This is a genomic window from Janthinobacterium sp. GMG1, assembly GCF_034427795.1.
Taxonomy (GTDB): Bacteria; Pseudomonadota; Gammaproteobacteria; order Burkholderiales; family Burkholderiaceae_D; genus Janthinobacterium.
Map to the genome: position 1 here is coordinate 1 of NZ_JAXQNT010000012.1, position 57,671 is coordinate 57,671.

Annotated in this window: 44 protein-coding genes and 4 tRNA genes; 20 read left to right on the forward strand and 28 right to left on the reverse strand. The window is 61.4% G+C overall.

What is annotated here, in order from left to right; translation table 11 throughout:
* The first annotated feature begins 4 nt into the window (after positions 1 to 4).
* From SJI03_RS24515 to ahpF, 9 genes are all read left to right on the forward strand, one after another.
* Complete coding sequence (locus SJI03_RS24515) at positions 5 to 1,543, forward strand: sugar ABC transporter ATP-binding protein (protein WP_322429007.1); 1,539 nt, start codon at positions 5 to 7, stop codon at positions 1,541 to 1,543.
* A gap of 18 nt (positions 1,544 to 1,561) precedes the next feature.
* Positions 1,562 to 2,533: an ABC transporter permease gene (locus tag SJI03_RS24520; RefSeq protein WP_099379238.1), complete on the forward strand. Its 972-nt coding sequence runs from the start codon at positions 1,562 to 1,564 to the stop codon at positions 2,531 to 2,533.
* A gap of 9 nt (positions 2,534 to 2,542) precedes the next feature.
* Positions 2,543 to 3,601 (forward strand): LacI family DNA-binding transcriptional regulator, encoded by a 1,059-nt coding sequence (locus tag SJI03_RS24525; protein ID WP_322428933.1) that lies wholly within the window; start codon positions 2,543 to 2,545, stop codon positions 3,599 to 3,601.
* Positions 3,598 to 4,506 carry a ribokinase gene (rbsK, locus tag SJI03_RS24530; RefSeq protein WP_322428934.1) on the forward strand — a complete coding sequence of 303 codons (909 nt, stop codon included), beginning with the start codon at positions 3,598 to 3,600 and terminating at the stop codon, positions 4,504 to 4,506. Before SJI03_RS24525 ends, rbsK begins: the two co-directional genes overlap by 4 nt.
* A gap of 4 nt (positions 4,507 to 4,510) precedes the next feature.
* Complete coding sequence (gene rbsD / locus SJI03_RS24535; RefSeq protein ID WP_035823039.1) at positions 4,511 to 4,903, forward strand: D-ribose pyranase; 393 nt, start codon at positions 4,511 to 4,513, stop codon at positions 4,901 to 4,903.
* Positions 4,904 to 5,035: 132 nt separating this feature from the next.
* Positions 5,036 to 7,885: an EAL domain-containing protein gene (locus tag SJI03_RS24540; protein ID WP_322428935.1), complete on the forward strand. Its 2,850-nt coding sequence runs from the start codon at positions 5,036 to 5,038 to the stop codon at positions 7,883 to 7,885.
* A 169-nt stretch (positions 7,886 to 8,054) separates the two neighbouring features.
* A complete protein-coding gene (locus tag SJI03_RS24545) occupies positions 8,055 to 8,459 on the forward strand; it encodes a DUF3597 domain-containing protein (protein ID WP_322428936.1) in 405 nt (134 codons plus the stop codon).
* A 187-nt stretch (positions 8,460 to 8,646) separates the two neighbouring features.
* Positions 8,647 to 9,210, forward strand: coding sequence for an alkyl hydroperoxide reductase subunit C (gene ahpC / locus SJI03_RS24550; RefSeq protein ID WP_099379243.1), 564 nt, complete (start codon positions 8,647 to 8,649; stop codon positions 9,208 to 9,210).
* A 98-nt stretch (positions 9,211 to 9,308) separates the two neighbouring features.
* The gene (ahpF, locus tag SJI03_RS24555) at positions 9,309 to 10,904 is read left to right on the forward strand and encodes an alkyl hydroperoxide reductase subunit F (RefSeq protein WP_322428937.1); all 1,596 of its coding nucleotides are present in this window, start codon (positions 9,309 to 9,311) and stop codon (positions 10,902 to 10,904) included.
* Positions 10,905 to 10,970: 66 nt separating this feature from the next.
* On the opposite strand, the gene SJI03_RS24560 is transcribed toward ahpF, so the two are convergent.
* The 11 genes from SJI03_RS24560 to SJI03_RS24610 form a co-directional block, all read right to left on the reverse strand.
* Entirely contained in the window at positions 10,971 to 13,436 is a 2,466-nt protein-coding gene (locus SJI03_RS24560) for a TonB-dependent siderophore receptor (RefSeq protein WP_322428938.1), read from the reverse strand.
* A 92-nt stretch (positions 13,437 to 13,528) separates the two neighbouring features.
* Positions 13,529 to 14,551, reverse strand: a complete 1,023-nt coding sequence (locus SJI03_RS24565; protein WP_322428939.1) for a FecR family protein — start codon at positions 14,549 to 14,551, stop codon at positions 13,529 to 13,531.
* Positions 14,548 to 15,048, reverse strand: coding sequence for a sigma-70 family RNA polymerase sigma factor (locus SJI03_RS24570; RefSeq protein WP_322428940.1), 501 nt, complete (start codon positions 15,046 to 15,048; stop codon positions 14,548 to 14,550). The genes SJI03_RS24565 and SJI03_RS24570 overlap by 4 nt, the downstream gene beginning before the upstream one ends.
* Positions 15,049 to 15,178: 130 nt before the next feature.
* Complete coding sequence (locus tag SJI03_RS24575; protein ID WP_322428941.1) at positions 15,179 to 15,517, reverse strand: CzcE family metal-binding protein; 339 nt, start codon at positions 15,515 to 15,517, stop codon at positions 15,179 to 15,181.
* 135 nt (positions 15,518 to 15,652) lie between these two features.
* Positions 15,653 to 16,279 (reverse strand): ABC transporter ATP-binding protein, encoded by a 627-nt coding sequence (locus tag SJI03_RS24580; RefSeq protein WP_322428942.1) that lies wholly within the window; start codon positions 16,277 to 16,279, stop codon positions 15,653 to 15,655.
* On the reverse strand, positions 16,270 to 17,367 hold the full coding sequence (locus SJI03_RS24585; protein WP_322428943.1) for a hypothetical protein: 1,098 nt from the start codon (positions 17,365 to 17,367) through the stop codon (positions 16,270 to 16,272). Before SJI03_RS24585 ends, SJI03_RS24580 begins: the two co-directional genes overlap by 10 nt.
* A gap of 108 nt (positions 17,368 to 17,475) precedes the next feature.
* Positions 17,476 to 17,552 (reverse strand) — tRNA-Asp (locus SJI03_RS24590).
* Positions 17,553 to 17,609: 57 nt separating this feature from the next.
* A tRNA-Val gene (locus SJI03_RS24595) sits at positions 17,610 to 17,685 on the reverse strand.
* A gap of 217 nt (positions 17,686 to 17,902) precedes the next feature.
* Positions 17,903 to 17,979, reverse strand: a tRNA-Asp gene (locus tag SJI03_RS24600).
* A 54-nt stretch (positions 17,980 to 18,033) separates the two neighbouring features.
* Positions 18,034 to 18,109, reverse strand: a tRNA-Val gene (locus SJI03_RS24605).
* 99 nt (positions 18,110 to 18,208) lie between these two features.
* Positions 18,209 to 20,371: a S9 family peptidase gene (locus tag SJI03_RS24610; RefSeq protein WP_322428944.1), complete on the reverse strand. Its 2,163-nt coding sequence runs from the start codon at positions 20,369 to 20,371 to the stop codon at positions 18,209 to 18,211.
* Between the two features lie 185 nt (positions 20,372 to 20,556).
* Here SJI03_RS24610 and dinB point away from each other — a divergent pair, with 185 nt between their 5' ends.
* Together dinB and SJI03_RS24620 are read left to right on the forward strand one after the other, a co-directional pair.
* Positions 20,557 to 21,711, forward strand: a complete 1,155-nt coding sequence (gene dinB, locus SJI03_RS24615; protein WP_322429008.1) for a DNA polymerase IV — start codon at positions 20,557 to 20,559, stop codon at positions 21,709 to 21,711.
* Between the two features lie 118 nt (positions 21,712 to 21,829).
* A complete protein-coding gene (locus SJI03_RS24620; protein ID WP_034754435.1) occupies positions 21,830 to 22,726 on the forward strand; it encodes a recombination-associated protein RdgC in 897 nt (298 codons plus the stop codon).
* Between the two features lie 135 nt (positions 22,727 to 22,861).
* Here SJI03_RS24620 and SJI03_RS24625 read toward each other — a convergent pair whose 3' ends face one another.
* Both SJI03_RS24625 and SJI03_RS24630 read right to left on the reverse strand, forming a co-directional pair.
* Positions 22,862 to 25,507 (reverse strand): TonB-dependent receptor, encoded by a 2,646-nt coding sequence (locus SJI03_RS24625; protein ID WP_322428945.1) that lies wholly within the window; start codon positions 25,505 to 25,507, stop codon positions 22,862 to 22,864.
* Positions 25,508 to 26,115: 608 nt separating this feature from the next.
* The gene (locus tag SJI03_RS24630) at positions 26,116 to 26,601 is read right to left on the reverse strand and encodes an asparaginase domain-containing protein (protein ID WP_034781194.1); all 486 of its coding nucleotides are present in this window, start codon (positions 26,599 to 26,601) and stop codon (positions 26,116 to 26,118) included.
* A gap of 161 nt (positions 26,602 to 26,762) precedes the next feature.
* Here SJI03_RS24630 and SJI03_RS24635 point away from each other — a divergent pair, with 161 nt between their 5' ends.
* Positions 26,763 to 27,536, forward strand: a complete 774-nt coding sequence (locus SJI03_RS24635; RefSeq protein WP_322428946.1) for an L-asparaginase — start codon at positions 26,763 to 26,765, stop codon at positions 27,534 to 27,536.
* On the opposite strand, the gene SJI03_RS24640 is transcribed toward SJI03_RS24635, so the two are convergent.
* Positions 27,524 to 28,537: a D-2-hydroxyacid dehydrogenase family protein gene (locus tag SJI03_RS24640; RefSeq protein WP_322428947.1), complete on the reverse strand. Its 1,014-nt coding sequence runs from the start codon at positions 28,535 to 28,537 to the stop codon at positions 27,524 to 27,526. The genes SJI03_RS24635 and SJI03_RS24640 overlap by 13 nt on opposite strands.
* A 328-nt stretch (positions 28,538 to 28,865) precedes the next feature.
* Between SJI03_RS24640 and SJI03_RS24645 the strand changes: the two genes are divergently transcribed.
* The gene (locus tag SJI03_RS24645) at positions 28,866 to 30,737 is read left to right on the forward strand and encodes a phosphoenolpyruvate carboxykinase (GTP) (RefSeq protein ID WP_322428948.1); all 1,872 of its coding nucleotides are present in this window, start codon (positions 28,866 to 28,868) and stop codon (positions 30,735 to 30,737) included.
* Between the two features lie 197 nt (positions 30,738 to 30,934).
* Here SJI03_RS24645 and SJI03_RS24650 read toward each other — a convergent pair whose 3' ends face one another.
* The gene (locus SJI03_RS24650; protein WP_322428949.1) at positions 30,935 to 32,065 is read right to left on the reverse strand and encodes a hypothetical protein; all 1,131 of its coding nucleotides are present in this window, start codon (positions 32,063 to 32,065) and stop codon (positions 30,935 to 30,937) included.
* 152 nt (positions 32,066 to 32,217) lie between these two features.
* Positions 32,218 to 35,067, reverse strand: a complete 2,850-nt coding sequence (uvrA, locus tag SJI03_RS24655; RefSeq protein WP_322428950.1) for an excinuclease ABC subunit UvrA — start codon at positions 35,065 to 35,067, stop codon at positions 32,218 to 32,220.
* Positions 35,068 to 35,448: 381 nt separating this feature from the next.
* Here uvrA and ssb point away from each other — a divergent pair, with 381 nt between their 5' ends.
* Positions 35,449 to 35,958 carry a single-stranded DNA-binding protein gene (gene ssb / locus SJI03_RS24660; RefSeq protein ID WP_034781209.1) on the forward strand — a complete coding sequence of 170 codons (510 nt, stop codon included), beginning with the start codon at positions 35,449 to 35,451 and terminating at the stop codon, positions 35,956 to 35,958.
* Between the two features lie 192 nt (positions 35,959 to 36,150).
* The gene (locus tag SJI03_RS24665) at positions 36,151 to 36,627 is read left to right on the forward strand and encodes a DUF1203 domain-containing protein (protein ID WP_099379299.1); all 477 of its coding nucleotides are present in this window, start codon (positions 36,151 to 36,153) and stop codon (positions 36,625 to 36,627) included.
* A 13-nt stretch (positions 36,628 to 36,640) separates the two neighbouring features.
* Here SJI03_RS24665 and SJI03_RS24670 read toward each other — a convergent pair whose 3' ends face one another.
* From SJI03_RS24670 to SJI03_RS24680, 3 genes are all read right to left on the reverse strand, one after another.
* Positions 36,641 to 37,057 carry a hypothetical protein gene (locus SJI03_RS24670; protein WP_099379257.1) on the reverse strand — a complete coding sequence of 139 codons (417 nt, stop codon included), beginning with the start codon at positions 37,055 to 37,057 and terminating at the stop codon, positions 36,641 to 36,643.
* A 132-nt stretch (positions 37,058 to 37,189) separates the two neighbouring features.
* Positions 37,190 to 40,771 (reverse strand): ABC transporter permease/M1 family aminopeptidase, encoded by a 3,582-nt coding sequence (locus tag SJI03_RS24675; protein ID WP_322428951.1) that lies wholly within the window; start codon positions 40,769 to 40,771, stop codon positions 37,190 to 37,192.
* Positions 40,772 to 40,781: 10 nt separating this feature from the next.
* Positions 40,782 to 41,699 carry an ABC transporter ATP-binding protein gene (locus SJI03_RS24680; RefSeq protein ID WP_322428952.1) on the reverse strand — a complete coding sequence of 306 codons (918 nt, stop codon included), beginning with the start codon at positions 41,697 to 41,699 and terminating at the stop codon, positions 40,782 to 40,784.
* A 278-nt stretch (positions 41,700 to 41,977) separates the two neighbouring features.
* Between SJI03_RS24680 and SJI03_RS24685 the strand changes: the two genes are divergently transcribed.
* The gene (locus SJI03_RS24685; protein ID WP_322428953.1) at positions 41,978 to 42,466 is read left to right on the forward strand and encodes a GNAT family N-acetyltransferase; all 489 of its coding nucleotides are present in this window, start codon (positions 41,978 to 41,980) and stop codon (positions 42,464 to 42,466) included.
* A 6-nt stretch (positions 42,467 to 42,472) separates the two neighbouring features.
* Here SJI03_RS24685 and SJI03_RS24690 read toward each other — a convergent pair whose 3' ends face one another.
* Entirely contained in the window at positions 42,473 to 43,321 is an 849-nt protein-coding gene (locus tag SJI03_RS24690; RefSeq protein ID WP_322428954.1) for a hypothetical protein, read from the reverse strand.
* A gap of 225 nt (positions 43,322 to 43,546) precedes the next feature.
* Between SJI03_RS24690 and SJI03_RS24695 the strand changes: the two genes are divergently transcribed.
* Entirely contained in the window at positions 43,547 to 44,284 is a 738-nt protein-coding gene (locus SJI03_RS24695; protein ID WP_322428955.1) for a metallophosphoesterase family protein, read from the forward strand.
* Here the strand turns inward: SJI03_RS24695 and SJI03_RS24700 are convergent, their stop codons facing one another.
* From SJI03_RS24700 to SJI03_RS24720, 5 genes are all read right to left on the reverse strand, one after another.
* Positions 44,285 to 45,628 (reverse strand): sigma-54-dependent transcriptional regulator, encoded by a 1,344-nt coding sequence (locus SJI03_RS24700; protein WP_034781227.1) that lies wholly within the window; start codon positions 45,626 to 45,628, stop codon positions 44,285 to 44,287.
* Positions 45,621 to 47,531: a sensor histidine kinase gene (locus SJI03_RS24705; RefSeq protein ID WP_322428956.1), complete on the reverse strand. Its 1,911-nt coding sequence runs from the start codon at positions 47,529 to 47,531 to the stop codon at positions 45,621 to 45,623. The genes SJI03_RS24700 and SJI03_RS24705 overlap by 8 nt, the downstream gene beginning before the upstream one ends.
* A 109-nt stretch (positions 47,532 to 47,640) precedes the next feature.
* A complete protein-coding gene (locus SJI03_RS24710; protein WP_099379264.1) occupies positions 47,641 to 48,633 on the reverse strand; it encodes a porin in 993 nt (330 codons plus the stop codon).
* A 108-nt stretch (positions 48,634 to 48,741) separates the two neighbouring features.
* Positions 48,742 to 50,055 carry a dicarboxylate/amino acid:cation symporter gene (locus SJI03_RS24715; protein ID WP_035822991.1) on the reverse strand — a complete coding sequence of 438 codons (1,314 nt, stop codon included), beginning with the start codon at positions 50,053 to 50,055 and terminating at the stop codon, positions 48,742 to 48,744.
* Between the two features lie 381 nt (positions 50,056 to 50,436).
* Complete coding sequence (locus tag SJI03_RS24720; protein WP_322428957.1) at positions 50,437 to 52,770, reverse strand: catecholate siderophore receptor Fiu; 2,334 nt, start codon at positions 52,768 to 52,770, stop codon at positions 50,437 to 50,439.
* A 293-nt stretch (positions 52,771 to 53,063) separates the two neighbouring features.
* Here SJI03_RS24720 and nudC point away from each other — a divergent pair, with 293 nt between their 5' ends.
* Together nudC and folE are read left to right on the forward strand one after the other, a co-directional pair.
* On the forward strand, positions 53,064 to 53,897 hold the full coding sequence (gene nudC / locus SJI03_RS24725; RefSeq protein ID WP_322428958.1) for an NAD(+) diphosphatase: 834 nt from the start codon (positions 53,064 to 53,066) through the stop codon (positions 53,895 to 53,897).
* 78 nt (positions 53,898 to 53,975) lie between these two features.
* The gene (gene folE, locus SJI03_RS24730; RefSeq protein WP_035822985.1) at positions 53,976 to 54,542 is read left to right on the forward strand and encodes a GTP cyclohydrolase I FolE; all 567 of its coding nucleotides are present in this window, start codon (positions 53,976 to 53,978) and stop codon (positions 54,540 to 54,542) included.
* A gap of 51 nt (positions 54,543 to 54,593) precedes the next feature.
* On the opposite strand, the gene SJI03_RS24735 is transcribed toward folE, so the two are convergent.
* Together SJI03_RS24735 and SJI03_RS24740 are read right to left on the reverse strand one after the other, a co-directional pair.
* Positions 54,594 to 55,562 carry an IS1595 family transposase gene (locus SJI03_RS24735; protein ID WP_322428959.1) on the reverse strand — a complete coding sequence of 323 codons (969 nt, stop codon included), beginning with the start codon at positions 55,560 to 55,562 and terminating at the stop codon, positions 54,594 to 54,596.
* A 103-nt stretch (positions 55,563 to 55,665) separates the two neighbouring features.
* Positions 55,666 to 56,484, reverse strand: a complete 819-nt coding sequence (locus tag SJI03_RS24740; protein ID WP_099379266.1) for an AraC family transcriptional regulator — start codon at positions 56,482 to 56,484, stop codon at positions 55,666 to 55,668.
* Positions 56,485 to 56,676: 192 nt separating this feature from the next.
* Here SJI03_RS24740 and SJI03_RS24745 point away from each other — a divergent pair, with 192 nt between their 5' ends.
* Positions 56,677 to 57,114 (forward strand): hypothetical protein, encoded by a 438-nt coding sequence (locus tag SJI03_RS24745; RefSeq protein WP_322428960.1) that lies wholly within the window; start codon positions 56,677 to 56,679, stop codon positions 57,112 to 57,114.
* On the opposite strand, the gene SJI03_RS24750 is transcribed toward SJI03_RS24745, so the two are convergent.
* Entirely contained in the window at positions 57,108 to 57,473 is a 366-nt protein-coding gene (locus SJI03_RS24750; protein ID WP_046683244.1) for a hypothetical protein, read from the reverse strand. The genes SJI03_RS24745 and SJI03_RS24750 overlap by 7 nt on opposite strands.
* Between the last annotated feature and the right edge of the window lie 198 nt (positions 57,474 to 57,671).

Below are 57,671 nucleotides of genomic sequence, written 5' to 3' on the forward strand. Positions count from 1 at the left end.
CGACATTCCACCGGCGCCAGCCGCCATTCCCCTGTTAACGCTCGATAACATCGGCAAGTCCTATGTCGGCCCCGTCCTCGGTGGCGTGGGCCTGCGCCTCGCCCCTGGCCAGGTGCTGGCGCTGACGGGCGAGAACGGCGCGGGCAAGAGCACCCTGTCGAAGATCATCTGCGGCCTGGAGCAAGCTACCACGGGCACGATGCTGCTCGACGGCAAGCCTTACCAGCCCGCCTCGCGCGGCGCCGCCGAGGCGCTGGGCATCCGCATGGTGATGCAGGAACTCAATCTGATTCCCACCCTGTCGATCGCGGAAAACCTGTACCTGAAGAATTTGCCGCAGCATTTCGGTTTCATCGACCGTACGCGCCTCGAGCGCGACGCGCGCGAACAGATGGAGAAAGTCGGCCTGGGCGGCCTCGACCCGTGGACTTTGGTCGGCGAACTGGGCATCGGGCACCAGCAAATGATCGAGATCGCGCGCAATCTGATCGGCGCCTGCCGCCTGCTGGTGTTAGATGAGCCGACAGCCATGCTGACGCACCGCGAAGTGGAATTGCTGTTCCTGCAAATCGAACGCCTGAAAGCCGACGGCGTGTGCATCATCTATATTTCGCACCGCCTGGAAGAACTCAAGCGCGTGGCCGACCGCATCGCCGTGCTGCGCGATGGCCAGCTCGTGTGCGATGACGATATCGCGGGCCATTCCGCCGCCGACCTGGTCAGCCTGATGGTGGGCCGTTCGGCCGACGACGCCGTCGACCTGAGCGGCCGCAGCATCGGCGCACCGCTGTTGCGCGTGCGCGGCCTGACGCGCGGCAAGGTCGTCAACCCGACCTCGTTCGACTTGCGCGCCGGTGAAATCCTCGGCATCGCCGGCCTGATCGGCTCGGGCCGCACGGAATTGCTGCGCCTGATCTTCGGCGCCGACCGTGCCGATGCCGGTGACGTGTTCCTCGGCGACAGCGAGGTGCCCGCCGCCTTGCACTCGCCGCAGGCGGCAGTGAAAGCCGGCATCGCCATGATCACGGAAGACCGCAAGGGTCAAGGTTTATTATTGCGCCAGTCCATCGCCGTCAACACGACCCTCGCGTCGCTCGACACCGTCAGTGGCGCAGGCTGGCTCAACGATGCGGCCGAAGCATCGGTGGCCGACGATTACATCCAACGCCTCGGCATCCGTTCGCGCAACAGCGCGCAAACGGTGGCCGAATTGTCCGGCGGTAACCAGCAAAAGGTGGTGATCGCCCGCTGGCTGTATCGCGACTGCCCCGTCATGCTGTTCGACGAGCCCACGCGCGGCATCGATATCGGCGCCAAGTTTGATATTTATCAGGTGCTGGCCGAACAGGCGCGCCAGGGCAAGGGCCTCGTCATTGTCTCGAGCGACTTGCGCGAACTGATGCTGATCTGCGACCGCATCGCCGTCATGAGCGCCGGCAGCATCGTCGACACCTTCGAGCGCGGCGCCTGGAGCCAGGACGCGCTGCTGTCGGCTGCCTTCTCCGGCTATTTGACCCCCACTTCCACTCCAGCTGCGGCCTGATCCGCCGGAAAGATTCCCATGACCACCAATTCCTCTCCTTCGTATCTGCAGCGCAGCCTTGCCGACTTGAAAAACTATGCGGGCCTGATCGGCGCCCTGGTCGCCATGTGCGTGCTGTTCTCATTCGCCAGCGAAAACTTTTTCACCCTGGCCACCTTGAGCACCCTGTCGAACAATATCCCGACCCTCGTCGTGATGGCTGTCGGCATGACGTTTGTCCTGATCATCGGCGGCATCGACTTGTCCGTCGGTTCCGTCATGGCGCTGGCCGCGTCCGTGCTGTCGCTGGCCGTCGTGCACTGGGGCTGGCCCGTGTGGAGCGCGGCCCTGCTGGGCATGTTCGTTGCCGCCCTGTGCGGCGCCACCACGGGCCTGATTTCCGTCGGCTGGCGCATACCCTCGTTCATCGTCTCCCTGGGCGTGCTGGAAATGGCACGGGGCCTCGCGTATCAAGTGACGAACTCGCGCACGGAATACATCGGCAGCGCCGTTGACGGCATCAGCTCGCCGATCGCGTTTGGCCTGTCGCCCGCTTTCATCGCCTCGATCGCCATCGTCGTCATCGGCCACCTGGTGCTTACGCGCACGGTGCTGGGCCGTCACTGGATCGGCATCGGCACGAATGAAGAAGCCGTGCGTTTGTCCGGCATCAACACAAAACCGTCAAAAGTACTGGTGTTTGCCTTGATGGGCTTTCTCGCCGGCGTGGGCGCCTTGTTCCAGGTGTCGCGCCTGGAAGCGGCCGACCCGAACGGCGGCGTGGGCATGGAATTGCAAGTGATCGCCGCCGTCGTGATCGGCGGTACGAGCCTGATGGGCGGACGCGGTTCCGTCATCAGCACGTTCATTGGCGTGCTGATCATTTCCGTGCTGGAAGCGGGCCTGGCGCAAGTGGGCGTGTCGGAACCCGTGAAACGCATCGTCACGGGCCTGGTGATCGTCGCCGCCGTCGTGCTCGACACCTACCGCCGCCGCGGCGAGCGTTCATAATAGCCGCCCATGGCAACCATCAAACAAGTGGCGCAGGCGGCGGGGGTGTCGTTTACCACCGTGTCGCACGTCCTCAACAATACCCGTCCCGTCAGCGACGAGGCGCGCCGCGCCGTGCTGGCGGCGGCGGAGCAATTGCATTACGTGCCCAGCGCGCTGGCGCGCTCCCTGCGCAGCCGCAGCACGGGCACCATCGGCCTGATCATTCCCAACAATACGAACCCGTATTTCTCGGAAGTGGCGCGCGGCATCGAGGACAGTTGCTACGCGGCCGGCTACAGCGTGATCCTGTGCAATTCCGATGACGACCCCGTCAAGCAGCGCGACTACCTGAACGTGCTCTTGACCAAGCGCTGCGACGGATTGATCCTGTCCGCGCTGGCCGACAGCGATGGCGAACTGCTGCGCAAGATGAAGGTGCCGGCCGTGCTGCTCGACCGCGCGCCCAGCGACCTGTCCATCGATGCCGTGGCCGTCGATAACCGCGCCGGCGGCGTCCTGGCCGCGCGCCATTTGCTGGGCCTGGGACGCCGGCGCCTCGCCTGCATCGCCGGTCCCCGCGAAGTGAGCATTTCCAACGACCGCATAGCCGGCGTGCGCAGCGCCATGGCGGAGGCGGACGTGGCCCTGGCCGACGCCCTGTGCCGCCACGCGGACTTTACCAGCGCGGGCGGCTATGCGGCCGCGCTGGACTTGCTGGCGCTGCCGCCAGGCCAGCGCCCCGACGCCTTGTTCTGCTGCAATGACTTGATGGCCTTTGGCGCCCTGCGCGCCGCCGCCGAGCGCGGCATTGCCGTGCCCGTGGACCTGGCTGTCGTCGGCTTCGACGATATCGACCTGGCCAGCTTCGTGCATCCGGCCTTGACCAGCGTGGCGCAAAACACGCGCGAGCTGGGCCACATCACGGCCGCCTGCCTGCTGGCGCGCATCGCCGACCCCGCCTTGCCGCGCCAGCAGCGCAGCATCGCACCCGAGCTGCACGTGCGCGGCTCCAGCGTGGCCGCCACGCTACCTTCTTCCGCACCTACTTCTTCACCTGCAACTGAACTGATGGGAATGACATCATGATCGTGGTTATCGGCAGCATCAATATGGACCTGGTCTTGCGCGTACCGCGCATGCCCCTCCCCGGCGAAACCCTGACGGGCGGCGCTTTCCGTACAATTCCTGGGGGCAAGGGCGCCAACCAGGCCGTGGCTTGCGCACGCCTGAGCGGCAATGTGGCGGGCGCCCAGCAAGTGGCCATGGTTGGCTGCGTGGGCGACGACGCGTTTGGCGCGACCTTGCGCGCGGCGCTGGTGGGCGACGGCATCATCGACAGCCACATCACCACCTTGCCGGGCGTGGCCTCGGGCATCGCCTCGATCCTGGTCGACGACAATGGCCAGAACAGCATCGTGATCGCCGGCGGCGCCAACGATCTGCTCAGCCCCGCGCACATTGACGCAGCGCAAGGTTTGATCGAACAGGCGGACATCGTCGTGCTGCAGCTGGAAACGCCGATGGCCACCGTCGTGCATGCGATCAAACTGGCCCGTTCGCTGGGCAAGACCGTGGTGCTGAACCCGGCCCCGGCGGCCAGCTTGCCGGACGGCGTGCTGGAACTGGTCGACTACCTGATTCCGAATGAAATCGAAGCGGCCATGCTGGCCGGCGTCAGCCCGGAGGGCGCGGATGCCAAGGCGCTGGCCGCCGCGCTGCAAAAGCTGGGCAGCGACAACGTCATCATCACCTTGGGTTCCAAGGGCGTGCATGCGGCCCTGTATGGCGGCGATTACACGTTCCCGGCCGAAGTGGTGCAAGCCGTCGACACGACGGCCGCCGGCGATACCTTTATCGGCGGTTTTGTGGCGGGCCTGGCGTCCGGCATGGACGAGGCGGAAGCGATCCAGCAAGGCCAGCGCGCTGCCGCCTGGAGCGTCACCAAGCCCGGCGCGCAAACCTCGATCCCCCACTTGCACGAGTTGTTCTGAGACCATGAAAAAATCACCGCTGCTTAATATTGCGCTGTCGCAACTGATCGCTTCGCTCGGCCATGGCGACATGCTCGTCATTGGCGACGCGGGCTTGCCGTCGCAACCGGGCGTGCCCCTGATCGACCTGGCCCTGACGCGCGGCATCCCCGGCTTCATCGATACCGTCAACACGGTATTGAGCGAGATGCAGGTGGAATACCATTTGCTCGCCAGCGAGTTGCCGCAGCACAATCCGGCCATGGCGGCGCAGGTGGCGGCCCTGGCCTTGCCCGATGCGCGCCAGGTAACGCACGAGGAGTTCAAGCAATTGAGCAAGGGCGCGCGCGCCATCGTGCGCACGGGCGAGTGCAGTCCGTACGCCAACATCATTTTGGTGGCCGGCGTCGTGTTTTAACGCAAACAATGGTGAATTTGTTTGCCAAAAACATCAACGCTATTGTCCTCACTGAAATAATTATCCATTGGCAAAAGGGGCGGCTACAATAGCCTTACCCCTGCCAGCTCGGCAGCTTCCTGGTGTTCCGCCATGCCGATGAAAGCCCCCGACGCTTTCCGCTTTGTCTTGCCGCTCGCCGGCAGGCTGGCGCACGGCTGGCGCTGCCTCTTCTTCTTCTGCCTGCTGCTGTGCCTGGCTACGCCTGCGCGGGCGCTGGAACCCGTCTCCCTGCAGCTCAATTTCACGCACCAGTTCCAGTTTGCCGGCTATTACGCGGCCATCGAGCAAGGCTATTACCGCGAGGCGGGGCTGGACGTCAAACTGGTCGAAGGCGGTGGCGGGCAGTTGGCCGAGGCGGCCGTGCTGGCGGGCCAGGCCGAGTATGGCGTGGGCAACAGCACCTTGTTGCTCAGCCGGCTGGCGGGCAAGCCCCTGGTGGTGCTGGCCGTCGTGTTCCAGCATTCGCCCAGCGTGCTGCTGATGCGCCAGCAGGGCGGCGCGCCCGACGTGCGCAAGCTGGTGGGCGCGTCCGTGATGATCGGTGCGGCCGGCGATGTGGCCCTTGCCGCCGATGAAGTGTCGCTGTTCCTGGCGAAAATGGGCGTCGCGCCGCAGCAGATGCGCCACTTGCCGCCCAGCTACCGGATCGAGGATTTGATCAATGGCAAGGTCGATGCGATTGCCGCGTACTCCACCAACGAACCGGACTACCTGGACCGGGCAGGCTTTTCCTATTACCAATTTACGCCGCGCACGGCCGGCATCGATTTCTACGGTGACAACCTGTTTACCAGCGAGCACGAACTGCGCCGTCATCCCGAACGCGTCAAAGCGTTCCGTGCGGCCAGCCTGCGTGGCTGGCAATATGCGATGGCGCATCGCGAGGAAATGGCGCGCGTGATCCTTGCCAAGTACAGCCAGCGCCACGACCGCGCGCACCTGCTGTACGAGGCGCAGCAGATGGAATTGCTGCTGCAGCCCGTGCTGGTGGAGCTTGGCTACATGAATCCCCAGCGCTGGCAGCACATCGCCGATACCTATGCCAGCATGGGCGTGCTGCCGCGCAATGCCACGGACAGCCGCGCCTACAAGGGTTTTTTGTACCGCCCCGTGCCGGGCGCCGACCTGGGCTGGCTGTATCTGTCGCTGGGCCTGGCGGGCAGTCTGCTGGCCGTCTCGGCCGCCTTTCACTTCAACAATCTGGCACGCGAGCGCCGCCGCACGGAGGAAACCATCCGCCAGGGGGAATTGCGCTTCCGCACCATGTTCGAGGAAGCGCCCATGGGCATCGCCCTGATCGATACCGTGAGCGGACAGTTTCTCGACATCAATCCACGCTACCTGGCCATCAGCGGGCGCAGCCTGGAACACATGAAGCAAACGAGCTGGATGGAGATCAGCCATCCCGACGATGTGCCCGGTGAGCTGGAACAGGTGGCGCAGTTGCTGGCGCGCAGCTTGCACGGCTTTCGCCACGCCAAGCGCATCGTGCGGCCCGATGGCGGCGTGGTGTGGGTCGACGCGTCGGTGACGGCCATCGCCACGGCGCGCCATGGCGGTCCGCACCACTTGTGCATGCTGGAAGACGTGACGGACAAGCGGCAAACGGAAGCGCTGATCTGGCAGCAAGCCAATTTCGATACCCTGACGCAATTGCCGAACCGGCGCATGTTCCACGAACGCTTGCGCCAGGCCTTGGCCCAGGGCCGGCGCGATACGAGCCGCGTGGCCATCCTCTTTATCGATCTCGACCATTTCAAGGAGGTCAACGATACCCTCGGCCACCACCAGGGCGATATCCTGCTGATCGAGGCGGCGCGGCGCATCCGCGTGGGCGTGCGCGAGACGGATACGGTGGCGCGCCTGGGCGGCGATGAATTCACGGTGATCCTGTCCGACCTCGATGATTTGCAGCAAGTCGACCGCATCGCGCGGCAGATACTCGACGGCTTGCTGGCGCCGTTCCTGCTGGGGCAGGAGCAGGCCTTTGTTTCCGCCTCGATCGGCATCACCCTGTATCCGGACGACGCGGGCACGATCGAGGACTTGCTCAAGCATGCGGACCAGGCAATGTATGTGTCGAAAGGGGCGGGGCGCAACCGCTACAGCTACTTTACGCCCGCCATGCAGGTGGCGGCCGTCAACCGCATGCGCCTGGGGGCGGACTTGCGCACGGCCTTGCGCGAGCAGCAGATGCAACTGTATTACCAGCCCATCGTCGAGCTGCACAGCGGCAAACTTGCCAAGGCGGAAGCCTTGCTGCGCTGGCACCATCCGCAGCGGGGTGTGGTATGCCCGCCGGATTTCCTGGCGCTGGCCGAAAGCAGCGGCCTGATCGTGGAGATCGGCGACTGGGTGCTGTGCACGGCGGCCGCGCAACTGCTGCGCTGGCGCGCGCAGGGCCAGGTCATTGGATTGCCGGGGCTGCAACTATGCCTGAACCAGTCGCCGCTGGAACTGCAGCGCGAAGTGGAGGCGCCCGGCACCTGGCTGCGTCAGCTGATGGCGCTCGATGTGCCGGCCTCGGCCATCGTGCTCGACATGCGCGAAGATGTACTTTTGCCAGGTGGCAATAGCATGGCGCCACGCCTGCAGCACTTGCGCGAAGCGGGCTTGCAGATCGCCCTGGACGACTTCGGCAGCGGCCATGCCTCGCTGACGCAGCTGCAGCAGTGCGGCATCGATTACCTGAAGCTCGATGGCGTGCTGGTGCGCAAGCTGGCACCCGGCAGCAGCGAGCTGGTGCTGTGTGAAGCCATCGTCACCATGGCCCACAAGCTGGGATTGCAAGTCATCGCCGAAGGGGTGGAGACCGAAGAGCAGCGCGCGCTGCTGCTGGAGATCGGCTGCGATTTTGCGCAAGGCGAGCTGTTTGCGCCGCCGCTGGCCATCGTAGCGTTCGATGCGCTGCTGCACGCGCAGCGGCCCTTGCACCCTTGAAACAGGCATCGTCCGCCACCAGATTTCATCCAGGCCTGCGGGACGGGGCTCCCGGCTTGAACGGGCTTATACTCGACGGGCTGGCGCCTGCGCCCGGCTTTGCTGTCACCGGTAGCTAACGGGGTGCGCAGGCAATATTTCTTCCATTCACTCAACTCGAGGTGACCTCATGGGCATTTTCAGCAATATCTACAACAAGATCTTCCACCATTCGTCCGACGCTGCCCCGGCAGCCACGCCGGCCGCCGCCACGACAGCACCTGCCGCAGCACCGGCGGCCGCACCTGCACCTGCTGCGCCAGCGGCTGCCGTGCCCGTGGTGGACGTGGAAGTGGTGCTGGTCGACCTGGCCAGCAAGAACGCGGAAAAACTCAATTGGCGCACGTCCATCGTCGACCTGATGAAATTGCTTCAACTCGACAGCAGCCTGGCGTCGCGCAAGGAACTGGCGCAAGAGCTGCATTTCACGGGCGACACCAACGATTCGGCCAGCATGAATATCTGGCTGCATCGCCAGGTGATGATCAAGCTGGCGGAAAACGGCGGCAAGGTACCGGAAGAACTGAAAAATTAAACACCTGGCGGCGGCAGGGGTATCCACTGTCACCGCTATCCAATCGCGTGGGAACTGCCTATCATGGAGTTCCCATGATGTCGTGATAGCTAAAACTAATTGAAACTATTGTGACAATCAATTTCGAATATGGGTTAAAACCCCTTACACTAGAGTCTTACTGATTCACCACACGAGAGGAAATGAAATGTCGCTGATCAATACCCAAGTTAAACCATTCAAGGCAACCGCATACCACAATGGCAAATTCGTCGACGTGACGGAAGCGTCGCTGAAAGGCAAGTGGTCGGTATTCGTCTTCTACCCAGCCGACTTCACCTTCGTTTGCCCAACCGAACTGGAAGATCTGGCCGATCACCACGCTGAATTCCAGAAGCTGGGCGTCGATGTCTACGGCATCTCGACCGATTCGCACTTCGCGCACAAAGCATGGCACGACACCTCGGACGCGATCAAGAAAGTGCAATACGCACTGATCGGCGACCCAACCGGTACCCTGTCGCGCAATTTCGAAGTCATGATCGAAGAAGAAGGCATGGCACTGCGCGGTACCTTCGTCATCAATCCAGACGGCTTCATCAAAGTTCTGGAAGTGCATGACAACGGCATCGGCCGTGACGCATCGGAACTGTTGCGCAAAGTTAAGGCAGCTCAATACGTTGCCGCTCACCCAGGCGAAGTTTGCCCAGCCAAATGGACGGAAGGCGCAGCAACCCTGACCCCATCGCTGGACCTGGTCGGCAAGATCTAAGTCTCGATGCAGCACGTAGCAAACAAGTAGTTACCGCGATGCCGGACCGGGCGTCCGGCCCGGCATTCGCCTAAATATTTGTAAAGGAAGAAAAAATCATGTTAGATGCAACCCTCAAAACCCAACTGAAATCCTACCTGGAAAAAGTGGTGTATCCGCTTGAGCTGGTCGCTTCTCTCGATGACAGCGCAAAAGCCCGCGAGATGAAGGAATTGCTCCAGGAGATAGTCCTGTTGAGCGACAAGATCACGCTGGTCGAGCGCCTTGACGCTGGCGTACGCGCCCCGTCGTTCAGCATCAACCGTACCGGCTCGGACATCGGCGTGCGTTTCGCTGGTGTGCCGCTGGGCCACGAATTTACCTCGCTGGTGCTGGCGCTGCTGCAAGTGGGCGGCCACACCATCAAGTTCGACGATGCCGTGATCGAGCAGATCCGCAACCTCGACGGCGATTACGAATTTGAAACGTTTATTTCGCTCTCCTGCCATAACTGCCCGGAAGTGGTGCAGGCCTTGAATGCCATGGCCGTGATCAACCCGCGCATCAAGGTCACCACCATCGATGGCGGCGTGTTCCCGAAAGAAGTGGAAGAACGCCAGATCATGGCCGTGCCGATGATGTTCCTCAATGGTGAACACTTTGGCCAGGGACGCACGAATGTCGAGGAAATCCTCGCCAAGCTCGACACCAACGCCGGCGCTCGCCAGGCCGAAGCGTTGAACAAGAAAGACGTGTTTGACGTGCTGATCGTCGGCGGCGGCCCAGCCGGCGCGGCAGCGGCCATCTACGCGGCCCGCAAAGGCATCAAGACGGGCGTCCTGGCCGAGCGTTTCGGCGGCCAGGTGCTCGACACCCTTGCCATCGAGAATTTTATTTCCGTCAAGGAAACGGATGGTCCGAAGTTCGCCATGGCGCTGGAACAGCACGTCAAGGAATACGAAGTCGACATCATGAACACCCAGCGCGCCGCGAAATTGACGCCGGGCAAGTTGGTGCAGATTGAAACGGCGAATGGCGCCATCTTGAAAGCCAAGACCGTCATCCTGGCCACCGGTGCCCGCTGGCGCGAAATCAACGTGCCGGGCGAAAAGGAATACCGCAACCACGGTGTTGCCTACTGCCCGCACTGCGATGGTCCTTTGTTCAAGGGCAAGCGCGTAGCCGTGATCGGCGGCGGCAATTCGGGTGTGGAAGCGGCGATCGACCTGGCCGGTCTCGTGAAACACGTGACCCTGATCGAGTTCGGCGCGGAGCTGCGTGCCGATGCGGTGTTGCAACGCAAGCTGCACAGCCTGCCCAACGTGACGGTGATTACGTCGGCGCAAACGACCGAAATCCACGGCGACGGCAAGATCGTCAATGGCTTGAGCTACACGGACCGGGTCAGCGGCGAGTCGAAGAAGGTCGAGCTGGAAGGCGTCTTCGTGCAAATCGGCCTGGTGCCGAACACGGAATGGCTCAAAGGCACGGTAGCGTTGTCGCGCCACGGCGAAATCGAAGTGGATGCCCGCGGCCAGACCTCGATCCCCGGCGTGTTTGCGGCCGGCGACGTCACCACGGTGCCGTACAAGCAGATCATCATCGCCACCGGCGAAGGTGCGAAGGCAGCCCTGTCCGCCTTTGACCATCTGATCCGCTCGGACGACGAGGAAGTGGTGGAAGAGTCGGCAGCGAAAGAAGCGCTGACGGCATAAGTATTGAGCTGTATCAAAAAACCGGAACGGCCGCGAGGCCCTTCCGGTTTTTTTACGCCTGACGCCTTACATCTTGAATGCCAGCCCCACGCGCACATTGCGCCCCTCGCCGTAGTACGAGGAGTTCGAATTGACCTGGTAATGCTTGTCGAACAGGTTATTCACATTCACGGACACGCTGACGGTTTTGCTGAACGCGTATTGCAGCATGGCATCGGCCAGCACATAGCTGCCCTGGCGGATGATGGGGGCGCCCGGCAAGGCCAGGTAGGACATGTCGGAGCGCGTATGGTTTTGCCAGCGCACGCCGCCGCCCACGTTCAGGCCGCCCGCGCCGGCGCCGCCCAGCTCTGGCAAGCGATAGCTGGTGAAGACTTTGAAGGTGCTTTGCGGCACTTCCGTATTGAGTTGCTTGCCGTCGGAGTCGGCGCTCATGTTGCGCGCAAAGCCGGCCATGCCTTGCCAGTTGGTGGCCAGCTGGCCCGCCACTTCCAGTTCCAGGCCGCGGCTGGTTGTGCCCGTGGCGGCGCGGTAGGCTTGCGAACCGTCCGGCGCAAACGCGCCGGGGATCGACACGGCAAAATTGTCTTGCTTGGTCTTGTACAGGGCGGCCGTGACGTTGAGGCGGTTGTCCAGCAGTGCGCCTTTCACGCCCGCTTCGTAGCTGTTGCCCAGCAGGGGATCGAGGTAGCTGCCATCGGCGCCCTTGTTGTTTTGCGGCTGGAAGATATTCGTGTAGCTGCCATACACGGACCAGTCGCGGCTCACGTCGTAGACGATGCCGGCGTAGGGCGTGAATTCGCCCGTTTCCTGGCGGCTGCTACGGTCCGTGACCTTGCTGTCGTACGGCGTTTCCGATTGCGCACGCTTCCAGCTGGTGACGCGCGAACCGAGCACCAGCGCCAGGCTGTCGGTCGCCTTGATGCGCGCCGTGGCGTAGACGCTGTTGGTGCGCTCGGTGGAATGGATGTTGCTGTTGGGCGGATTGTCCGGTTTCACGGGCGTATTGCCATCCCAGGTGAAAATATTCTCGATGACCTTGCTCCAGCCGGGGAAGGACCAGCGGCCGTGGCCTTGCGTATCGTTGCGCGTGCGCGAACTGGTGGCGCCCAGCACCAGTTCATGGCGGCGGCCGAACAGGTCGACGGGGCCATTCGCATAGATGTCCAGCGTATCTTGCACAGGTTCGCCTGCCCACAGGGCCGACCACAGCCCCACGCCTGTGCCGGTGACCTTGTCGATGCCGAATTCATCGGTCCAACCCGGCACTTCCGTGTAGTCGCTGCTGTCGCGCGTCAGCGTGGCCTTGGCGCGCCAGCCGTTGCCGAACTGGTGTTCCAGGCTGGCAAAGTAACTGCGGTTTTCGCGGTCGGTGGACGCCCAGCGCGCGCCCGAGGAATCGGAGCGGCGCCAGTGCGTGCGCGTGCCGTCCGTGTAAAAGAAGGGGCGGCCCGAGCGACCCACGCCTGTGGCGTTGTAGTCTTGCCAGGCAAAACCGAGGGTGGCCAGCGTATTCGGCGCCAGGTCCGCCTCGACGATGCCATAGAGCACTTTGCGCTTTTCCTTTTCATAGTCGACTTGCGACTGGTTTTCCTGCACGGCCGCCACCAGACGCGCGCGCACCGTGCGTGCCTCGTTGACAGGGCCGGCAATATCGGCTTCGCCGCGGCGGTAATCCCAGGTGCCGCCCGTCAGCTTGAGGCTCGCTTGCGGCGTGGCCGTGGGACGCTTGCGTACCAGGTTGATGGTGGCGCCTGGCGTGCCGATGCCGTTCATCAGGCCGGTGGCGCCGCGCACCACTTCGGCGCGGTCATAGATCACCATGTCATTCGTCTGGAAGATGCCCACGTAATCCGTAAACAGCCGCGCCACCCCGTCGACCTGCATGTTTTGCACGCTGGCGCCGCGCGCAAAGAAGCCGTTGGTATCGCTGCCGGACGGACCGTATTGCACGAAGGTCAGGCCCGTGGTGCGCTTGACGAGGTCTTCCTGCTGCACGATGTTTTGCTCGTCCATCTGCTGGCGCGTGACGACGCTGACGGACTGAGGCGTTTCGCGGATCGACAGGGGCAGGCGCGTGGCCGTCTGCATCGACGCCGTGGTGTAAGAGGCGCTGCCTTCCGTGGTGCCGTCACGTTCCTGCGCCGCGCTGACGGTGACGGGCGCCATGGTCTTTTCCGGTGCGGCAATGCTCCCCGCGCGGATGATCACGTCGTTACCTTCCACTTGCGCCACCAGGCCCGTGCCGGCCAGCAAGCGTTCGAGCGCCTGGCGCGGGGACAATTGCCCGCTGACTGCGGGTGCCTGCTTGCCGGCCACCAGGTCAGGGTGCACCATCAGTTGCAATCCCGCCTGGCGCGCCAGGGTATTCAAGGCCGTGCCCAGCGCCTGCGCCGGCACGGCCACCGTGACGACGGATTCCGTGGTCAAGGCCTGGGCGTGCAGCGAGGGCGTGGCGCCGATGGCGGCCAGGGCGATGGCCAGGGTGAGGGGAGCGAGGTGGAACGGGGAAACGGTACGCGGGCAAGACATCGGGGCTCTTCTCCAAAAGTAAATATAAATACGAATCATTACCAATGAAGACGCACGAACTGCCAAACAGTTGAGGTCAATCGCAAAAAAATTTACGGCGCGGCCGTGATGACGGTGCTGCCGCCTTCTTCGTGCAAGCGCAGGGGCAGCACTTGCGGCAGGGCGCGGCGGAAGGATGCCACTTCGCGCAGTTTGAAACTGCCGTTCAGGCGCAGTTCGCCCACGGCCGCATCGCCCAGGCGCAAGTGCGTCGGGCCGTAGCGTTCGAACTCGGCCAGGGCTACACGCAGTGGCGTGTTGTTGAAATGCGCACGGCCTTCGCGCCACAGCAGGGCATCCTCGGGCGTGGCATTCGTCAACGCTCCCAGCTTGCCCGCCGCATCGCTACGCACGGCCTGGCCCGCCGTCAGCACCAGCGGTGCGCCGTTGCCCGCCACGCGCACGATGCCATGTTCCACTTGCACATTGGCGCCATCGCCGTACAGGCCGCTATGCGTATGGCGCACGCTAAAGCGCGTGCCCAGTACGGTGACGCGCACGGGGCCGGCCAGCACCTCGAACGGGCGGGTCTTGTCGGGCGCGACCGTCAACAGGGCCTGGCCTTCCGGCAGGCGCACTTCGCGGCGCTGGCGGTACAGGGTGACGTCGGCGCGCGTGGCCGTGTCCAGGCGCAAGGTACTGCCGTCGGGCAATTCCACGGTCAATTGTTCGCCGCGCGCGCTGGCAAAGCTGGCGCTGTAGACGGGCTGATGCAGCCAGTATTGCCAGCCCGCCAGCACGGCGCAAACGACGGCGGCGCCAGCCAGGCGCATGGGCTGGCACAGTTGCATCAGCCAGGCAAGGCGGGGCGGCGATGGCGCCGCCTTGCTGGCGGGTACGGGACGCAGGCGGGCGATGGTGGCGTCCGGCAATGCATCGAGGCCATACCATGCGCGGGTCAGTTGTCCGTAGGCAGCTGCATGCGCCGCGCTGGCGGCCAGCCATTGCTGGAAGGCCGCTTCCTCGCGATCATCGAGGCCATCCTGGCGGCGCACCAGCCAGTCGGCGGCCTGCACGTCCAGCGCGGGCTGTTGCGCGAGGAAGGCGGCGCTGTCGTGGCGATCCGATGGTCTCATGGCTGCGTCTCCTGCATGCGCTCTTCCACGGCCTTGCAGGCGAGCACGCCGCGCATGATGTGCTGCGCCACCATATTGCGCGAAATGCCCATCTGGTCCGCCACTTGCTGGTGCGACAGGCCATCGAAACGGTTCAGGATGAATGCTTCGCGGCAGCGCGGTGGCAAGGCTTCGATGGCGCGGGCGATGGTCGTGGCATATTCTTCATAGGCATAGATTTCTTCCGGCTGCGCATGCGCGGGCGCGCAAGGCTGCTGCGTTTCCAGCAAGATGTCGAGCTCGTCATGGTCGCGCACGGCGCGGCGGCGGTGGCCATCGATCAGCAGGCGGCGCGCCGTCTGGTGCAGCAGGGCGCGTGGCTCGGCGATGGCTTGCCCCGCGCGCTGCATGCTGAGGAAGCGGGCATAACTTTCCTGTACCACGTCAGCGGCGGCCGCCCGATCCTTCAGGCTGCGCAGGCAAAAATTCAGCAGTTCTCGGTAATAACGTGCAACCACGGGAGACAGTCGGCAGGAAGGGCAGGACGGCGTTGCTAACTTGCCGTAAATGATAACGATTCTCATTGTAGCAGTGCCCCAACGCCGCTGTCGATGCCGCGCTTCCGTGCTGTGGTGTTTATGCTGAAGCTCAGCTGCCCGCGTACTGCGGATTGGCGGCCACATACACCTGGATACCGTCGACGGCCATGTCCTTCGGCGCGATGTCGCTCAGGGCGAAGACGGTCTTGTTGCTGAAAGTTTGCACGTGCCACGTAAAACGCTGGCCGGCGCGCGCGATGGTGACGGTTTCGCCGCGCGTGACGTTGATGTGGCGCGTGTCGGGCTGCAGCTCGATGCTGCGCTGGGCGGCGGCGCGTGGGGCGCTGCTGCCGTAGTCGGCGGCCGTGCCCGTGGGGCCGGCAGCGATGGCGGAGGTGGCAAAGGCGGCGCACAGGATGGCCAGGGCGCGGCGGTGGGTGTTCAACATGCTGATCTCCAAGAATAGGCTGGACGCGGTGAATAACCGCGCCGTTTTATGGTGGTGGCTGCACCGGGATCGCCGGTTTTTGCAACACGGCATCGTAAGCTGTCCTTGGTCGATCTGCAAAGCTGTATTTCCTGTCTATATTTCCACCGTCGCCGCCAGTGGCACGTCGGGCGCCAGGTGGCTGGTCAGCACGATGCACTGGCGCGCCAGGCGGGATGGCTCGGCTAAGCGCTGGCGCAAGTACGCCATGGCGGAGGCATCGAGGCCATTGAACGGTTCATCGATCAGCAGCAGGCGCACGGGCAAGGCCAGTGCCAGCGCCAGTTGCAGTTTTTTATGCTGGCCCAGGGACAGGGCGGTGATGCTCTGCTGCAAGGTGGACGTCAGGGCAAACGCGCTCAACTCGTCGTTCAGCAGGGACTGGTCGCAGCCCGGATACAGGGCCAGGTGCAGGTCGAGAAACTCGTGCACTTGCAGCCAGGGCAGGGCGGGTAGGTCGCCGCCGCAATAGAAAGCTTGCGCGCGGTAGGCCAGCGGCATGCAGCCGCTGTCGATATCGTCCAGGCGGATAGCGCCGCGCGCGGGCAGCAGGGCGCCGCCCGCCAGCTTCAGCAAGGTCGTCTTGCCGGCCCCGTTCGCGCCACGCAGCCAGTTGATGCCGGGGCCGCATTGCAGATTGAATCCCTGGAAGACGCTGTGCGTGGGAAAGTGAAAATCAAGGTGCTCGATGTGCAGCACGGGAGAAGGCAGGTTCAATTCCATAATTCGCTTCCGATGGCGCTCAAGGCAAGGATGGACAGGACGACGAGGACGACCCGCCCGCGCGCCGTCAGGCGGGGCAGGCCGACGATGGCCAGCAGGGCGGCGCTGGCAGTGAGGGCATACACGCTGGTCACGCGCTGCTGCAGGACTGACGGATCGATGACGTACAGCAAGAAAGCACCCGCCAGCAGCACGGCAAACGCCGGCAGCAGACTGGCCGCGCAGGCCAGGCGCGTCAAGCCCGTGCTGGCCAGGGGCCAGGCGTCCAAGGTGGGACGCAGCACGGCGATCTGCTCGCGCACGGCCTTGTCGCCCCGGTCCGTCAGAATGACCAGGCTGGCGCTGGCCAGCAAGCCAAGCAGCGGCGCGGGCACGAGCGGTGTGCGCAGCAGCCAGGCCAGCATGCTGGCGCCAGCCGTGGCCAGCAGCACGCTTTGCTGCAGGCCGATCACATTTTCGTTGCGCCAGAACGGCAGCCAGAACAGCTGGCGCCACAGGAATACGCTGTGCCAGCGGTGGCGTTGCGGCACGTAGGTCGTCATCGTGGGCGGGCGCGCTCCTTGTGCGGGGCGGGGTGCGCGCAGGCGCAGCGCGATGATGCCGCTCGTCAATATCCACGCCAGCAGCCAGATGATGAGGGTGGCGGCCATGCCGGGCGCGACGATAGTGCGCAGCCAGGGCGGCGACTGTATCAGCCAGATGGCGGCCGAGACGGCATAGGCGAGGCCCAGCGGCAGCATCAGCAGGCCGGCCACGGCGATGTCGGCCTGCCAGCGCAGGCGCGGCGGCAAGGGCAGTTGGCGCAGCCAGGCGGCGGTACTGGCCGGCAACAATCGCTTGCGCAGCAGCCACGCGGGCAGGCACGTGAGCAAGGCTTGCGCGGCCAGCAGGCTCAAAGCGGCGGGCCAGGGCAGTGTCATGGCGAGAAAGCCGGGCAGGGCGATGACGCTGAGCAGACCCAGCAGGACGGGACCGGCCAGGAACACGAGAATTTCCATGGAACTGGCCAGGCTGGCGGCAAATTGCAGCAAAGCATGATGGGCCAGGCGCAGTCGCAGGGCGAGGTAGGGGTGAATACTACGGGGCAAGCGCATGCGGGCAGGGGTGGAGTCAGGGTAGCGCTGATTCTAGAGCATTTGCTGTCCAGAAATGGGAAAAGCCCTTCGGTTCTGGGAACCAAAGGGCTTTTCTTTTATTGGCGGAGCGGACGGGACTCGAACCCGCGACCCCCGACGTGACAGGCCGGTATTCTAACCAACTGAACTACCACTCCAAGCTCGTATGATCTGTGTTGCTGATCCATGAAGCACTGGATAATTTTCTGTTTTGGTGGTGGGTGCTGAGAGGCTCGAACTCCCGACCTACGCCTTGTAAGGGCGCCGCTCTACCAACTGAGCTAAGCACCCGCATACCCAGAAAACTATCCTGACGTTTGTCACCACGTCTGGAAGAGGCACTATTATAGGGGGCGCTTTCGTGCTTGTGCAACTATTCTTGACGGCGAATGGCAGTTTTTTTGCTGAAAAGCGCAAAAATGTTCAGGCGAGGGGGGATAGGCGTGTTTTTGGCTTCTGAAATGGGAAAAGCCCTTCGGTTCTGGGAACCAAAGGGCTTTTCTTTTATTGGCGGAGCGGACGGGACTCGAACCCGCGACCCCCGACGTGACAGGCCGGTATTCTAACCAACTGAACTACCACTCCAAGCTCGTATGATCTGTGTTGCTGATCCATGAAGCACTGGACAGTTTTCTGATTTGGTGGGTGCTGAGAGGCTCGAACTCCCGACCTACGCCTTGTAAGGGCGCCGCTCTACCAACTGAGCTAAGCACCCGTTGCTTGTCTCAGAAAACCATCCCGACGTTTGTCACCACGTCTGGAAGAGGCGCTATTATAGGACGGCTAAAATCCTTCTGCAAGCGCTTTTTTCACATTATTCCGTGATATTCCACTGCGACAGCATCCACGCCATATTGAATGCGTTCTCGGCAATGGCGTTGTAGCGGCCCGACGCACCGCCGTGGCCGGCACCCATATTCGTTTTCAGCAGCAGGGGATTGCCATCCGTCTTATATGCGCGCAGCTTGGCCACGTATTTTGCCGGTTCCCAGTACATGACCTGGCTGTCGTTCAGGCCCGTCGTCACCAGCATGGCGGGATAATTCTTGCGCGCAATGTTGTCGTATGGCGAGTAGCTGAGCATGTAGTCGTACGCGGCCTTCTGGTTCGGGTCGCCCCATTCCAGATATTCTCCCGTGGTCAGCGGCAGGCTGGCGTCCATCATGGTGTTCATCACGTCGACAAACGGCACGGCTGCGTGCACGGCGTGGAACAGGTCGGGGCGCATGTTGACGACGGCGCCCATCAGCAAGCCGCCCGCGCTGCCGCCCTGGATGATCAGGCGGTTCGGGCTGGTCCATTTTTCGCGCACCAGATAGTCGGCGCTGTCGATGAAGTCATTGAAGGTGTTTTTCTTCTTCATCAGCATGCCGTCCTCATGCCAGGCTTCACCCATGTCGGTGCCGCCGCGGATATGCGCCTGCGCATAGATGACGCCCCGTTCCAGCAGGCTGATGCGGCTGATGGCAAAACTGGCTTCCGTGGAAATGCCATACGAACCATACGAGTACAGCAGCAGCGGCGCGGAACCGTCGAGTTTCACGCCTTTCTTGTAGACAATCCACAGCGGCACTTGCACGCCATCGCGCGCCTTGACCCACAAGCGCTGCGTCGTGTAGCGGCTGCTGTCAAAGCCGCCGACGATTTCCTGCTGCTTCAGCACCGTGCGCTTGCCATCCTGCATGCTGACGTCGATGACGGTGGGCGGCGTGACGGGTGACTGGTAGGACATGCGAAATTGCGTGGCGGAAAACTCCGGCGTACCGGCCGCCGTGGCCAGGTAGACGGGGTCGTCGAACTGCACCGTCTTCCAATTCTTTTGCGCAAAATCAAGGATGCGGGCGCGGTTCAGGGCGCGCGCCTTTTCCATCACCACCAGGTAACCCTGGAAGACGTCGATGGACTGGATCACGGCATCCTTGTTGTGCGGCACGACCGGCTTCCAGTTCTTCGGCTGCGGCGCGGACAAGGGCGCGCTGACGACACGGAAATTCTTCGCCTCCTTGTTGGTCAGAATATACAGCTGGCCGTCGCGGTGCTCGATGCCGTAGCGGTGGCCTTTTTCGCGTTTCAGCACGCTCTGGAAACTGCCTTGCGGCGTGCTCGTTGGCAGCAGCAGCACTTCGCTGGTATCCGTGCTGCCCGAGGTGAGCACGAAGAATTGCTTGTCGCGCGTGCGACCCACGTTGATGGCGAACTGTTCCACCGGCTCGTGGTAGACCTGTTGCGGCGCACCGCCCAGGGCCAGGCGGAACAATCGATCCGAGCGCTTGGTGGTGGCGTCTTCCTGCGCCAGCATCAGGGTGGCGTTGTCCGCCGCCCACGCCAGCGATGTCACGCGCGGCATGCTGTCGCCCAGCAATTTGCCCGTTTTCAGATCCTTGACATGCAACTCGTACTGGCGGAAACCCGTCGTGTCGGTGGTGTAGGCCAGCAACTGTTCATTCGGGCTGACGCTGAAGGCGCGCACGGCAAAGAATTTGTGGCCTTCGGCCAATTGGTTCTGGTCCAGCAGGATTTCCTCAGCCGCCTGCGCATCGTAGGCGCCGCTGGCGCCGACGGGGCGGCGGCAGTGAATCGGGTATTGCTTGCCCGCTTCCACGCGCGTGTAATAGTAGAAATTGCCCTGGCGCGCGGGCACGGACAGGTCCACTTCCTGCATGCGGCCCTTGATTTCCGCATACACCTTGTCGGCCAGCGGCTGGATCGGCGCCGTGACGGCGGCCGTGTAGGCGTTTTCCGCATTCAGGTAGTCGATCACGGCAGGATCGGTTTTCTTTTGCAGCCAGCGGTAGTCGTCCGTGACGATCGTGCCGTGGCGCGTTTCCTGCCAGGCCGTCTTGGCGGCGACCGGTGCACTGGTGGTTATGGTGGTGGTGTCGGCCAGCGCGGATGGCGCCAAGGTGGAGAGAAGCACGGCCGGCAGGATGGATGAGCAGACGGCCAGTCGGCGTAAGACGTGAGGTACAGTGGACAAGGCAACTCCCTAGGTTTCGTTGTTGTGCAGCGATTCTATTCTTGCTAAATAGAAAAGCCAATCATGATTTCAATCAATACCGTCCCATTGCTTGCATCCACTGGCAATTGCAGCGATACTGTATATAATTACAGTATCCGATAGCATCCCGCCGCGAGGTGTCCTTGACCGCATCTGCCCCTACATTGCCTGAAACCCGCCGCTGGATAGCCCACCTGGACATGGACGCCTTCTTCGCCTCCGTGGAACTGTTGAAATATCCGGAATTGCGCGGCGAAGCCGTCGTCATCGGCGGCGGGCGCTTGCAGCAGCCCGTGCTGCAGGAAGATGGCACGCGGCAGTTTGCGCGCATGCGCGACTACGTGGGGCGCGGCGTCGTCACCACCTCGACCTATGCGGCGCGCGCGTTTGGCGTGTTTTCCGCCATGGGCATCATGAAGGCGGCCAAGCTCGCGCCCGACAGCATCCTGCTGCCGGCCGATTTCGAGGCTTACCGCGAGTATTCGGCCCGTTTCAAGCAGGCCGTGGCCCAGTTGTGCCCCATCATCCAGAACGTGGGCATCGATGAAATCTATGTCGATCTGACCGAATACGGTGAGCAGGCGCCGGCCATGGCGGCGCGCCTGAAGGCGGCCGTGTCCGAGGCGACGGGCCTGTCGTGCTCGATCGGCCTGGCGCCGAACAAATTGCTGGCCAAAATCTGTTCCGACCTGGAAAAGCCGGACGGGCTGACCATTTTGTCGCCCGAGGATATCGCCACGCGCGTGTGGCCCTTGCCGGCGAAAAAGATCAACGGCATCGGCCCGAAGGCGACGGCCAAGCTGGAAGCCTTGGGCATTGTCAGCATCGGCGAGCTGGCGCAGGCCGACATGGCCATGCTGCGCACGCAGTTCGGCGACCTGTACACGGGCTGGCTGCGCCAGGCGGCGCTGGGCATCGATGATAGGCCCGTGCAGACGAGCCGGGAAACCAAGTCCGTCAGCCGCGAAACGACGTTCGAGCGCGACTTGCAGGTGGTGCGCGACCGCGCCACCCTGTCGGAAAAGCTGGAAAGCCTGTGCACGCGCGTGGCTGGCGACCTGGACAAACAATCGCTGGCGGGGCGCACGGTGGGCATCAAGCTGCGCTTCGAGGATTTCAGCACCGTCACGCGCGACATCACCTTGCCCAGCGCCACGGCAGACGCCGCCGCCATCCTGCGCGCCAGCCGCGACTGCTTGCGGCGCGTGCCATTTGAAAAGAAAATCCGCCTGCTGGGCGTGCGCATCTCGACCTTGTCCGATCCGGCCAGCGTGATGCGGCAGGCGCCAGCCCAGGCGGAGCTGTTTCCCGCCCTGTAGCGGCATTCCCTACGCATCAACAACACCGCGCCAGTCCGCGCTTTTGACGGCATTCCCGTGTCGAAAGTGTAGAATGGCGTTCCCCTGGCACTACTGAAACAAACGGAAGACAAAAACTATGTGGTTCAAGAATCTTCAGATTTACCGCCTGCCCGCACCATGGGCCTATACGCCAGAACAACTGGAAGAGGCCTTGTCCTCGAACAAATTTACGCCGGCGACCAGCATGGATCTGATGCGCCAGGGCTGGGATACGCCACGCCCGAACGGCGGCCTGGTCCACGTGGTCAACAAGCAGATGCTGATCCTGCTGGGCACGGAAAAGAAACTGCTGCCAGCGACCGTCATCAACCAGGTGGCCAAGGCCCGCGCTGCCGAGATGGAAGAAGCGCAAGGGTTTGCGCCTGGTAAAAAGGCCATGAAGGAATTGAAGGAACGCGTGGCCGACGAGCTGCTGCCGCGCGCCTTCAGCATCCGCAGCAACGTCTGGACGTGGATCGATCCCGTCAATGGCTGGCTGGTGGTCGATGCCGCCAGCCCGGCAAAAGCCGATGAAGTCATCAAGCTGCTGCTCAAAGCCGTCGACAAACTGCCGCTGGAAAGCCTGCGCGTGCAGCGCTCGCCCGTGGCGGTGATGACGGAATGGCTGCAAGCCGACGATGCGCCGGCCGGCTTCACGGTCGACATGGATACGGAATTGCGCGCCACGGGCGAAAGCAAGGCCACCGTGCGCTACGTGCGCCACACCCTGGAAGCGGACGACGTGCGCCGCCATATCGCCGCCGGCAAGCAGTGCACGCGCCTGGCCATGACGTGGAACGACAAGATTTCCTTCGTGCTGACGGAGTCCTTGGCCATCAAGAGCGTCAAGCCGCTGGACGTGATCAAGGAAACGGAATCGAGCACGAAGAACGACGAAGAGCGTTTCGACGGCGACGTGATGCTGATGACGGGCGAATTGAGCAAGCTGATGGCCGACGTGGTCGAGGCATTGGGCGGCGAAGCGACTGCATAAGCGCAGTCATGCCGGTACGGAAAAGGAGCTGCGGCTCCTTTTTTTTCGCCTATGCAATGTGTTGCTGCATAAAAAAAGCGCCTTGCACGGTGAGGTGCAAGGCGCTTTCGAGACAAGCTAACTTACAACGTCAAATTAGAACTTGTAGTTGCCGGTGATGTAGAACGAACGCATCATTGGATCGGCGTAGCGTGGGTCGAAACCAACTTGGTGGCCCGACGAAGAGCGCAGCGACAGCGGCGGTGCACGGTCGAACAGGTTTTTGATGCCTGCGCGGATCGTGGTTTGCTTGTCAAAGGCGAAACGCGCTTGCCAGTCGAACGTGGTGTACGACGGAACTTGCAGGCGGAAATCCTTCACTTCTTTTTTGGTGGCCACGTCGTACACGGTAGCTGCCGCATCGGTGTAGCCGTTACGGTAGTTGACGGTCACCGTGTTGCTCAGGCGGCCCGTATCCAGGGTCGTCGTCAGCTTCATCAGGTTGCGGAACGTGACTTCGTTGGTATCGCCGAAGAAGTCCATGTTGCTGGTGTAGATATTGTCGCTACCAGCTTTGGTGTAGTTCGCGTGCAACATGTGCGTACCGCTCAGTTGGGCGGTCAGCTTGCCGAAGTCAAACTTGTGGTTGGCCGACAGATCCCAGTCGATACCACGGTATTCCTTCTTGCCGATGTTGACCGACAGTTTCTTGAACGCGTAGTAGGGATTGCCGGTCGACGGTTCGATATATTGCGTGAAGCTCGTCGCGTACTTGACTGGATCGGCAAATGCCTGCGCTTCGGTGATTTCCGATACAGCATTACGCAGTTTCACATCCCACAGGTCGGCGCCGAACGAGAAGGCCGCGCTAGGCTCGACACGGAAGCCCAGGGTGAACTGTTTCGATTTTTCCGATTGCAGCTCAGGATTGCCTTCCGACATGGCGTTGTATTGCGTTGCTTCCGCGCGGCACAGTGCCGTACCTGGGTAAGGGCAATCAAATTTCTTGGCAGTAAAGCCTGCAGTGACCAATGGCTGTGCCAGGTCCAGCATGCTTGGCGCCTTGAAGCCCGTGCCGTAGGAACCGCGGATCAGCACGGTTTGTACCGGCTGCCAGCGTGCCGATACCTTGTAGGTATTGGCGCTGTCTTTTTTGCCGACAGTTTTGCTGTGCAGCTTGTCATCGATCGCCTTGACGGCATCGTAACGGCCGCCAACGGTCATTTCGAACGACTTGGTCAGCGGTGCCAGCAATTCGACGAAAGCGCCATAGGTATCGCGGCTCAAGTCGTAGGCAGGCGAGGTGTTGAAGTTGTAGATATCTTTCGACGTGCCGTTGCTGTCTGGCGACTGCTCATAGCGGTAGGTGCGGTAATCGCCACCGATACCCAGGCTGGCCTTGCCGCCTGGCAGGTCGAACAGTTCACGCGAACCGTGCGTGTCGACGCCGCGCATGGTGGTCGATGCGGTACGGATCGAACCGATGAACTGCGCGCCAGCGATTTGCGACTGCACGGATGGCTTTTGCGTTGTTGCAAACGGATTGAAATCCGGATTGGCGAGGATGTCCTTGAAGCCTTGATTTGTTGCGTAACCGCCCGTGTAGCGCTCGTCGATCGAGTTTTGCGACCAGGTCAGGCCGCTTTCGAAGTTCCAGGCGCCCAGTTCACCTTCCACGCCCACCACCATGTGCTTGGTTTCGGTGATGGTGTTGCTGGCGCGCAGGCCGAAGTCCGTCGTACGGTAGTTGGCGGTGACCGACTTGACGTCGGCACGTTGCGCTGGCGTCAGGTAGGGCGACACATAGGTGTTGTACAGCGCGCTGTCCTTGGCGATCGAAATCGGAATCGGATTGGCGGCGATACGCGCGGTCAGGTCGAAGCGCGAGTAGGCGACTTCGGCGAACGCGTTCAGGTTGTCGTTCAGCTTGTACGTGCCTTTGGTAAACAGGCTGTCGCGTTTCGATTGCGGCACGATTTCCACGGTGGAACCGGTGTCGAAACCGCAAGCGCGTGCATTGCTGGTGGTGAGGTCGAAACCTGTAGGGCATTCGCCGGTCATCTCCAGGTAAGGCGTGAATGCGGTCGAGACACTGTCTTTTGTCTTGTAGGCAACGGTGGCGCCTGCTGGTGCAGCCGAGGTGCTGGTGCGGTCCCAGATGTAGTTCTTGCCGCCGCGGGCGAATTTCAGGTACGAGCTATCGGCGAACGTACGGTCGGTAGCGCGCAGTTTCGACTGCTCGTCGTGGCGGTACGAGACCAGCACGTTGAAGCGGTCTTCGTCCAGGTCTCCGAAACCATAGGTGACGCTGGTATTCCAGGTGTTGCCGCCCTTGGCTTCCGGAGCGCTGTAAGTAGCTTCCAGGGTGGCGCCTTGCTGGTTTTTCTTCAGGATGAAGTTGACTACGCCGGCGATGGCGTCCGAGCCGTACAGGGCCGAAGCGCCGTCGGTCAGGACTTCGACGCGCTCAACGGCGCTCATCGGGATGGCGTTCAGGTTGACCGTGGTGCCGGAACCTTGTGGCGCGATGCGGCGGCCGTTCAACAGCACCAGGGTGTAGGTCTCGCCGATACCGTGCAGCGATGCGCTGGTATTGCCGCCCGAATTCGAACCAGCGGCGACTGCGCCGATGGTGAAGCCTTGCATGGCTGGCAGTGCCTGGATCAGGTCGGCTACCGAAGTGGCGCCCGATTTGGCGATCGCTTCTTGCGACAGGCGCTGTACAGGCAAGGCGCCTTCGACAGCGATACGCTTGATGCTCGAACCGGTAATTTCAACTTTTTGAATTGCTTCGTCCGCCATGGATTGGCCAGAGAACAAGACGCTACCTGCCAGAACGGTCAGGGCCAGGCGTACGCTGCGTACGCCAATTTTTTCTTTAAATGCCATTGTAACAATTACTCCGTAGTAGTTTTAATAACGACAAGCAGTACACGAGCACGTATAAGCCATCGGATAGATGACCAGCAGTGCTCGTGTACGGTAGGCGGAACCACGTCGGTGGGAAGTGGAAGACTACTTAGCGCAATATTGTTATAAATGCACTTTTGACTTGTCGAGGCGAACATTATGTCGTCTCAGCAAGAAAAAATGCATATCAACCGTGTCGGATTTGGCAATAAATTATGGATACAGAAGAATATTCAAGTTAATTGTTAAATTGCAGTTTTATATTTAATAATATCAGCGTTTTTAAAAATGATGAATGGCGTTTTTTTACAACATAAAATTATTGTATTGGCAATTTGATGTTTTACCTGCAATAATTCGACGAAATCTGCGGCTTTGCAGAATTTTCGAAAGGCAAAAAAACGTAAAAAAAGCCCGTTGAAAACGGGCTGGTCGAATTGTGACAGCGTGCCAGTCAGACCGTGTGCCGGTCTGCTTGTCGTGCGCTGTCGGGCATTGGCTTACAAGGGCTGGAATACGCCGGCGGCGCGGTTCTTTTGCACATTGTCCCAGGCGAAGATCTGGCCATTCATGGCCACGTACACGCCGGCTGGCAAGGTTTGCGCTACGCCGCAGGCAAAGCCCAGGTTGAACAAGGCATCGGAGTTGTCGATTTCGTAGGGAATCATGGCCCCCGTCAAAATCACCGTTTGCTGCAGGTTCGCCGCGCCCAGAACTTGCGCTGTTTCGCGCATGGTGTCGGTGCCGTGGATGATGACGATGGCTTTCTCCTGCGCCGCGCGGCACGAGGCCAGCACGCGCTGACGGTCCGCATCCTGCATGTCGAGCGAATCGAGCAGGGGCAATTGCTCCAGCGCCACGGGGGCCGTCATGCGCGCGCGTGCAATCGCTGCCGGCAAATGACTGTCGGAAAAGCCCAGGGTACCGTTCAATTCGTTGTAGTGTTTGTCGAAAGTGCCGCCAGTGGCGAGTATGCGCAAAGTCATGATGTGGTCACGATGTCAGTGGAGAATGACGCGCATGATAGCGTGGATTGTGTGCCTTGCGTGAATGGCGAGCCGCGGCGGGCCGTTGCGGATCGCATCTGGAAAATTTGGCCATCTGTGAGTACACTGGTTTCTTTGTTTGCCTGCCACCCCGATTCCGTATGAAAGCGCTCGCTCCCGGCACCGTCATTTTTCACCGCCACCGCGGTTACGGGGTGATCACGTCCGTCAATTTGCTGACGGGCTGGATCGCCGCCCGTTTCGGCAGCGAAGCGCGGACCCTGGACCTGAACCTGTCGACCGACGACGTGCAATTTGCCGATGGCGAAGCGATCCTGTTTCGCCGCGCGCCGCCGGACCGCATGCCGCACGCGCGCCTGATGGCCATGGTGCGCGAACTGCATCAGGCCGGCTATCAAAAACTGTATCTGTATTCGTGGCCGAAACCGTCGGGGCTGCACTGGCGCTGGCATTTGTTTACGGGACCGCGCGACTGGATGCAGCGGCCCTGGCGCGAAGGCTGGTACGGTTCGGGCGCCGATTACAACGTCAACCCCGTGATGGGCTGGGGCGACACGCCCGGCGCCACCACTGGCGAGTTGATCGATGCCCTGGCCCGTTTCGATCCGCAAGGCCTGGCGCAGGCGCTGGGACGCGACGACGACCATAGCGACTGGTTTGGCCGCGTCTGCGACGCCTTATTGCCCGATTACATGTACAGCCTGGACATGCAGCGCACGCCAGGCGAACCCTTGCCCGACATGCCGCCCGTGCCGGTCGTGGCCGTGCGCGCCGGCGTGGCGCCGTACCGTGGGCCGGACATCGCCTGGCCGCCCGGCTGGGCCGGCCTGTGGCGCGGCCGGCACGTGCTGCCCGTGCCTGCCATCCGCATCACGGGCGAGCCGGACCTGTTGAAGGGCTTTCAGCGCTCCTGAGGGGCTTGCCGCGCATGCGCCAGCACTTCCGGATTGAGCAGGCGCGTGCATTGACCTTGTGCAAAATCCACGATGTTTTGCAAGGCGTAGCGGAAATACAGCTCATAGCTGTCACGCTCGACGTAGCCCAGGTGTGGCGTGGCCAGCACGTTCGGCAGCAGCAGCAATGGCGAGCCTGGCGGCAGCGGCTCGTCCGTAAACACGTCCAGCGCGGCCGCGCCCGGGCGCCCCTGTGGCAGCGCCGCTTCCAGCGCGCCATCGGCGACCAGCTCGGCGCGGCTGGTGTTGACGAACAGGGAAGTGTGCTTCATGCGCGCCAGGTCCTCGGCTGTTACCAGCCCGCGCGTGGCGTCGGACAGGCGCAGGTGCAAGGTCAAGACGTCGGCTTGCTCGAAGAAGGCCTCGCGCGACTCTGCCGCCGTATCGCCGGCCGCCACGGCCGCGGCGCGGCTCGCTTCGCTGCCCCACACGAGGATGGTCATGCCGAAGGCGCGGCCATAGCCGGCGATCAATTGACCGATCTTGCCGTAGCCCCAGATTGCCAGGATGCGCCCTTTCAATACCGTGCCGAGGGTGTTACGCGTTGCCTCCAGCGACGACGTCTGCCACAGTCCCTCTTGTAAATGTTGCGCGTACGGCACGATCTTGCGCTGCGCCGCCATGATCAGCGCCCACGTCAGTTCGGCCGGCGCCGTGGGCGAGCCGATGCCTTCCGCGATGGCGATGCCCAGCTCGGTGGCTGCCGGCACATCGATGTGTCCGCTGACCTTGCCCGTTTGCGAAATCAGTTTCAAATTCGGCAGTTTCGACAGCAAGGCCCGGTTGAAACTGCTGCGTTCGCGGATCAGCACCAGCACGTCGAACGGCGCCAGGCGGATCGCCAGCTGGCCCAGGCCCCGCGCTGTATTGCTGAACACTTTGACCTCGTGGCCATCGAGCAACTGGAAGCAATCGAGGCCGCGCACGGCATCCTGGTAATCATCAAGTATGGCAATTTTCATGGTGGATGGCCGATTTTAGTGAGGATTTGGTAGGGAAATAACAGGATACGGGAAATGCTGAATAGCCTACTACATTAGTCAAGCTATTCTCCTACATTTTTGCGAGAATAGCTGTTTAGCGGGTGTACAATCGCCGGCACTTTTGAAGCTTCCTGATTATAGTTATAGCGCAAACTGTTCCTGCAGCCTGGGTGCATGATCCAGGTAAACGACACCAGAGCCCTGCCCGCGTGAGCACACCGCCCGCAGTGAGCCGCAGCCACCTCTCGACGATGCTGCCCGTCTTGCCGGAACGACCAGAATTTCTTTTATTGGTATTGGAGGTAATATGAATCAGCCCGTCATGGGTGGCGTCGCCGCACTCAACGTCCCAGCTTATATTAAACAACAGAAACTGATCAACTGGGTGGCCGACATTGCCGCGCTGACCAAGCCAGATCGTATTTACTGGTGCGATGGTTCGCAAGAAGAGTACGAGCGCCTGTGCGCTGAAATGGTTGCCAGCGGCACCATGAAAAAACTGAATGCCGAAAAGCGCCCGAATTCTTACCTGGCCTGCTCCGATCCGAGCGACGTGGCCCGCGTCGAAGACCGCACGTATATCTGCTCGGCAACGAAAGAAGCGGCCGGCCCGACGAATAACTGGACCGAGCCTGGCGAGATGCGCCACACCTTGAACGGCCTGTTCGACGGCTGCATGCGCGGCCGCACCATGTACGTCGTGCCCTTCTCGATGGGCCCGCTGGGCTCGCCGATCGCGCACATCGGTGTGGAACTGTCCGACTCGCCGTATGTCGCCGTCAACATGAAGATCATGACCCGCATGGGCCGTGCCGTGTACGACGTGCTGGGCACCGATGGCGAGTTCGTGCCGTGCGTGCATAGCGTGGGCGCACCGCTGGCTGCTGGCCAGGCTGACGTGAAATGGCCGTGCAACAGCACCAAGTACATCGTGCATTTCCCGGAAACGCGCGAAATCTGGTCCTTCGGCTCGGGTTACGGCGGTAACGCCTTGCTGGGCAAGAAATGTTTCGCCCTGCGCATTGCCTCGAACATGGGCTACCAGGAAGCGCAAGCATCGGACAACAATCCGGGCTGGCTGGCCGAACACATGCTGATCCTCGGCGTGGAATCGCCGGAAGGCAAGAAGCACTACGTGGCGGCGGCGTTCCCCTCGGCTTGCGGCAAGACCAACTTCGCCATGCTGATCCCGCCGGCAAGTTTTAACGGCTGGAAAGTGACCACCATCGGCGACGATATCGCCTGGATCAAGCCGGGCGCGGATGGCCGCCTGTATGCCATCAATCCGGAAGCGGGCTACTTCGGCGTGGCGCCGGGCACCAACGAAAAAACCAATTACAACTGCATGGCCTCCATGCGCGACAACACGATCTTCACCAACGTGGCGCTGACGGACGACGGCGACGTCTGGTGGGAAGGTTTGACCAAGGAAGCACCAAGCCACCTGATCGACTGGCAGGGCAAGGACTGGACGCCAGCGTCCGGCACCAAGGCGGCGCACCCGAACGCGCGCTTCACTGTTGCGGCAACGCAAAACCCGGTGATCGACGCGGCCTGGGACGACCCGGCCGGTGTACCGATCTCGGCCTTCATCTTTGGCGGCCGCCGCTCGACCACCGTGCCGCTGGTCACCGAAGCGCGCAACTGGGTCGAAGGCGTCTACATGGCCGCCACCATGGGTTCGGAAACAACGGCCGCCGCCGTGGGCCAGATGGGTGTCGTGCGCCGCGATCCATTTGCCATGTTGCCGTTTATCGGCTATAACATGAGCGATTACTTCCAGCACTGGCTGGACATGGGCGTCAAGGTGGGCAAAGTCAACCCGGCTGCCCTGCCGAAGATCTATTGCGTCAACTGGTTCCGCACGGACGAGGCTGGCAAATTCGTCTGGCCTGGCTTCGGCGACAACATGCGTGTGCTGAAATGGATGCTTGAGCGTATCGAAGGCAAGGCGGGCGGGGTGGAAAACCTGTTCGGCACGACGCCGCAGTATGGCGATTTGAACTGGGATGGCTTGCCATTCACGCAGCAACAGTTCGACACCATCACCTCGATCGACAAGGCCGCGTGGGTGGAAGAGTTGAAATTGCATACGGAGTTGTTTGAAAAACTCGCGTATCATCTGCCGCAGGAATTGGCAGATCACAAGGCTGCGCTGGAAAAGCGGCTGGGTGCATAAATAAGTTAGCGTAAAGCGGCGCCTGACAAGCGCAGTAGCTTGTCAGGTGTTGAGAGTTGTAGTGGGGGAGAAACACGCCAGCAAAGACTGGCGTGCGATAAATGACACGCCGGCAATGACTGGGGTGCTATCAAAAAGAGAAACGGCGCGGATTGCATGAGCAATCCGCGCCGTTTTTTATGGCGCGTTCGAGGGGGCTAGCCTGCCTGGGCTGGCACGAAATAAATCGGATAGACCTCGTCCATCATTGCTGGACATTCTTCCGGTTTTGCCTTTGGAAATGTGACTGACAGGGGCGCTGTCTCATGCAAGCGGTCCTCCACTTCCAGTACGCCTGCGTAGGCCTTGACCTCGCGTGCGGCAGGCGCCTTGCAATCGCCGACCGCCAGTTCGCGGCCATTGCCATGAAAGCTGCTGCCATGGGCGATGTCGGTACACAGGGACGGCCAGTATTGGAAGGGAAAAAAGCGTCCTGGCGGCGCGGTTTGCTGCCTGTCTTCCTGATGTAATTTGTGCCGCATGAAGTACATCACAAGCGACTCATACGCGTCGTAGGCTGGTGGCCAGGCCAGTTGCAAGGGCTGGCTGGCCAGCTTGGCGGTCCTGGAGCAAGTGCCACCCTGCGCCATCTGCAAACGCTCACGCCGCGGTGCGCCATCTGTGCGAACGGAAAATTGACCTGGGGCATTGATGCGCAAGGGCGTGGTGCCCATGCGCAGCACCACTGTTAGCTTGCGCTCTGTAGAGCGATAGCTGATGTCGTACAGCTTGCCAGGCTTGAAGCCTTCGCGCGCCTCGATCCTGTATAAGCCATACGAGGCGTCGATTTCCTCGCTGACCTCACGCAAGCCTTGCTGCATGGCGAAGCGCTTGACGGTATCGCTCGGCCCCTCCGGTTCCGGTTTGTCCCAGCTCCGTTCCATGGCTTTCACCCTGCGGCACATCGGCATGGACGCGTTCTTCTCTTCGGCGCATTGCTGCATTTCCGGGCTGGCCAGATAGTAAATATAGGGTTGTACTCCCACCTGTTTTTCCACGCGCAATCGTACCGCCACCGGTGTCAGCTTGCGTCCCGTACCGCGCTCGATAATACGAAACCGCTTGGCGGAAAGGGGGACAGGCGGGCCGACAAGGATATGGCCATCCTGATCCCTGACCAGGAAATCGGGAGATTGATTTGGAAGGAACAGGATGCCACGTGCATTGGCAGGCACGGTGACCACGGCCGGCTTGCCGGATGCAGCCGGCGCCGCATGGAGGAACTCGCCGGATATCTCCTGCATGCAAGAACAAGCCACCGCCACGCCGGACGACAGCAACCATGGCATGGTTACGCAATGGCGAACCCAGCTGGATAAACGTGAGGGGAAGTGCGGCATGTTTTCTCTGAAAGCCGGTGCTGTGACCAGAAAGAATAGTTTCCCATAGAAAAATCCCCCGGGCAACATAGCTGGCCGGGGGATGGGCAGGGAAGCGCCGCTTATTGCTTCAGCAGCGGCCCCAGGTACTTGCCCGTCACGCTGGCCGGGTTCAGCGCCACGTCTTCCGGCGTACCGGTGGCGATGATCTGCCCGCCGCCAGCGCCGCCTTCGGGGCCCAGGTCGACGATCCAGTCGGCCGTCTTGATGACGTCCAGGTTGTGCTCGATGATGACGAGGGTGTTGCCCTGGTCGCGCAGGCGGTGGATGACCTTTAACAACAAATCGATGTCGTGGAAGTGCAGGCCTGTCGTCGGTTCGTCGAGGATGTACAGGGTGCGGCCCGTGTCGCGCTTGGACAATTCCAGCGACAATTTGACGCGCTGCGCCTCGCCGCCGGACAGGGTGGTGGCGCTCTGGCCCAGCTTGATGTAGCCGAGGCCCACGTCGAGCAGGGTTTGCAGCTTGCGCGCGATCAAGGGCACGGGCTTGAAGAATTCATGCGCCTCTTCCACCGTCATGCCCAGCACTTCCGTGATGTTCTTGCCCTTGTATTGTACTTCCAGCGTTTCGCGGTTGTAGCGCTTGCCGTGGCAGACGTCGCATGGCACGTAGACGTCGGGCAAGAAATGCATCTCGACCTTGATCACGCCATCGCCCTGGCATGCTTCGCAGCGTCCGCCCTTGACGTTGAACGAGAAGCGGCCCGCGCTGTAACCGCGTTCCTTGGCCGTCGGCACGGTGGAGAACAGGTCGCGGATCGGCGTAAACAAGCCCGTGTAGGTGGCGGGATTCGAGCGCGGCGTGCGACCGATCGGCGCCTGGTCGACGGAAATGACCTTGTCGAAGTGTTCCAGGCCGCTGATCGACTCGTGCGGCGCCGGTTCCGTCTGCGAACCGTACAGATGGCGCGACAGGGCCGGATATAAAGTATCGTTGACCAGCGACGACTTGCCCGAACCGGACACGCCCGTCACGCACGTCATCAGGCCCACCGGCAAGCTCAGCGACACCTTTTTCAGGTTGTTGCCCGTCGCGCCAGTAATGAGCAGCTGCTTTTCCGGATTGCTGGCGTGGCGCTTGGCTGGTACGGCGATTTTCAGCTTGCCGTTCAGGTATTGCGCCGTCAGCGATTTCTTGTTCTTGAGAATGTCGGACAAGGTGCCTTCGGCGATGATTTCGCCGCCGTGCACGCCCGCGCCGATGCCCATGTCGACGATGTAGTCGGCCGTGCGGATGGCGTCTTCGTCATGCTCGACCACCAGCACGCTGTTGCCGATGTCGCGCAAGTGTTTCAAGGTTTCGATCAGACGGTCATTATCGCGCTGATGCAAGCCGATCGACGGTTCATCGAGCACATACATGACGCCCGTCAAACCGGAGCCGATCTGCGATGCCAAACGGATGCGCTGTGCTTCACCGCCGGAGAGCGTGTCGGCGCTGCGGTCCAGCGACAGGTAGTCGAGGCCCACATTGTTGAGGAATTTCAGGCGCGAAATAATTTCCTTGACCACGCGGTCAGCGATCTCTTTCTTGGCGCCCGTCAGTTTCAGTTTTTCAAAAAATTCCAGGGTCTCGCGCAGCGGTTTTCCCGCCACTTCATAGATGGCCCGCTGCTGCTTGCCCGTGCCGACCTTGACGAAGCGCGCTTCCACGCGCAGGCGCGCGCCATCGCATGACGGGCAGCATTTTTCATTGATGAACTTGGCCAGTTCTTCCTTGACGGCCATTGAATCCGTTTCGCGGTAGCGGCGCTGCAGATTGTTGACCACGCCTTCGAACGTGTGTTCCTTGATGACGGTGCGGCCCCGTTCGTTCACATAGCTGAACGGAATCACTTGCTTGCCGGAGCCGTACAGCACGGCTTGCTGTGAATTCAAGTCCAGCTGCTCGAACGGCATGTCCAGGTCGAACTCGTAATACGCGGCCAGATTCGACAGCATCTGGAAGTAAAACTGGTTGCGGCGGTCCCAGCCCTTGACGGCGCCCGAAGCGAGCGACAGGTTCGGGAACGCGACGATGCGTTTCGGGTCAAAGAATTCGATATGCCCCAGGCCGTCGCATTCGGGGCAGGCGCCCATGGGGTTGTTGAACGAGAACAGACGCGGTTCCAGTTCCTGCAGGGAATAGCCACACACATTGCAGGCGAACTTGTTGGAATACACGTGCTCCTGGGCCGTATCCATTTCGTAGGCGATGGCGCGGCCATCGGCCAGGCGCAGGGCTGTCTCGAAACTTTCCGCCAGCCGTTGCTTGATCTCCTGGTTCACCTTGACCCGGTCGATGACGACGTCGATCGTGTGTTTTTCCGTTTTCTTCAGTTTCGGGAGGTCATCCACTTCATAAATCTTGGCGGCATGCGTGCCGCTCTGCACGCGAAAGCGCACGAAGCCCTGCGCCTGCATCTGCTCGAACAGGTCGACATGCTCGCCCTTGCGGTTGGCGACGACGGGCGCCAGGATCATCAGCTTGGTGTCTTGCGGCATGGCCAGCACAGCATCGACCATTTGCGATACGGACTGGGCGGCCAGCGCGTTTTCAGGATGGTCGGGGCAGTAGGGCGTACCCACGCGCGCGTACAGCAGGCGCAGATAATCGTGGATTTCCGTCACGGTACCCACCGTCGAGCGCGGGTTATGCGAAGTTGCCTTCTGTTCGATGGAGATGGCGGGAGATAAGCCCTCGATCAGGTCGACGTCGGGTTTTTCCATCAATTGCAGGAACTGGCGCGCATACGCCGACAGCGACTCGACATAGCGGCGCTGGCCTTCCGCGTACAAGGTGTCGAAGGCCAGCGAAGACTTGCCGGAGCCGGACAAGCCGGTAATCACGATCAGCTTATTGCGCGGCAAATCGAGATTGATATTCTTGAGGTTATGCGTGCGAGCGCCGCGAATGCGGATCTGTTCCATGTGATTGCCTTGCTTTCAGTGAGTGGTGCGGCCGGCGCATTGTGCCTGGGTGCAGATGAGGAGCCACAACGGGTCAACCTGTAACTATAGCCGGGTTTTGCTCTGCATGCCTGAGGCGTCCATGGGCGGATTGCGCCGCCAGGCGAACGTGCCCTGACAAAGTTTGATACAGATGCGTGCAGACGTTTAAACACTGTATATAATACCAGTATTCAAGTTTCTTGTTTTCACCTGACGTGAAAAAAACCTGCTGCCGCACGGGAGAGGGCGTCCGCCAGAAAGCGGGTGCTTTGCGCCGCGTGGTCGCTTATAATCCTCGTTTAGTACACTAAACTACCGCGCGGGACACCGGCTCCCGCTGCAGTTCATCAGGAGTTATTCATGGCATCAGTCAACAAAGTCATCATCGTCGGCAATCTGGGCCGTGACCCGGAAATCCGCTACATGCCTAGCGGCGACGCGATCGCCAACATCGCCGTGGCCACTTCGTACAAATCGAAGGACCGCAACACGGGCGAACAAAAAGAATTGACAGAGTGGCACCGTATCTCGTTCTTTGGCCGCCTGGCGGAAATCGTCGGCCAATACCTGAAAAAAGGTTCGTCCGTCTACGTCGAAGGCCGTCTGCAAACCCGTAAATACACGGACAAGGACGGCGTCGAGAAGTACGCAACCGACATCATCGCTGAACAGATGCAAATGCTGGGCGGCCGTTCCGGCATGGGCGGCGACGCCGGCGGTGGCGATGACAGCTATGGCGGTGGCGGCGGCTACGAAGCCCCGGCTCCGCGCCAGGCGCCAGCACCGCGTCCAGCCCCGGCGCCAGCACCACGCCCGGCACCGAAGCCAGCACCGAACTTCTCGGACATGGACGACGATATCCCGTTCTAAATACGCCGTTCTGACGCCTGCCGTCAGGCACTGTCGATAAAAAGCCTGCTTCACCCGTGAAGCAGGCTTTTTTATGGGCGCGGGCAGTAGAAGGTGATGCGGAATGCATGGTCACATTCCACAGCAAGAAGCGGATGGCGGCGCTGTCCGGATGCTGGTCTGATGGCGGTTTTGACGCCACCGGAGAACAGCATGGATTTTCGTATTACGGGTTTGTCGCCCGAGCCTTTTCTGCCTTTTTTTTCCTTATCCGATGCCGAGTTGACCGCGCTCGGCATACGGCGCTATGTGGTCGACCAACATCCCGGATTTCCTGACCGTATTACGCTGGTGGACGCCGAGCTGGGCGAGACCGTGCTGTTATTGAATCATGTGTGCCAACCCGCCATGACGCCCTACCGGGCTTGCCACGCCATTTTTGTGCGCGAGGGTGCCACGCAAGCGTACGATGCCGTCAATCAGGTGCCGGAATCGATGCGGTTGCGTTTATTGTCGCTGCGTGCCTATGCTGCCGATGGCATGATGCTCGATGCCGACGTGGTGGACGGCACCGCCATGGAAGCCGTCATTGCACGACTATTTGGCAATGCGGACGTCAGTTATATCCACGTTCACAATGCCAAGCGGGGCTGTTATGCGGGCCGCATCGACCGTATTGACCGCGCTTGATTTGCTCCCTTATCTAATCGCGCAAGCCGATATCGAGCGTGTATGCCGCCACCGCATTCCTGCGCGCCGCGTTGCGCATCAGATAGACCTGTACCGTGTACTCGCCATCGGCCGGCAGTTTCGCCTGGTAACTGTTGCCGCTGGTCGAGCCGATGAACAGGGCTTCGTCCTGGCCTGGCTGGCGGATGTTGAAGTAATTCGACGGCTGATTGGTTTTCAGCTTGACGCCGAGGCTCTGGCCCGCTTTGCCCGTGAGCGTGTATTCGGCCGTGGCGTAACCCTTGATCTTGCCCTTGACCGTATGCGTGGCCTGGTTCGCCGTCAATGTCACGCTTTCCTTGTGGATGGGATCGGCGCTCCAGGCGGGCGTGGCGAAGACGAGTGCCGCCAGCAGCAGGCAGGCGTGGATGGGCAATGGACGATGCGGCATGCGTTTTTCCCTTTGACGTTGATGCCAGCACGGTTGCTGGCGCTTTCCATCTTACGCCAGGCACAAAAAACGGCCGCGCACTCATCGAAGGCGCGGCCGGTTTGCGTTGCATCAAGCGCGTTGATGCAAGCCTTAATGGGTACTGACTTCCTTGCGGTTATCGCGCGAGACCCGGTCGATCATCTTGTTGTACGGATCGACGCCCACTTCAAACGGTTTTTCCTTCACCGTAATCGTCACCACGGGGTCACTGCCCGACAAGACGCGTTTGTCCGTGAACAGGACTTTTTCATCCTTTTCTTTAGCACCCGGCGCGCGCGCGAAGATGGCGATCTCTACCGGTTCGTCGTAGGCGCGCGGGCTTTCCTTGCCCTTGCCGTCGGACTCCAGCTTGGCCAGGTGCAGCTGCATGGTGACGTCCCACTGGCCATCGGGGCGCTTGACGGCCGTTGCCTGCGTGACGCGATTATCGTAGAACACGATTTTCTCGAACAGGTCCGTGATCAGGGCCTGCTTGTCCTGCGGCGCTTCGGCGCGGATGTAGGCCAGCAATTCCGACGCGGTGGTGAATGGCGCCTGCTGGTAGCCCTTGTCCTGCAGATAGCGTTTCAGGGCACGGTTCAAGGCGGCTTCACCGATTTCGTCGCGCAGGCGGTAAAACACCAGGCTGCCCTTGTTGTAGTGGATGTATTGCTGTCCCTCTACGCGCGCCAGCGGCAATTCCTCGATGGCTTCGCCGCCGCGCCCGCTCAGGTAGCGGTCCAGTTCATAGCGCAGGAAGCGGCGCATCTTGTCGCGGCCGTATTCCTTTTCCATCACCATCAGGGCCGAGTATTGCGCCAAGGACTCCATCAGCATGGTGGCGCCCTGCACGTTGGCGCCGATCACCTGATGGCCCCACCACTGGTGCGCCATTTCATGCGCCGTGACGTAGAACACGTAGTCGATGTCCTCCTTGTCGCGCAGGTCGGCGATGAAGCCGATGCCTTCCGAATACGGAATCGTATTCGCAAACGACTGGGCGAAGCTCTGGTAGCCGGGGAACTCGAGGATGCGCACCTGCTTGTGCTGGTAAGGCGTGAACTCGGTGCTGTAATAGTCGAGCGACTTTTGCACGGAAGTGATCATGCGGTCCGTGTTGTAGCCGTGTTTCTTGTCGAAATAAATTTCGATCGGCAAGCCGTGCCATTCGCCTTTGTTGACTTCCCAGCGCGCCGACAGGTAGGCAAAGAACGGCAGCATCGGCTGGTCCATCTTGTAGCGGTAATAGCGGCGGCCATCCTTTTCCCAGCTGCCTTGCAGATAGCCGGGCGCCAGGGCGATCTGCTCGCCGCTGGTGGACACCGTCGTGTCGAAATGGATCCAGTCGGCATCGCCGCCCAGCACCGTGTCGCCATACGCGGACGTGTCTTCCAGCTTGGCCATGCGCTGCGGTTCGCCCAGGCCCCGCTTGCGGCGCTCATTGCGGTCCGTCAACTCCATCTCCTTGGCATAGCCGAAGTGCGGAAAATACGCCTGGTTGTTGAAGAAGCTGCCGTTCAGGTTGACCTGGTCCGCTGCACCGCTGTTGGTGAAGCCCTGATGCGTGGCGGCCACCGTGAAGTCGAGCGGCAGGGTGGCGCCGGGCGCCAGGGGCTGGGCCAGCTTGATGATGCTGAAACCGAGCGCCTTGTCGTCGAGCGCTACCTTGTGCTCGGGCAAGTTCAACCAGTGCGTTTCCAGGTCTGGATTGAGCTGGATGCGCAGGGTATCGAGCGGCTGCGCCGTCTTGTTTTGCAGCACGTAGTGGCCCTTGATCAAGACTTTACGTTGCTCAGGATAAATATCCACATTGGCCTGGACTTGCGTGATCTTCATCTGCGGCAAGTGCTGGTACTGTTTGTACAGTTTTTCGTAGCGCGCCTGCCTGTCCATGCCGATGTCCGACGTCTCGTATTTGTTCAGCATGTTCGTGTTGTAGAAGATCCAGCCGCCCGTGCCTGCCCAGCACAGCAGCACCACGGCCAGCGCGGCGCCCGTACGGCCTTGCAGGCGTTGACGAGCCAGGCCCAGGCGTGTCCGCCAGCCGGTCGACAGGCCGCGTACCCAGAATGCCTGCGCCAGCATGACAAGCGCCACGGTGAACAGGCTCCAGTACAGCGCAAACCAGGCCCAGCCCGTGAAGAAGTGGCCGTAGCCATTCATGTCCGAATACGGGATGGCCGGCGTGCCGCCAAAGGCGTACAGATTGTGTTCGAAGTGCAGCATGCCCAGCACGGCTTGCGCCACCATCAGCAGGATCACCAGCAGGTAGCCGATGAACTTGTTATTCGACAGCACTTGCAGGGTGAGGGCGCACAAGCTCATCAGCACGAAGAAGAGGGCGCCCAGCAGGGTGCCTTTCAGGTACAGCCCCAGTTCCACGGGCGCGCCGCCCTTGACGAGCTGGAAGCCGATGGCCGTGAGGACGCCCGCCAGCAGGTAGCCGGCGATGACGCCGACCAGGGCCGTGCATTTGGCCAGCAGTGGCACCCAATCGGGTACGGGCATGGCATCGCTGACGTCGGCGATCCTCACTTGCCGTTCCTTGAAGATCAGTTCGCCCGCATAGAAGGTGACGATGATGATCAGGAGGAAGCTGAAGCTGTTGCTGATCTGCTGCAACAGCAAATGCGTCATCGGATACACGGCCGTGCCATACATGTTCTTGCCGACATTGGCGGCGGCGATCAGGTTGATCATGCCGAACAGCAGCATGACGAGGAAGGGCAGGCTCTTGAAGACGCCGGCGGCGTCGAAGCGCAGGATTTGCCACCACTGGCGCCAGGCCGTCGCGGCCGTCAAGGTGGGGATGCTGCGCGGCAAGTCCCGCGGCGCCGTGACGGCGGGGGCGAGCGTTTCCGCCTTGTGCTTGCCGAACAGGCGCTTGCCCGTCCCCGTGCGTTGCGGCTTGAACAGGATCACGGTAGCGGCAAACAGCAGCGCCGTGATACCCAGCCACAGCAAGCGGTTGGCCAGCAGGAAGCCGGCAAACGGCGGCAGGCCCGCGTTCGCTTCGGCGGACGTGAAGTAGCGCGTCATGCGGCCCAGGGCGCGCATGCCGAACGGATCGAGCAGGACGGCGATCCATTCGTTGTTGATGTCGCGCGTAAAGGCGCCAGCCGTGCCCCACAGCACGAAAAAGCCCAGCACGCCCACGTAGACCAGCATCATTGAGCGCGTGGTGGCCGCCAGCAGCATCAGCAGGGCGCCGATGAAGAGCAGGTTGGGAATCACCATCACGGCAAAGCTCCATGCATATGCCTGCAGCGAGAACGCGCCCACGCGCTGCGGATCGACCCAGGGCATGAGGGGGCCGAGCATGATGCCGAAGGCGATGCAGACGAAGATGGCCAGGCAGGCGACAAAGCCGGCGGCGAAGCGGCCGAACAGGTAATCCCACTTGCGCATGGGCGTGGCGAATAGCATGTCGGCCATGCCCACTTCGCTGTCGCGCAGCACGGCGCCGGCGATGAAGATGGTGATGAGCAACATCGACAGCAGGCTGAACATCGTCAGCAACTGCGCCACCACGGTGGGCGCATTGCGGTTGATGTTGCCGATGGCGCCGCCGATCTGGATCGAATCGCTGCTGCTGGCGCCAAAGGCTAGCAAGGCCAGGATGACGGAAAATACCCACAGCAGCGGCTGTTTCAGCTGGTAGCCGAGGTCAAACTTGAAAAATTCCTTCCACATGGCGCGCTCCTTACGCCGCGACGGCGGACGGTGCCGCAGCGGAAACGGCGGCGCCGTTGCGGGCAGCGTTGCGCACGTGCAGGAAGTACACGTCTTCCAGGTCAGGGGCGATCTGCACGAAGCCGCTGTCGGGCTGGCTGTCGGCATACACATTGATCTGCGGCTTGCCGCCTACCAGGCGCGTCGACAGCACATTGTGCGACTGCTGGTACTGCGCCAGCTCGTCCATGCCGACGCTGCGGCGCCACACCTTGCCGAGCAGCGTATCGATGGCCGCCTGCGGCTCGCCCTGCACCAGCACCTGCCCCTTGACGATCATGGCCATGCGCGGGCACAGGTCCGTCACGTCGTCGACGATGTGGGTCGACAGGATCACCACCACCTGCTCGCCGATCTTGGCCAGCAGATTCAGGAAACGATTGCGCTCGTCAGGGTCCAGACCGGCGGTGGGCTCATCGACGATCACCAGGCGCGGCGCACCCAGCAGCGCCTGGGCGATGCCGAAGCGCTGGCGCATGCCGCCCGAATACGTGCCCAGGTTGCGCTTGCGCGCTTCCCACAGATTGGTTTGCTGCAACAACGCTTCCACGGCTTCCTTGCGCGGGCCCTTCTCCGTCAAGCCTTTGAGCACGGCAAAGTGGTTGAGCAGGGTTTCCGCGCTGACCTTCGGATACACGCCAAAATCCTGCGGCAGATAGCCGAGCTGGCGGCGCAAGCCGGCCTTGTCCTGCAGCACATCGACGCCATCGAAATGGATGCTGCCGCTATCGGGGTCTTGCAATGTCGCAATGGTGCGCATCAGCGAAGACTTGCCCGCGCCATTCGGCCCCAGCAAGCCGAACATTCCGTTCGGAATGTCCAGGCTGACATTGTTGATGGCCTTGACGCCATTGGCATAGGTTTTGTTCAGCTGTTTGATCTTTAGCATGCAGCACTCTCCAGGACGTGGGTCTAAACGCCGGCAGATGCGTGCCTGCCGGCCTGTGGAAGGGGATCACCCTTGTTTTTATCAACCGCGATGGCGGATGTTACTTAAGAGTAATAATATATAAGCAACTGGCATGAAAAAATGGTTTTGTGACCAAGTGAGGAAATGCAGGCATGAAATGCAGGAGGGCGGGGATGAGTGACGCAATGCTACACTCGCCAGTTTCAGTGACGCCATGATGCGAAAAGGATGGGGATATGTCTGCAACGCCAGGAAACATGACATTGCGCGCCGTTGCCCCGGGCGAAGAGGGGGCATTGGCGCAGCTGTTCCAGCTGTACTGTTATGACAATTCCGCCTGGAGCGGAGAAAGTGTGCTGGCCGATGGCCGCTACGACGTGTGCGACGCAGGGCTGGCCGAGTATGTGCATACGCCCGGGCATACGGCCAGCTGGATCGAGGTCGATGGCGAACTGGCTGGCTTTTTCCTCACGGAGCCTGGCATGGCGGGTGAATTGGCCGTGCAGGAGTTCAGCGACTTTTTTATCCTGAAGAAATACCGGCGCCGGGGCGTGGCGCTGGAAGTGGTGCGCAGGGTGCTGCTGGACAGCGCGCAGACGTGGCTGGTGGCGACGTTTCGCGACGATGCCGCTGCCTGCGCGTTCTGGCGCCACGCGTTTGCACGCCTGCCGTTTGCCAGGGTCGAGCCATACGACGATCCGGCCTTGCCGCAGTTCCAGCTGACCTTGCTGAAACCGGCGGCCTGAGCGCGTTTAGAAGCGCACTTTCACATACGCCGACGGTCCTGTCAGGCGCACGTTCAAGTCCGCATCGCGTTCGCTATCGCGGTGCAGCTTGATTTTCGAGATGCCGTAATCGGCCACGAAACCGATATTTTTGAACGGAAACCATTCCACGCCGATATTGCCGCCGTAGATGTGGCCGTTGATGCGCCCGCCATTTTTTTTGATGCCCGATGCTTCCGCATACATGCGCAAGTCCGGTGTAAACGCGTGGCGCCAGCCCACTTCCAGCAGCGGCGCGAACGCGTGCTCGCCGATGGAATCGCGCGCCGTGGCCGTTTCGCCATTGACGATGCCGGTGGCCGTGCCGTTCAGGTTTGCATTGTAATAGGCCGCGCCCAGGCCGATGCCGAAAGTGTCGTTGCCGCTGCCCAGCCACCATCGGTACGACATCTTGGCCAAGTCCAGTTTCAGATCGGCATCTGCGCTGGCCGTGCCTGTCACGGGCTGGCCATTGATGGTGGTCTGGCCGCTGAGCGTGGGGGTGTAGGATTTGTCATAGCGGTAGTAGTCGAATGCCAGGCCGTGGCGGTCGCCGATCAGCAATTCGGCCTTGATGCGCGGAATGGTCGTATGCTTGGGATTCGATTCGGGCGCGTCGATGCGGCCAAACTGCGTGTCGGCGCCGATATTGATGCGCGGATCGGCGGAAAACGCCCCCACCGACAGACTGACACGGTCCAGTGCCGGCGACGGCTCGGCCCGCGCCGTGGCGCTCGCCGCGGCAATGCCCAGCACACCCAGCATCATGGCGCCGCGCATGGCGAGGTGGTGCGGGCGTGGTGGGGACAGGCGGGTGGACACGGACATGGCAGACATGGGCAACTCCTCAAGATAAAGTGAAAACTGTCGCGACGCTTGGGCGGCCCACGCTGGGCAACAGTGCAATGAGGAAATGGTAGCAACTGTTACATTTAGATCACGTAGCCGCACGGCGCAAATTACCGTCGGATTTGTCCTACCGCGTGTAACGGCTGGTACATGCCGACATTGCCTGCGATGGGGAACGCGGGCAAAATGGTGTGCAACAGGAGGAGACACCGCATGAGAATCGCCGCCATTTCCGATATCCACGGCAACCTGGATGCGCTGGACGCCGTGCTGGCCGACATCGCCCGGCGTAATGTAGACGTGACCGTCAACCTGGGCGATATCGTTTCGGGCCATCTGCAGCCGCGCGCCACGGCGGTACGCCTGATGGGGCTCGATTTACCCACCATCCGCGGCAACCACGAGCGCCAGCTGCTGGGCGACCCGGCCCGCATGGGCGTGTCGGACGCCTACGCGCGCGCGCAACTGTTGCCGGAGCAACTAGCCTGGATCGCGGCGCTGCCCGCCACCTTGCGCCTGCGGCATGACGTGCTGCTCGTGCACGGCACGCCCAGCAGCGACCTCGTATATTTCCTCGACAGCGTCACGCCGCAAGGCAGCCGCGCCGCCACGCCGCAGGAGGTAGCCGAACGCGCCGGGACAACGGACGCGGCCTTGATCCTGTGCGGTCACACGCACATGCCGCGCCAGGTGCGCCTGCCTGATGGGCGGCTGATCGTCAATCCGGGCAGCGTGGGTTTGCAGGCCTACGACGATGACCATGTTTACCCGCACCTGATGGAAAACGGCACGCCGCATGCGCGCTATGCCATCGCCGAACAGGGAGTGGACGGCGCCTGGACGGCGCAGCTGCACGCCGTGGAATATGACTGGGAAACAGCGGCCCGGCTGGCGCTGGCGAATGGGCGGCCCGACTGGGTCACGCCCTTGCGCGCGGGCCGGGTCGGCTGATCAGCGGAACTCTTCGGCCACCAGATTGTACTTCTGCATCTTGTGGTACAAGGTCTGCTTCGGCAAGCCGAGCACCGTGCTCACTTCGCTGACGTTACCGGAATAGGCGCGCAGTTCCTGTTCGATCAGGGCGCGTTCGAAGCCGTTGACCTGCTCCGCCAGCGACAGGGGGCTGGCCAGTCCGGCTGCCAGCAGGCTCGAGGCGCCACCGGCGATGCCCAGCACGAAGCGGTCGGCGATGTTGCGCAACTCGCGCACATTGCCGGGCCAGGAATGGGCCATCAGGTTGCGCATCTGCGCGCTGGAGACCACGGGCGCGGCGCGGTTGTAGCGGGCGGCGGCGGCCAGCACGAAGTGTTCGAACAGGATGGGAATATCCTCGCGCCGTTCGCGCAACGGCGGCAGATGCAGCACGATCAGGTTCAGGCGGTAGTACAGGTCGCTGCGGAATTTCTGTTGCTGCGACAAGTCTTCCAGGTCCAGCTTGGCCGCTGCGATGACGCGCACGTCGACGGGCGTGGGCACGTTCGAGCCCAGGCGTTCGATATAGCGTTCCTGCAGCACGCGCAGCAATTTGACTTGCAAGGACAGGGGCAGCGATTCGATTTCATCGAGGAAAAAAGTGCCTTGATCCGCGTGCTCGATCTTGCCCACCTGCCGCTTGGCCGCGCCCGTAAACGCCCCCGGTTCGTGGCCGAAGACTTCGCTTTCAAATATGCTTTCGGGAATCGCGCCGCAGTTGACGGCGACGAAGTTGTGCTTGCGGCGGTGGCTGAAGTCATGCAGGCAACGCGCCACCATCTCCTTGCCGGTGCCCGTGTCGCCATAGATCAGTACATCGGCCGGTTCGTCGGCAACGTCGAGTATCAAACGCCGTATGTCGCGCATCGCCACCGAGTTGCCTAATAGACGGGATTCGATGCCGCCGCCGTCTTCCAGTTGCCGGCGCAGGCTGTGCACTTCCAGGGTCAGGCGCCGCGTTTCCAGCGCGCGCAGGATGACGTCGACCAGTTGCTCGGAGGAATACGGCTTTTCGATGAAATCATAGGCGCCCGTGCGCATGGCGTGCACGGCCATCGTGATGTCGCCGTGGCCCGTGACGAGGATCACGGGCAGGTTGGCATCGAGCGTCTTGACCGCTTGCAGCAATTCCAGGCCGCTCATGCCGGGCAGGCGCACGTCGCTGACCACGATGCCGGGGAAATCGGGCGTCAGCAGTTTATAGGCCAGTTCGGCCGAGTGAAACGCCAGCACGTCCAGGCCGGCCAGTTGCAGTGCCTGCTCGCTGCCTTCGCGTACGGTGGGGTCGTCCTCGACCAGTAAGACCTTCAAGCCGTCAAACATGTTTTTCCTCCTGCGTTGCAATCTGTAGTTCGATGGTGAAGATGGCGCCGCCGCCGGGGGCATTTTCGGCGCGCAACACGCCGCCGAACTGGCGCGTGATCTGTTCGGAAATGGCCAGTCCCAGGCCCAGTCCCAGGCCTTGCGGTTTTGTCGTGAAGAACGGTTCGAACAGGTGTTCGCACACTTCCGTCGACAGGCCCGGTCCCGTGTCGGCCACGTGGATCAGCACGTGTTCCCGCGTGCATTCGACGGACACGCGCAGGCTGCGCACGTCGCTGCCATTCATGGCGTCGAGCGCATTGGCATACAGGTTCACCAGCACCTGCTCCAGGCGGTTGCTTTCGCACATGGCGAAGATGTCTTCCGGTGGCAGTTGCAGGGTGAAACGCACATTTTCCACCTGCAGCCGGCGTTCGACGAGGAACAGGGCATTGCTGATCGCCGTGGGGATCGAGACGGAGGTCAGGCTGGTCGTCGACTTGCGCGCAAAAATCTTCAATTGACCTGTAATGGTCCCCATCCTGGCCGCAATTTGCGATATCTTCGCCAGGTTGCGCCGCGCGTCGTCGAGCCGTCCGCGTTCCAGCAGGATGACGGCATTGTCGGACATGGTGCGCAGCGCCGTCAGCGGCTGGTTAAGTTCATGCGTGATGCTGGCCGACATTTGCCCCAGCACGGCCATCTTGCCGGCTTGAAACAGTTCGTTTTGCGTGATGTGGAGTTTTTGCTCGGCCTTGCTGCGCACCTCGATTTCCTGGCTCAGGCTTTGCGTCATGGCATTGAGTTCCGAGGTGCGTTCCTCGACCATGGCTTCCAGGTTGTCGTAAGCATGTTGCAGATCTTCGCGGGCGCGCAATTTTTGCGCCACGGCCGCGCGGCGCTGGCGCAGGTAAAAGAACAGCAGCATGAAAAAGCCCAGCAGCACGCAAGAGAAGGCGGCCGCCGCGCGCGCGCTGGCCTTGGCCTGCGCCAGATCCGACAAATAAATGAAAGTCCAGCCTTGCGGCGACTTGAGCTTGATCTGCGTCATGACGCTCGAGCTGATCTTCGGTGGCGTGTCGGCGTGTTCCTGCTCGCGCACGCTGATCACGCGGGCGCCATTGCCCAATTGGCGGTCGGAAATGAAGGGGATGGCTTCCAGCTGCTTCGAATAATACTGGCGCGTGCGATTGAGTTCTTCGACGATCGCGGGGGACAGCGGCGCCAGGGTCTTGTATTTCCAGTCCGCCATGGAACTGAGAAAAATCACGCCGTGCTCGTCGGCCAGCATGACCTTGTCGGCGCCCTGCACCCAGCGTTTTTCCAGGGTTTCCAGGTTCACCTTCACCGTTGCCAGGCCCAGCATGTGGCCATTCTGGTAGATGCCGTGGGCAAAGAAGTAACCGGGTTCCAGCCGCGTTGTGCCCACGCCATAGAAGCGGCCCGGCGTGCCGCGCAGCGCATCCTGGGCGTAGGGGCGGAACGAGATATTGTCGCCAATAAAGCTGTCGGGCTGCTGCCAGTTGCTGGCGGCGCGCGTGTTGCCGTCGAGGTTGCTGATGAAAATGGTCGAGGATTTCGCCTGGGCATTCATCTGCTCGAGGTAATGGTTGACCGTATCGACCAGCACCGGGTCTTCCGGGTGCTGCAGCAAGCGGATCACGTCGCGGTTCAGCTCCAGGGTCTTGGGCAGGAAGTCGTATTTTTCCAGCGCATTTTCCAGGCTGCTGACATATACCTCGAGGCGTTGCGCACCGCTGGCCTGCAGCTTGCCGATGGCGATGCGTTCGGTCCAGAAATACACGAGCCAGACGGTGGCCAGGCAGGCGGCCAGCACGACGCCCCAGGCCAGCGTTTCGCGGCCCGACCGTTGCGACAGGCGCTGGCGCCAGGAAAGGGAGGGTTTCGTAGTACTGCTATTCATAAAATCAGCTGCCAACTTGCAAGAACCCACAGTATCGCATTTAAGTAATCGCGGAAATAAAAAAGCCGCCGGATGTGCATCCGGCGGCCTGCGCTGTAACTAGCCGCGATTAGAACGTATGACGCATACCTAAATTGAAACCGCTGTTGCCGGTGCCATTGTCCGTGGCATTGCCGACGACGAAGGTGGCGCCGTTCTTGTTGCTGATGTGGCCGTAACCGGTGTACAGGTCGCTGCGCTTGGACAGGGCGTAGAACGCGCCGATGGCCCACTGCTGGGCGTCACGGTTGGCGTTGCTCTTGTCGTTGTGGCGGATGTACGATGCGACCAGCTTGGTGGCGCCGAACGGTGCGCTGAAGCCGAGCAGGATGTCGTTGCTCTTGCTGTCGTCGAGGGCGCGGTTGTCGGCGTAGCCGAAGTTGCCTTGCACTACGCCAAAGTCGTAGCGCGTGGCCAGCAGGGTGTTGCGCGTTTGCTGGGTCGCCAGCGCATTTTCCTTGCGGTGGTGCGTCAGGGTCACGTTCAGCGGACCGTCGATGTAGTGCACGGCGCCGCCCATGCTGCGGTTTTTCGCATTGTCGCCGGCCACTTCGCCAAAGCCATACGCCAGGTCGGCCGACAGCTTGCTCCAGGTCGGCGTGGTGTATTGCACCATGTTATCGACGCGGATATTCGTCACCATCAGGTTCGATGCCGTGCCGGCCAGGCCGATGACGAATGGATCGGCCACGTCGCGCAGGGCCAGGTAGTACGGAGAATATTGGCGGCCCAGGGTGACGGCGCCGGCGCTGCCGGTCAGGCCGACATATGCCTGGCGGCCGAACAGCAGGCCGCCCTGGCCCGAGGTGCCGGTGTCGATATTGAAGCCGCTTTCCAGCACGAAGGTAGCGGCCAGGCCGCCGCCCAGGTCTTCCTTGCCCTTGAAGCCGATGCGCGAGCCGGAAGCGACGCCGGAAGCGACGCGGTTCAGGCGGTCTCCAGCCGCATCCTTGTCGAATACCAGGCCGGCGTCAGCCACGCCATAGATCGTCACGCTCGATTGGGCCATGGCGCCGGTGGAGGCTGCGCCGAGGGTCAGCAGGGTAAACAGGACTTTTTTCATGAAAATCTCTCTAATAAGTTGGAATGACTACTGATCGCACTACCTGACTGCTTGTTACTCAACATCGACAACAAATAAATGGCCCGCTTGTGGCGGGCCATGGCGCTATCAGGCTTTGCTAGCGTGATCCGCTTCGCCCCAATGGCTTTCCGTGTTCTGGCTGGCCGCGTTGGCGGCAGCGGCTTCTTCCTCGGTGGCCAGGCCACCTTCCCACTTGGCGACGACAGCCGTGGCGACGGCATTGCCGACCGCGTTGGTGGCCGAACGGCCCATGTCGAGGAATTGGTCGACGCCCATCAGCAGCAGCAAGCCGGCTTCCGGAATATTGAACTGGTTCAGGGTAGCGGCAATCACCACCAGCGAGGCGCGCGGTACGCCGGCCATGCCTTTCGAGGTCAGCATCAGCAGCAGCAGCATGGTGATCTGCGTGCCGATCGACAGGTCGATACCATAGGCTTGCGCAATGAACAGCACGGCAAAGGTGCAGTACATCATCGAACCATCGAGGTTGAAGGAGTAGCCCATTGGCAACACGAAGCTGGAAATCTTGCGGTCCACGCCGAACTGGTCGAGCGCCGTCAGCAGTTTTGGATACGCCGCTTCCGAGCTGGCCGTCGAGAATGCCAGCAGGAATGGTTCGCGGATCAGGCCGACGAGCTTGAAGATGCGCGGACCGATGACGACGAAGCCGGCGCCGATCAGCAGGGCCCACAGGCACAGCAGGCCGACGTAGAAGCCGCCCATGAACTTGGCAAACGTGACCAGCACGCCCAGGCCGTGGGTGGTGATGACGGAGGCCATCGCGGCGAACACGGCCAGTGGGGCCAGGTTCATGATGGTGCCGGTGATGCGCAGCATGACTTGTGCCAGTTGGTCGACGACGGCTGTCAGGGTCTTGCCCGATTCGCCCAGGCCGGCCAGTGCGCCGCCGAAGAAGATCGAGAACACCAGCACTTGCAGGATTTCATTGTTGGCCATGGCCTCGATCGGCGACTTCGGCACCAGGTGCGTGAAGAAATCTTTCAAGGTGAAGGCGGCCGTTTTCAGATTGGTTGAAGCGTGTACGTCCGGCAATGGCAAACCGAGGTTGGTTCCCAACTGCATCAGGTTCGACAGCACCATGCCCAGCGCCAGCGAAACGAGCGAGGCTACGACGAACCAGCACATGGCTTTCAGGCCGATGCGGCCGGCCGTCTTGCCGTCGCCCATGTGGGCGATACCGACCGTCAGGGTGGAGAACACCAGCAGCGCAATGATCATCTTGATCAGGCGCAGGAAGACGTCGGTGACGATGGAAATATTGCCAGCGATTTGAGCGCTGAGCTTGGCATCAGGGAAGGCGGTGTTGCATCCATAGCCCACGGCAATGCCGAGGATCATGGCAATCAGGATGTACAGGGTTAATGGCCGTTTCTTTTTCATTTTGACTCCTCCGGTGAAACGCCGCTGTGAGCGGATTATTGATAGCGAGCAACTCAAGCTTGGAGTCAATATTTCTCAAAAACAAGCCCTTGCGTGCTAGCGATTATTTGCAGCAAAACCTGTACATAGCAAAGGATATGCCTGAAATTGGAATTTCCTACATAACTTCTTAAGTTGTTGATTTAAGGCGGCTTTTTTGTTGTCAGGATGTCGCAATTTCGCACACTTGCGCGAAATATTGGACGCGCAAGCGCATCGCTGTATGACTTTTCATACGCTAGTCGCGGCAGGGCGGCGGTGCGCCAAAAAGACAAGATTATCAGGACAATAAAAAAGCCCCTCCGAAGAGGGGCCCGATGTTGCGGAATACTATTCTTGACGTTAGAACTTGATATTCGCCGTCAGGCTGAACGAACGTGGCTGGCCCGGGGTGTAGCGGAAGCCGGATTTGTTGATGGCCGCCACATAGGTCTTGTCGGCCAGGTTGTAGGCATTCAACTGCAAGTCGAGGTTCTTGTTGACGGTGTAGGTTGCCATGGCGTCGAAGACCCAGTAGGCATCCACGCGGGCCGGCGTGCCGACGGCGCCATCGGTGCCGCGCAGCATTTCACCCACGTAACGCGCGCCGCCGCCGATCTTCAGGCCAAACGGCAGGGTGTACGAAGTCCAGCTGGTGAACGCCTGTTTTGGCGTGTAGGTGAGGCTCTTCTCGCCACTGGCTGTGAAGACCTTGTTCGACTCGACCTTGGTATTCATGCGCGTGTAGCCGGCGCTGACCAGCCAGTTCGGCATGATCTCGCCCACCACGCCCAGTTCCAGGCCTTGCACGCGCTTCTTGCCGGTCTGGTAATAGATGGTCGAGATGACAGGATCCTGTTCCAATTCATTCTTGACGGTGGTCTGGTAGACGGCGGCCGACAGCGACAGTTTTTGCTTCAGGAAGTCCCACTTGGTGCCGATTTCCTTGGTGATGGTTTCCTGCGGGTCGTAGTTCGGGTTTTGCGCGCTGTTGGCGCCCGTGCTCAGGGCGAAGTTGACGCCAGGTGGCGCTTTCGACGTGGCCAGCAAGGCGTACACGCTGCTGTCCGGCGTCGGCTTGTACATGGCCGAGATCTTGCCGTTGGCCAAGGTGTCGCTCAGGGTCAAATGGGTAGGAATCGGCGTGCCGACCGGCAGTTTTTGTACCTGGTCCTTGGCCACGGCCGCTTGCAGGGCGACGGCGTCATACGTGGTGTTGAAATGGTCGAAGCGCACGCCGCCGTTGAAGATCCACTTGTCGCCGAACTTGACGGTGTCGAACACATACAGGCTTTGCGTGTTGACTTCGCCTTCCGTGAAGGCGCCGCTGCGCACGGGATTGTGGCCGGTGACGGTGTCGCGCGGATTCGGATTGTACAGATTAGCATCCGGCAAGGTGCCCAGGGTGGCTGGCACATAGCTGTAGTTGGTCTGTTTTTCGCTGGTGAACTCGGCGCCGGCCACCAGGGAGTGCTTCAGCACGCCCGTGTCGAATTGCGCGCTGACCACGGTCTGGTTGGTCAGGATCGTGTTTTCCTGATCCTTGACTGTGCGCAGCGAGCGCGCCAGCGTCCAGGTCGACGGATCGGTGGTGACCGGCGTCTTCAGGTTGGCCTGGCTGCCCATGAAGGCCGTCAGCAGATAGTCCTGCTGGGTCTTGCCGTAGCGCGTCGTGTTCTGGATTTGCACGTTCGGCGAGAAATCATGGTCGATGCGCAAGGTGCCCATGTCGGCCTTGACCTTGTCGTAGTCCGAGGTGGAACCGTAGAAGTTCTTCGGATCGACCTTGGCGGCGCCGTTCAGGAAGGTGCGGATGACCGGTTGCTCCTTCGTGGCGACGTCCGGCGTCGAGTAACCTGGCAAGCCGATGGTCGGCACACCGCCGTCGGGCACGTTGTTTTGATCCACGTGCAGGTAGCTGGCCGTGATGCGCGTCGGCTTGCCAATGCCGAAGGTGACGGTGGGCGCGAAGGCCCAGCGCTTGTTCGTGACTTCATCGCGCGCCGGATTGCCGCTGTCCTGCGTCATCAGGTTCAGGCGCAAGGCCGTGCCGGTATCGCTGTCGAGGATGCGGTTCCAGTCGGCCGTGGCGCGCTTCTGCTTGCCGCTGCCTGCTGTCAGCAGCGAGTTGAATTTGTTTTCCATGGTGGCCGTCTTGCTGACCAGGTTGATCGAACCGGTCGGCGAACCGCGGCCGCTGTCCGTGCCCGCCGGGCCCTTCAGGACATCGATCTGTTCGATGTTGAAGACGTCGCGCGCGATGGAACCCACGTCGCGCACGCCATCGACATAGATGCTGCCGGACGAATCGAAACCGCGCATGTAGACGGCGTCGCCCGTGTTCGTGTTGCCGTTTTCACCGAGGAAGAAAGTACCGACGCCAGGCGTGTTGCGCAGCGCGTCCGTCAGGGTCAGCGCGCCTTGCTGTTCGATCAATTCCTTCTTGATCACGACGATGGTTTGCGGCGTATTGACCAGCTCTTCCGTGTATTTCGGCGACGAGGCTTTTTCGGCCTTGAAATCATTTTCCTTGGACCCTACGACCTTGACTTCGTTCAGCATTTGCTGCGATGCCGGGGCGCTTTGGCCGGCTGGGTCGGCCGCCTGGGCGGCGACGGGCAGCAGCATCACGGCCAGGGCGGCGCCGATGTGCTGGTTGAAACGGGTTGGGGCGTGTTTGCGGCTCTTGATTGCCATCTTGCTCTCTCGATAAGGTCAGGGTAGTGGTTCCTGGCTGGCGCTGCGCGCGGTGCTATCGCACGCGGACAAGTGGCTGGCTGGGGAAACGGGTTGTGTGACATTGTAATAATTGGGCGCTATTTCGTAAATGAGAATCGTTATCAGTCTCGTTTACGCAACGATTTTTGTGTGCCGGAAAAAAAACACTGTGATGCCGCATGAATGCTTGCTTTGCGGCCGAACCGCTGCTACGCGGGCAGGCGTCCGGGAGCGAGAGTATGATGAGCAACCTTTACAAATTTCCGCCAAGCATGCTCCATACTCCTGACGCTTTTGTGCCCCTGATCGACGCTCCCGAACCGGCTCCGACCGCCGAACAGACGCTCACGTTTGTCTTTCATCGCGGACGTTTATTGTTGCGCACGCCGGACCTGACCCTGCCCACCGCCGCCGAGGCGGCCGCGCTCGATATTGACCTGAGCCGCGCCCAGCCCGTGGGCTTGTGGCAGGGCCGCTATTGCCAGACGGTCTGGACCGACGAAGAGTTGCAGCCGGGCGACGGCCTGGCCTGGCACGGCATGCGTTCGTTGTTCAATGCCGTCGACGACGCGTTCCTGGGCCTGGCCAGCCGCGCCGCGCAACTGGCCGAGTGGGCGCGCACGCACCGCCATTGCGGCGTGTGCGCCACGCCCATGCAGCGCACACGCGGCGAACGCTGCTTCACCTGCGCCGCTTGCGGCATGCTCGCGTATCCGCGCATTTCGCCAGCCATGATGGTGCTCATCCGCAAGGGCGACCAGGTGCTGCTGGCCATGCACAAGCATTCGCCATCGCAGCGCTTCAGTCCGCTCGCCGGTTTCCTGGAAGCGGGCGAATCGATCGAGGAAGCCGTGCACCGCGAAGTGATGGAAGAGGTGGGTTTGCGCGTGCATAACTTGCAGTACTTCATGAGCCAATCATGGCCGTTTCCCCATTCGCTGATGATCGCGTTTACGGCCGATTACCTCGATGGCGAAATTCGCCTTGACGAGAACGAGATCGCCGAGGCGCGCTGGTTCGGCCCCGGCGATGCGTGGCCGGAAGCGAGTTCGAGCGTGTCGATTTCCGCGCTGCTGGTGCGCGCCCACCGTCCGCCAACGGCATAGGAAAAGCCAGGGTTGCTCGGGCAGCTTGCCGCATTTTCTATATACTGGCGGCAATTGAAAATTTTAGGGTGGTTTAGCATGTCTCAAGAAGAATTCTCCGAAAACGACTGGCGCCGGCTGATCAGCAGCTTTGGCGAAGATCCGCAGCGTCCTGGCTTGCTGGAAACGCCGGCGCGCGTGGCCAAGGCGTGGAAGCACTGGACGTCCGGCTATGGCCAGGACCCGGTGGACTTGCTGAAAGCGTTTGAAGATGGCGCGGAACAGTACAACGAGCTGATCGTCGTGCGCGGCATCCCCGTCTACAGCCATTGCGAACACCATCTGGCACCGTTCTTCGGCAAGGCCACCATCGGTTATGTGCCTAACGGCAAGATCGTCGGCCTGTCGAAACTGACGCGCCTCGTCGATTGCTTCTCCAAGCGCCTGCAAGTGCAGGAACGCATGACGATGCAGATCGCCAATGCCTTGATGGAAGTGCTGGAACCGAAATCGGTGGGCGTGGTCGTACGCTGCCGCCACCTGTGCATGGAAAGCCGCGGCATCCGCACGCCGGGCGAAGAAACCATCACCTCGGCCATGCTGGGCGAGATGCAGCCGAACCTGGCGCTGCGCACGGAGTTTCTGGCGTTGGCGCGCGAAGTCTGATTTTCGGCGACAATGCAGGACGAAGGCGGCATATGCCGCCTTTTTTTATGGCTATATCACCGTCAAATGTGGGAATGCGCCCAGCGTTGCTTTCAATAACGTTTCCGGTGAGCGGATACGCCTGACGTCGAGTATCCAGCGCCATCCCAGGTAGTTCGGCAGGTAGCGCGTCGCCACGCCATGAAACGGACCCAGCCATTGCCGCAAACGGCTGTGATAGGCATTGACGTTCTGCACATGGGCGGCGCCCTGCACGCGGATGCCGGCGCGCAAGTTGACGGCCTGGTGGCTGATGCCCGCTTCCCTCGCAAAGGCCCGGTAGGCGGCATGGCCATCGGTCACCAGCAGCACGTCCTTGTCGATAACGGGTAACAAGCAATGATGCAGCTGCGCTTTCGTCAACGCCCCTTTTCCCGTGACAAAATCGAGCGTCTGCCCCGTGCGGTCGCGTGCCACCAGGATGCAGACCTGTTCATTGGAAATGCCGCGCTTGTGGGCATGGCCGCCCCGGCGGCGCGCCGGACGCGTCATGTTTCTGGATCCCTTTTCCGATTCCAGCAGATATAACTCGTCGGCTTCGGCAATGCCGTGCAGACCATGCGGTCTGTCCGTCTTTGCCAACGACAAAAACCGGTGGCGCCAGCGGAACGTAGTGTTACGGTGTACGCCCAGCTGTAACGCCGCCTTGCGCACGGAATCCGATGCCAGAAGGCAATCGGCGTAGTCGAGCCACAGCGCCTTGTGGCGCAAGCGGGCCAGCGGCGTGCCAGTCAAGGCATTGAAGGTGCGGCCGCAGGACATGCAGCGGTAGCGCTGCAAACCGTGCGCATGGCCATGCCGGTGCAATTGGTCTGAATGGCAAGCGGGACAGGCCAATCGCTGTTGGGCCACACTTTCTAGCAGCGCGACGGTCGCGTCTTGTGGAGAGTTTCCACGCAACAGGGCAATGCCTGCCTGCCGCTGGCGCTGGCTCAGCTGAGCAAACTGCGCAATCAAGGTGATCCATTCGGCTGGCCGCATGATCTGGTCCTGCAGGGTGGGTATGCAGAGTCAGACAGCACGGTCACAGGAAGATTCCGGCATTTCCCCTACTTGCCGATGACAGAGCCTTTTTTATGCGTTTTTATATTCTCCTGGATTCCCGCTCCGCCAGGTAGCGCGCCGGCGGCTTGCCCACCGCCTTGCGGAACATGGTGACAAAACCGCTGGTATTTTCATAGCCGAGTTCCAGTGCCACCGCTTTCACGCTGTGGCCTTGCGCCAGTCGTTGCAAGGCAAGGATGACGTGCAATTGCCGGCGCCAGCGGCCCACGCTCATGCCCATTTCTTCCAAGGACTGCCGGGTCATGCTGCGCTCGCTCATGCCGATGCGGCTGGCCCATTCGGCCAGGGTGCTTTTATCGGCAGGCTGCGCCAGCAGCAGGGCGGCCAGGCAGCGCAAACGCGCATCGTGCGGCATCGGCAAATGCAAGTCTTCCACGGGCGCGGCCGCCAGTTCATCGAGCAGGGTGAGCACGAGGCGTTCCTGCGCGCCCTGCAGCGCGGCCAGAGTGGGAAAACCGGCCGCTTTGGTGATCAGTTCGCGCAGCAGCGGCGAAACGGCCACGGTGCAGCAGACGGCCGGCAAGGCCGGCGCCATTGCCGGCTCGACAAACAGGCAATAGCATTCCGCCTCGCCCACGCCCTGCGCCGAATGCATCAGGCCGCCCGGTATCCACACGGCGCACTGCGGCGGCACGATCCACACGCCGCTTTCCACCTCGCAATGAATCACGCCCCGCGTGGCATACAGCAACTGCCCCTTGCGGTGCTGGTGCGGCGCCTGCTCGGCATCCTCGGGCACGCTGGCCAGGCCCACGGCCAGCAGGGGACGCAGCACGCCATCGACATCGAAATCGAGGATGGAGGCGTCATCGTCCAGGCCCAGGTGGGCCGTCAGCATGCTGGGCAAGAGGGGATGGGGCATGGGAAGACTTTGGCTGGATTGAATAATATTGTGGCTATTTTATGCAATGACGCGCAATGCCGCCAACGCTATCGTATGGGCATCCGCAGCCCCGCTTCAACGGCAACCGCCGCCGCCCGTGTTCTGATGAAGGTGAGGAGGAACGGCAACCCCTTGAAGGAGTCTCCCATGCAACTCGATATCACCGATTTCCCCCTCGTCTGGATGCGCCGCGACAACGCCGCCAGCAGCCCCGACGATGCCTTGTTCGCCCAGTTCGAGGACTTGCTGGCGCGCCAGCAGGCGTTTGTGATTCTCAGCGAAGAAGGCTTGGACGAGGATGGGCATGACCATCCGCAGGAAGAGCGCAAGCGCGCCGTGCTGTGGATGAAGCGGCACAAGGCCGCCTTGCGCGCGTATATCCAGGGCATGGTGCTGGTCGAACCGAACGCCGCCAGACGCCTGGCCGGCAAGGCCTTCGCCGTCATGTTCGGCCAGTTCTGGGGCTACCCTTTACACTTTGGCACCAGTCGCGACGACGCGCTCGACATCGCGCAGCATTTGCTCAGGGCCTGGCTACCGCCGCGGCTGCCGCCAGGTGACGGCAGCTCGGCCGCGCATCAGTAGCGGTAGTCGTTGATGAAATGCTTGGTGAAGTTGTACTTGCTGCCACCGTCGAGCAAGTCGACCAGGCGTTTCGGCGCCGAAGCCGACATGAAGGCGTCGGCCGCGCCGCCCGTGCTGCGGAATTTCATGCCGGGGCTGAGAATCTGGTTGGCGCCGATTTTCAGGTGCTGGAAACTTTTCGTTTTCTCATTGTTGAGGATGAAGTGCAGTTCCTGCTTGAATGTCAGGAAGGGGATCTTCAGCCACCAGCCTTCGTCGGTGCCATAGCTGGCGACGCTGGCAAAATGCGTGTTCTTGTCCGTCAGGGTGGGTTTGCCCAGGCGGTCGTTGATGCGTTTCATGGCTTCATTCTTGGTCATGCTGTGCTTTCGTGATTCATTGAGTATACGGCGTGCATTTTGACACACGCACGCCACTCCCGCCTGCCTTGCCAGCGCCTATCTGCGTGCTTTTTTACTGCAATGCAGCATCAATTCTCATCAATTGTCGCAACGCATTAACAACACCGGGCAAAAATCATTGCTTCCCGGCATTGTAAATGTCGGTCGTTCGAGCGT

Bases quoted from the DNA above. Each gene is read 5' to 3' on its own strand.
- SJI03_RS24520 (WP_099379238.1), top strand. From the start codon at position 1,562: ATGACCACCAATTCCTCTCCTTCGTATCTGCAGCGCAGCCTTGCCGAC.
- SJI03_RS24525 (WP_322428933.1), top strand. From the start codon at position 2,543: ATGGCAACCATCAAACAAGTGGCGCAGGCGGCGGGGGTGTCGTTTACC.
- rbsK (WP_322428934.1), top strand. From the start codon at position 3,598: ATGATCGTGGTTATCGGCAGCATCAATATGGACCTGGTCTTGCGCGTA.
- rbsD (WP_035823039.1), top strand. From the start codon at position 4,511: ATGAAAAAATCACCGCTGCTTAATATTGCGCTGTCGCAACTGATCGCT.
- SJI03_RS24540 (WP_322428935.1), top strand. From the start codon at position 5,036: ATGCCGATGAAAGCCCCCGACGCTTTCCGCTTTGTCTTGCCGCTCGCC.
- SJI03_RS24545 (WP_322428936.1), top strand. From the start codon at position 8,055: ATGGGCATTTTCAGCAATATCTACAACAAGATCTTCCACCATTCGTCC.
- ahpC (WP_099379243.1), top strand. From the start codon at position 8,647: ATGTCGCTGATCAATACCCAAGTTAAACCATTCAAGGCAACCGCATAC.
- ahpF (WP_322428937.1), top strand. From the start codon at position 9,309: ATGTTAGATGCAACCCTCAAAACCCAACTGAAATCCTACCTGGAAAAA.
- SJI03_RS24560 (WP_322428938.1), bottom strand. From the start codon at position 13,436: ATGTCTTGCCCGCGTACCGTTTCCCCGTTCCACCTCGCTCCCCTCACC.
- SJI03_RS24565 (WP_322428939.1), bottom strand. From the start codon at position 14,551: ATGAGACCATCGGATCGCCACGACAGCGCCGCCTTCCTCGCGCAACAG.
- SJI03_RS24575 (WP_322428941.1), bottom strand. From the start codon at position 15,517: ATGTTGAACACCCACCGCCGCGCCCTGGCCATCCTGTGCGCCGCCTTT.
- SJI03_RS24580 (WP_322428942.1), bottom strand. From the start codon at position 16,279: ATGGAATTGAACCTGCCTTCTCCCGTGCTGCACATCGAGCACCTTGAT.
- SJI03_RS24620 (WP_034754435.1), top strand. From the start codon at position 21,830: ATGTGGTTCAAGAATCTTCAGATTTACCGCCTGCCCGCACCATGGGCC.
- SJI03_RS24625 (WP_322428945.1), bottom strand. From the start codon at position 25,507: ATGGCGGACGAAGCAATTCAAAAAGTTGAAATTACCGGTTCGAGCATC.
- SJI03_RS24630 (WP_034781194.1), bottom strand. From the start codon at position 26,601: ATGACTTTGCGCATACTCGCCACTGGCGGCACTTTCGACAAACACTAC.
- SJI03_RS24635 (WP_322428946.1), top strand. From the start codon at position 26,763: ATGAAAGCGCTCGCTCCCGGCACCGTCATTTTTCACCGCCACCGCGGT.
- SJI03_RS24640 (WP_322428947.1), bottom strand. From the start codon at position 28,537: ATGAAAATTGCCATACTTGATGATTACCAGGATGCCGTGCGCGGCCTC.
- SJI03_RS24645 (WP_322428948.1), top strand. From the start codon at position 28,866: ATGAATCAGCCCGTCATGGGTGGCGTCGCCGCACTCAACGTCCCAGCT.
- SJI03_RS24650 (WP_322428949.1), bottom strand. From the start codon at position 32,065: ATGCCATGGTTGCTGTCGTCCGGCGTGGCGGTGGCTTGTTCTTGCATG.
- uvrA (WP_322428950.1), bottom strand. From the start codon at position 35,067: ATGGAACAGATCCGCATTCGCGGCGCTCGCACGCATAACCTCAAGAAT.
- ssb (WP_034781209.1), top strand. From the start codon at position 35,449: ATGGCATCAGTCAACAAAGTCATCATCGTCGGCAATCTGGGCCGTGAC.
- SJI03_RS24665 (WP_099379299.1), top strand. From the start codon at position 36,151: ATGGATTTTCGTATTACGGGTTTGTCGCCCGAGCCTTTTCTGCCTTTT.
- SJI03_RS24670 (WP_099379257.1), bottom strand. From the start codon at position 37,057: ATGCCGCATCGTCCATTGCCCATCCACGCCTGCCTGCTGCTGGCGGCA.
- SJI03_RS24675 (WP_322428951.1), bottom strand. From the start codon at position 40,771: ATGTGGAAGGAATTTTTCAAGTTTGACCTCGGCTACCAGCTGAAACAG.
- SJI03_RS24680 (WP_322428952.1), bottom strand. From the start codon at position 41,699: ATGCTAAAGATCAAACAGCTGAACAAAACCTATGCCAATGGCGTCAAG.
- SJI03_RS24685 (WP_322428953.1), top strand. From the start codon at position 41,978: ATGACATTGCGCGCCGTTGCCCCGGGCGAAGAGGGGGCATTGGCGCAG.
- SJI03_RS24690 (WP_322428954.1), bottom strand. From the start codon at position 43,321: ATGTCTGCCATGTCCGTGTCCACCCGCCTGTCCCCACCACGCCCGCAC.
- SJI03_RS24695 (WP_322428955.1), top strand. From the start codon at position 43,547: ATGAGAATCGCCGCCATTTCCGATATCCACGGCAACCTGGATGCGCTG.
- SJI03_RS24700 (WP_034781227.1), bottom strand. From the start codon at position 45,628: ATGTTTGACGGCTTGAAGGTCTTACTGGTCGAGGACGACCCCACCGTA.
- SJI03_RS24705 (WP_322428956.1), bottom strand. From the start codon at position 47,531: ATGAATAGCAGTACTACGAAACCCTCCCTTTCCTGGCGCCAGCGCCTG.
- SJI03_RS24710 (WP_099379264.1), bottom strand. From the start codon at position 48,633: ATGAAAAAAGTCCTGTTTACCCTGCTGACCCTCGGCGCAGCCTCCACC.
- SJI03_RS24715 (WP_035822991.1), bottom strand. From the start codon at position 50,055: ATGAAAAAGAAACGGCCATTAACCCTGTACATCCTGATTGCCATGATC.
- SJI03_RS24720 (WP_322428957.1), bottom strand. From the start codon at position 52,770: ATGGCAATCAAGAGCCGCAAACACGCCCCAACCCGTTTCAACCAGCAC.
- nudC (WP_322428958.1), top strand. From the start codon at position 53,064: ATGCTCCATACTCCTGACGCTTTTGTGCCCCTGATCGACGCTCCCGAA.
- folE (WP_035822985.1), top strand. From the start codon at position 53,976: ATGTCTCAAGAAGAATTCTCCGAAAACGACTGGCGCCGGCTGATCAGC.
- SJI03_RS24735 (WP_322428959.1), bottom strand. From the start codon at position 55,562: ATGCGGCCAGCCGAATGGATCACCTTGATTGCGCAGTTTGCTCAGCTG.
- SJI03_RS24740 (WP_099379266.1), bottom strand. From the start codon at position 56,484: ATGCTGACGGCCCACCTGGGCCTGGACGATGACGCCTCCATCCTCGAT.
- SJI03_RS24745 (WP_322428960.1), top strand. From the start codon at position 56,677: ATGCAACTCGATATCACCGATTTCCCCCTCGTCTGGATGCGCCGCGAC.
- SJI03_RS24750 (WP_046683244.1), bottom strand. From the start codon at position 57,473: ATGACCAAGAATGAAGCCATGAAACGCATCAACGACCGCCTGGGCAAA.